The organism is Mesobacillus sp. LC4 (genome assembly GCF_053543455.1).
The window spans coordinates 977,289-1,034,959 of the sequence record NZ_JBGCUB010000001.1 but is presented as its reverse complement, the minus strand read 5'-3'; the positions used below and the strand labels follow the sequence as shown (position 1 = coordinate 1,034,959).

At 41.4% G+C, this 57,671-nt stretch carries 54 protein-coding genes and 1 pseudogene (2 of these 55 cut by a window edge); 21 read left to right on the top strand and 34 right to left on the bottom strand.

Features of this window, described 5'->3' with window-relative positions; genetic code table 11:
- Positions 1 to 1,309 carry the 3' portion of a S8 family peptidase gene (locus AB5I83_RS05345; protein ID WP_448973404.1) on the top strand. It extends 86 nt beyond the left edge of the window, so only the last 1,309 of its 1,395 coding nucleotides appear in the window; its start codon lies off the left edge, out of view; it ends in the stop codon at positions 1,307 to 1,309.
- A gap of 47 nt (positions 1,310 to 1,356) precedes the next feature.
- On the opposite strand, the gene helD is transcribed toward AB5I83_RS05345, so the two are convergent.
- The 7 genes from helD to AB5I83_RS05310 all read right to left on the bottom strand — a co-directional run bounded on the left by helD (position 1,357) and on the right by AB5I83_RS05310 (position 11,325).
- Positions 1,357 to 3,684, bottom strand: a complete 2,328-nt coding sequence (gene helD, locus AB5I83_RS05340; protein WP_448973402.1) for an RNA polymerase recycling motor HelD — start codon at positions 3,682 to 3,684, stop codon at positions 1,357 to 1,359.
- 342 nt (positions 3,685 to 4,026) lie between these two features.
- Positions 4,027 to 5,160, bottom strand: coding sequence for a glycerate kinase (locus AB5I83_RS05335; RefSeq protein ID WP_448973400.1), 1,134 nt, complete (start codon positions 5,158 to 5,160; stop codon positions 4,027 to 4,029).
- Positions 5,161 to 5,282: 122 nt separating this feature from the next.
- Complete coding sequence (locus tag AB5I83_RS05330; RefSeq protein WP_448973399.1) at positions 5,283 to 6,551, bottom strand: GntP family permease; 1,269 nt, start codon at positions 6,549 to 6,551, stop codon at positions 5,283 to 5,285.
- A gap of 121 nt (positions 6,552 to 6,672) precedes the next feature.
- A complete protein-coding gene (locus AB5I83_RS05325) occupies positions 6,673 to 7,785 on the bottom strand; it encodes a sugar diacid recognition domain-containing protein (RefSeq protein ID WP_448973397.1) in 1,113 nt (370 codons plus the stop codon).
- A gap of 99 nt (positions 7,786 to 7,884) precedes the next feature.
- Entirely contained in the window at positions 7,885 to 8,298 is a 414-nt protein-coding gene (locus tag AB5I83_RS05320; RefSeq protein ID WP_448973395.1) for a CoA-binding protein, read from the bottom strand.
- Positions 8,299 to 8,409: 111 nt separating this feature from the next.
- Positions 8,410 to 9,705 (bottom strand): purine/pyrimidine permease, encoded by a 1,296-nt coding sequence (locus AB5I83_RS05315; RefSeq protein ID WP_448973393.1) that lies wholly within the window; start codon positions 9,703 to 9,705, stop codon positions 8,410 to 8,412.
- 183 nt (positions 9,706 to 9,888) lie between these two features.
- Positions 9,889 to 11,325 carry a phospholipase D family protein gene (locus tag AB5I83_RS05310; RefSeq protein ID WP_448973391.1) on the bottom strand — a complete coding sequence of 479 codons (1,437 nt, stop codon included), beginning with the start codon at positions 11,323 to 11,325 and terminating at the stop codon, positions 9,889 to 9,891.
- Positions 11,326 to 11,505: 180 nt separating this feature from the next.
- Between AB5I83_RS05310 and plsY the strand changes: the two genes are divergently transcribed.
- From plsY to AB5I83_RS05285, 5 genes are all read left to right on the top strand, one after another.
- Positions 11,506 to 12,093 (top strand): glycerol-3-phosphate 1-O-acyltransferase PlsY, encoded by a 588-nt coding sequence (plsY, locus tag AB5I83_RS05305; protein WP_448973390.1) that lies wholly within the window; start codon positions 11,506 to 11,508, stop codon positions 12,091 to 12,093.
- 315 nt (positions 12,094 to 12,408) lie between these two features.
- On the top strand, positions 12,409 to 13,329 hold the full coding sequence (locus AB5I83_RS05300; protein ID WP_448973388.1) for a two-component system sensor histidine kinase NtrB: 921 nt from the start codon (positions 12,409 to 12,411) through the stop codon (positions 13,327 to 13,329).
- Positions 13,330 to 13,432: 103 nt separating this feature from the next.
- Complete coding sequence (locus tag AB5I83_RS05295; protein WP_448973387.1) at positions 13,433 to 13,621, top strand: hypothetical protein; 189 nt, start codon at positions 13,433 to 13,435, stop codon at positions 13,619 to 13,621.
- A gap of 573 nt (positions 13,622 to 14,194) precedes the next feature.
- Positions 14,195 to 15,358, top strand: coding sequence for a CapA family protein (locus AB5I83_RS05290; RefSeq protein WP_448973385.1), 1,164 nt, complete (start codon positions 14,195 to 14,197; stop codon positions 15,356 to 15,358).
- A gap of 198 nt (positions 15,359 to 15,556) precedes the next feature.
- The gene (locus tag AB5I83_RS05285) at positions 15,557 to 15,850 is read left to right on the top strand and encodes a HesB/YadR/YfhF family protein (RefSeq protein ID WP_448973383.1); all 294 of its coding nucleotides are present in this window, start codon (positions 15,557 to 15,559) and stop codon (positions 15,848 to 15,850) included.
- 22 nt (positions 15,851 to 15,872) lie between these two features.
- On the opposite strand, the gene AB5I83_RS05280 is transcribed toward AB5I83_RS05285, so the two are convergent.
- The 8 genes from AB5I83_RS05280 to mtnA form a co-directional block, all read right to left on the bottom strand.
- The gene (locus AB5I83_RS05280; protein ID WP_448973381.1) at positions 15,873 to 16,175 is read right to left on the bottom strand and encodes a hypothetical protein; all 303 of its coding nucleotides are present in this window, start codon (positions 16,173 to 16,175) and stop codon (positions 15,873 to 15,875) included.
- On the bottom strand, positions 16,176 to 16,619 hold the full coding sequence (locus AB5I83_RS05275) for an acyl-CoA thioesterase (protein ID WP_448973379.1): 444 nt from the start codon (positions 16,617 to 16,619) through the stop codon (positions 16,176 to 16,178).
- A 51-nt stretch (positions 16,620 to 16,670) separates the two neighbouring features.
- Entirely contained in the window at positions 16,671 to 18,992 is a 2,322-nt protein-coding gene (locus AB5I83_RS05270) for an AAA family ATPase (RefSeq protein WP_448973377.1), read from the bottom strand.
- A 137-nt stretch (positions 18,993 to 19,129) separates the two neighbouring features.
- A complete protein-coding gene (tlp, locus tag AB5I83_RS05265; RefSeq protein WP_167830849.1) occupies positions 19,130 to 19,351 on the bottom strand; it encodes a small acid-soluble spore protein Tlp in 222 nt (73 codons plus the stop codon).
- Between the two features lie 133 nt (positions 19,352 to 19,484).
- The gene (locus AB5I83_RS05260) at positions 19,485 to 19,628 is read right to left on the bottom strand and encodes an acid-soluble spore protein N (RefSeq protein WP_448973375.1); all 144 of its coding nucleotides are present in this window, start codon (positions 19,626 to 19,628) and stop codon (positions 19,485 to 19,487) included.
- A 67-nt stretch (positions 19,629 to 19,695) separates the two neighbouring features.
- Complete coding sequence (locus tag AB5I83_RS05255) at positions 19,696 to 19,827, bottom strand: FbpB family small basic protein (RefSeq protein WP_144480839.1); 132 nt, start codon at positions 19,825 to 19,827, stop codon at positions 19,696 to 19,698.
- Positions 19,828 to 19,999: 172 nt separating this feature from the next.
- On the bottom strand, positions 20,000 to 20,521 hold the full coding sequence (locus AB5I83_RS05250) for a peroxiredoxin family protein (RefSeq protein ID WP_448973373.1): 522 nt from the start codon (positions 20,519 to 20,521) through the stop codon (positions 20,000 to 20,002).
- Positions 20,522 to 20,787: 266 nt separating this feature from the next.
- A complete protein-coding gene (gene mtnA / locus AB5I83_RS05245) occupies positions 20,788 to 21,837 on the bottom strand; it encodes an S-methyl-5-thioribose-1-phosphate isomerase (RefSeq protein ID WP_448973371.1) in 1,050 nt (349 codons plus the stop codon).
- Positions 21,838 to 22,038: 201 nt separating this feature from the next.
- Here mtnA and AB5I83_RS05240 point away from each other — a divergent pair, with 201 nt between their 5' ends.
- Positions 22,039 to 23,088, top strand: coding sequence for an NAD-dependent epimerase/dehydratase family protein (locus AB5I83_RS05240; protein WP_448973928.1), 1,050 nt, complete (start codon positions 22,039 to 22,041; stop codon positions 23,086 to 23,088).
- Between the two features lie 24 nt (positions 23,089 to 23,112).
- Here the strand turns inward: AB5I83_RS05240 and AB5I83_RS05235 are convergent, their stop codons facing one another.
- Together AB5I83_RS05235 and AB5I83_RS05230 are read right to left on the bottom strand one after the other, a co-directional pair.
- Positions 23,113 to 23,568 carry a DUF3231 family protein gene (locus tag AB5I83_RS05235; RefSeq protein ID WP_448973369.1) on the bottom strand — a complete coding sequence of 152 codons (456 nt, stop codon included), beginning with the start codon at positions 23,566 to 23,568 and terminating at the stop codon, positions 23,113 to 23,115.
- A 139-nt stretch (positions 23,569 to 23,707) separates the two neighbouring features.
- A complete protein-coding gene (locus tag AB5I83_RS05230) occupies positions 23,708 to 24,598 on the bottom strand; it encodes a LysR family transcriptional regulator (RefSeq protein ID WP_448973368.1) in 891 nt (296 codons plus the stop codon).
- Positions 24,599 to 24,734: 136 nt separating this feature from the next.
- Here AB5I83_RS05230 and AB5I83_RS05225 point away from each other — a divergent pair, with 136 nt between their 5' ends.
- Positions 24,735 to 26,021 (top strand): NCS2 family permease, encoded by a 1,287-nt coding sequence (locus AB5I83_RS05225; protein WP_448973366.1) that lies wholly within the window; start codon positions 24,735 to 24,737, stop codon positions 26,019 to 26,021.
- A gap of 33 nt (positions 26,022 to 26,054) precedes the next feature.
- On the opposite strand, the gene AB5I83_RS05220 is transcribed toward AB5I83_RS05225, so the two are convergent.
- Both AB5I83_RS05220 and acnA read right to left on the bottom strand, forming a co-directional pair.
- A complete protein-coding gene (locus AB5I83_RS05220; protein ID WP_448973365.1) occupies positions 26,055 to 26,603 on the bottom strand; it encodes a hypothetical protein in 549 nt (182 codons plus the stop codon).
- Between the two features lie 488 nt (positions 26,604 to 27,091).
- Entirely contained in the window at positions 27,092 to 29,800 is a 2,709-nt protein-coding gene (gene acnA / locus AB5I83_RS05215; RefSeq protein WP_448973363.1) for an aconitate hydratase AcnA, read from the bottom strand.
- A gap of 332 nt (positions 29,801 to 30,132) precedes the next feature.
- On the opposite strand from acnA, the gene sspO reads away from it, so the two are divergent.
- Positions 30,133 to 30,282 carry a small acid-soluble spore protein O gene (gene sspO, locus AB5I83_RS05210; RefSeq protein WP_167830858.1) on the top strand — a complete coding sequence of 50 codons (150 nt, stop codon included), beginning with the start codon at positions 30,133 to 30,135 and terminating at the stop codon, positions 30,280 to 30,282.
- 40 nt (positions 30,283 to 30,322) lie between these two features.
- On the opposite strand, the gene AB5I83_RS05205 is transcribed toward sspO, so the two are convergent.
- A complete protein-coding gene (locus AB5I83_RS05205) occupies positions 30,323 to 30,580 on the bottom strand; it encodes a hypothetical protein (protein ID WP_167830859.1) in 258 nt (85 codons plus the stop codon).
- A gap of 113 nt (positions 30,581 to 30,693) precedes the next feature.
- Here AB5I83_RS05205 and AB5I83_RS05200 point away from each other — a divergent pair, with 113 nt between their 5' ends.
- Positions 30,694 to 30,837, top strand: coding sequence for a small acid-soluble spore protein P (locus tag AB5I83_RS05200; RefSeq protein ID WP_023614207.1), 144 nt, complete (start codon positions 30,694 to 30,696; stop codon positions 30,835 to 30,837).
- 90 nt (positions 30,838 to 30,927) lie between these two features.
- Here AB5I83_RS05200 and selA read toward each other — a convergent pair whose 3' ends face one another.
- Both selA and AB5I83_RS05190 read right to left on the bottom strand, forming a co-directional pair.
- A complete protein-coding gene (gene selA, locus AB5I83_RS05195; RefSeq protein ID WP_448973360.1) occupies positions 30,928 to 32,334 on the bottom strand; it encodes an L-seryl-tRNA(Sec) selenium transferase in 1,407 nt (468 codons plus the stop codon).
- A 118-nt stretch (positions 32,335 to 32,452) separates the two neighbouring features.
- Positions 32,453 to 32,641 (bottom strand): annotated as a pseudogene (locus AB5I83_RS05190) (Rdx family protein); the annotation flags it as partial.
- A gap of 191 nt (positions 32,642 to 32,832) precedes the next feature.
- On the opposite strand from AB5I83_RS05190, the gene selD reads away from it, so the two are divergent.
- Positions 32,833 to 33,885 carry a selenide, water dikinase SelD gene (gene selD, locus AB5I83_RS05185; protein ID WP_448973358.1) on the top strand — a complete coding sequence of 351 codons (1,053 nt, stop codon included), beginning with the start codon at positions 32,833 to 32,835 and terminating at the stop codon, positions 33,883 to 33,885.
- Positions 33,886 to 33,916: 31 nt separating this feature from the next.
- On the opposite strand, the gene AB5I83_RS05180 is transcribed toward selD, so the two are convergent.
- A complete protein-coding gene (locus AB5I83_RS05180; protein ID WP_448973356.1) occupies positions 33,917 to 34,861 on the bottom strand; it encodes an L-threonine 3-dehydrogenase in 945 nt (314 codons plus the stop codon).
- A gap of 217 nt (positions 34,862 to 35,078) precedes the next feature.
- Positions 35,079 to 36,269: a glycine C-acetyltransferase gene (locus AB5I83_RS05175; protein WP_448973354.1), complete on the bottom strand. Its 1,191-nt coding sequence runs from the start codon at positions 36,267 to 36,269 to the stop codon at positions 35,079 to 35,081.
- A 444-nt stretch (positions 36,270 to 36,713) separates the two neighbouring features.
- Here AB5I83_RS05175 and arcA point away from each other — a divergent pair, with 444 nt between their 5' ends.
- Positions 36,714 to 37,946 carry an arginine deiminase gene (gene arcA / locus AB5I83_RS05170; RefSeq protein ID WP_448973353.1) on the top strand — a complete coding sequence of 411 codons (1,233 nt, stop codon included), beginning with the start codon at positions 36,714 to 36,716 and terminating at the stop codon, positions 37,944 to 37,946.
- 50 nt (positions 37,947 to 37,996) lie between these two features.
- Here arcA and AB5I83_RS05165 read toward each other — a convergent pair whose 3' ends face one another.
- The 3 genes from AB5I83_RS05165 to AB5I83_RS05155 form a co-directional block, all read right to left on the bottom strand.
- Complete coding sequence (locus tag AB5I83_RS05165; RefSeq protein ID WP_448973351.1) at positions 37,997 to 38,278, bottom strand: AbrB/MazE/SpoVT family DNA-binding domain-containing protein; 282 nt, start codon at positions 38,276 to 38,278, stop codon at positions 37,997 to 37,999.
- Positions 38,279 to 38,461: 183 nt separating this feature from the next.
- Complete coding sequence (locus AB5I83_RS05160; protein ID WP_448973349.1) at positions 38,462 to 39,190, bottom strand: YqcI/YcgG family protein; 729 nt, start codon at positions 39,188 to 39,190, stop codon at positions 38,462 to 38,464.
- 186 nt (positions 39,191 to 39,376) lie between these two features.
- Positions 39,377 to 40,780: an LVIVD repeat-containing protein gene (locus tag AB5I83_RS05155; RefSeq protein WP_448973347.1), complete on the bottom strand. Its 1,404-nt coding sequence runs from the start codon at positions 40,778 to 40,780 to the stop codon at positions 39,377 to 39,379.
- A gap of 301 nt (positions 40,781 to 41,081) precedes the next feature.
- Here AB5I83_RS05155 and AB5I83_RS05150 point away from each other — a divergent pair, with 301 nt between their 5' ends.
- The 5 genes from AB5I83_RS05150 to AB5I83_RS05130 all read left to right on the top strand — a co-directional run bounded on the left by AB5I83_RS05150 (position 41,082) and on the right by AB5I83_RS05130 (position 46,099).
- Complete coding sequence (locus AB5I83_RS05150) at positions 41,082 to 42,635, top strand: ABC-F family ATP-binding cassette domain-containing protein (RefSeq protein ID WP_448973345.1); 1,554 nt, start codon at positions 41,082 to 41,084, stop codon at positions 42,633 to 42,635.
- A 200-nt stretch (positions 42,636 to 42,835) separates the two neighbouring features.
- Complete coding sequence (locus tag AB5I83_RS05145; RefSeq protein WP_448973343.1) at positions 42,836 to 43,708, top strand: putative selenate ABC transporter substrate-binding protein; 873 nt, start codon at positions 42,836 to 42,838, stop codon at positions 43,706 to 43,708.
- Between the two features lie 9 nt (positions 43,709 to 43,717).
- Positions 43,718 to 44,464, top strand: coding sequence for a phosphonate ABC transporter ATP-binding protein (locus AB5I83_RS05140; RefSeq protein ID WP_448973341.1), 747 nt, complete (start codon positions 43,718 to 43,720; stop codon positions 44,462 to 44,464).
- Position 44,465: 1 nt separating this feature from the next.
- Complete coding sequence (locus AB5I83_RS05135; protein WP_448973339.1) at positions 44,466 to 45,266, top strand: PhnE/PtxC family ABC transporter permease; 801 nt, start codon at positions 44,466 to 44,468, stop codon at positions 45,264 to 45,266.
- On the top strand, positions 45,263 to 46,099 hold the full coding sequence (locus AB5I83_RS05130; RefSeq protein ID WP_448973337.1) for a PhnE/PtxC family ABC transporter permease: 837 nt from the start codon (positions 45,263 to 45,265) through the stop codon (positions 46,097 to 46,099). The genes AB5I83_RS05135 and AB5I83_RS05130 overlap by 4 nt, the downstream gene beginning before the upstream one ends.
- Positions 46,100 to 46,128: 29 nt before the next feature.
- On the opposite strand, the gene AB5I83_RS05125 is transcribed toward AB5I83_RS05130, so the two are convergent.
- Together AB5I83_RS05125 and AB5I83_RS05120 are read right to left on the bottom strand one after the other, a co-directional pair.
- Positions 46,129 to 46,551 carry a hypothetical protein gene (locus AB5I83_RS05125; protein ID WP_448973335.1) on the bottom strand — a complete coding sequence of 141 codons (423 nt, stop codon included), beginning with the start codon at positions 46,549 to 46,551 and terminating at the stop codon, positions 46,129 to 46,131.
- A 174-nt stretch (positions 46,552 to 46,725) separates the two neighbouring features.
- Positions 46,726 to 46,872, bottom strand: coding sequence for a hypothetical protein (locus tag AB5I83_RS05120; protein WP_167830874.1), 147 nt, complete (start codon positions 46,870 to 46,872; stop codon positions 46,726 to 46,728).
- A 211-nt stretch (positions 46,873 to 47,083) separates the two neighbouring features.
- Here AB5I83_RS05120 and AB5I83_RS05115 point away from each other — a divergent pair, with 211 nt between their 5' ends.
- A complete protein-coding gene (locus tag AB5I83_RS05115) occupies positions 47,084 to 48,169 on the top strand; it encodes an AI-2E family transporter (RefSeq protein ID WP_448973332.1) in 1,086 nt (361 codons plus the stop codon).
- 120 nt (positions 48,170 to 48,289) lie between these two features.
- On the top strand, positions 48,290 to 48,793 hold the full coding sequence (locus tag AB5I83_RS05110) for a YhcN/YlaJ family sporulation lipoprotein (RefSeq protein WP_448973330.1): 504 nt from the start codon (positions 48,290 to 48,292) through the stop codon (positions 48,791 to 48,793).
- 43 nt (positions 48,794 to 48,836) lie between these two features.
- Here the strand turns inward: AB5I83_RS05110 and AB5I83_RS05105 are convergent, their stop codons facing one another.
- Both AB5I83_RS05105 and AB5I83_RS05100 read right to left on the bottom strand, forming a co-directional pair.
- Entirely contained in the window at positions 48,837 to 49,385 is a 549-nt protein-coding gene (locus AB5I83_RS05105) for an HD domain-containing protein (protein ID WP_448973328.1), read from the bottom strand.
- 131 nt (positions 49,386 to 49,516) lie between these two features.
- Complete coding sequence (locus AB5I83_RS05100) at positions 49,517 to 52,972, bottom strand: hypothetical protein (RefSeq protein ID WP_448973326.1); 3,456 nt, start codon at positions 52,970 to 52,972, stop codon at positions 49,517 to 49,519.
- 276 nt (positions 52,973 to 53,248) lie between these two features.
- Here AB5I83_RS05100 and AB5I83_RS05095 point away from each other — a divergent pair, with 276 nt between their 5' ends.
- Complete coding sequence (locus AB5I83_RS05095) at positions 53,249 to 53,614, top strand: hypothetical protein (RefSeq protein WP_448973324.1); 366 nt, start codon at positions 53,249 to 53,251, stop codon at positions 53,612 to 53,614.
- Positions 53,615 to 54,148: 534 nt separating this feature from the next.
- On the opposite strand, the gene AB5I83_RS05090 is transcribed toward AB5I83_RS05095, so the two are convergent.
- Both AB5I83_RS05090 and AB5I83_RS05085 read right to left on the bottom strand, forming a co-directional pair.
- Positions 54,149 to 54,820: a GNAT family N-acetyltransferase gene (locus AB5I83_RS05090; protein WP_448973322.1), complete on the bottom strand. Its 672-nt coding sequence runs from the start codon at positions 54,818 to 54,820 to the stop codon at positions 54,149 to 54,151.
- Positions 54,821 to 54,840: 20 nt separating this feature from the next.
- Positions 54,841 to 55,713 (bottom strand): carbon-nitrogen hydrolase family protein, encoded by an 873-nt coding sequence (locus AB5I83_RS05085; protein ID WP_448973320.1) that lies wholly within the window; start codon positions 55,711 to 55,713, stop codon positions 54,841 to 54,843.
- A 231-nt stretch (positions 55,714 to 55,944) separates the two neighbouring features.
- Here AB5I83_RS05085 and AB5I83_RS05080 point away from each other — a divergent pair, with 231 nt between their 5' ends.
- Positions 55,945 to 57,171 carry an MFS transporter gene (locus AB5I83_RS05080; protein ID WP_448973318.1) on the top strand — a complete coding sequence of 409 codons (1,227 nt, stop codon included), beginning with the start codon at positions 55,945 to 55,947 and terminating at the stop codon, positions 57,169 to 57,171.
- 55 nt (positions 57,172 to 57,226) lie between these two features.
- On the opposite strand, the gene AB5I83_RS05075 is transcribed toward AB5I83_RS05080, so the two are convergent.
- Positions 57,227 to 57,671: the 3' portion of a PAS domain S-box protein gene (locus AB5I83_RS05075; RefSeq protein ID WP_448973316.1), read on the bottom strand. It continues 1,595 nt past the right edge of the window; 445 of the gene's 2,040 nt are visible here — the last part of the coding sequence; its start codon lies off the right edge, out of view; it ends in the stop codon at positions 57,227 to 57,229.

The window sequence follows — 57,671 nt, the reverse complement described above, 5'->3', positions numbered from 1 at the left end:
TGATGAAAATAGACAGGGGCAACAAATTCAGTCAGCAGGACAACCAATCATGCTCGAACGGTCCATGGCGAAGGTCAACAATGTAAAGATGGGTGAGAAAATCAAGACACAACTTGATACCCAAGATGAAATCACATTAATCTTTCATAATAAAAAGAACACAAGTCATTATTATGATCATGAAGCCACAGTAGACTTTGCTATTGAACCAAGCGCGGAAGAAATAGATGAAATAACCCGGGATATCAAGGGCTGGGTCATCAAGCATCTGAATTCAATCTATATTTTCAGATCGACTGCGATGGAAACGCCTGAAATGATTCAATATTTTAGCCAGAGACAAAATATTGAGTATGTTGAACCAAATTTTATCTTGATGCAAAATGAAGTGAGTGGACCTAATGACCTTCTTTACCAGGAGAACTATCAATGGAATTTACCGGTGATCGGGACGGAACAAGGATGGAACGTCACCCGTGGAAATGAAGAAATCCAAATTGCGATTGTTGATACCGGAGTTGATTTGAATCATCCTGATTTAAAAAACCGACTTGTTAAAGGGTACAATGTGATTGATGATAGATCTGAGCCGGATGATGACAATGGACATGGAACCCATGTAGCCGGAATTATTGCTTCAGAAACCAATAATAATGAAGGAGTAGCCGGAATGACATGGTACAGTAAAATCATGCCGGTAAAAGCAATGGGGGCAAAAGGGTATGGTACCACCTTTGACATTTCAAAGGGGATAGTCTGGGCTGTTGATCATGGGGCCGATGTGATTAACCTTAGTCTTGGCAATTATCAGCCTTCAAAAGTTCTTGAAGAAGCTGTCCGTTATGCTTATGAGAATAATGTGGTCATGGTTTCTGCAGCCGGCAATGACTCATCAAACCAGCCTACCTACCCTTCTGCCTATCCAGAAGTCATAAGTGTTGCTGCGGTAGATTATAATGGAAACCGGGCAAGCTTTTCTAACTATGGGGATTATATTGATATTGCCGCACCTGGAGTTTATATCCCCAGCACCTACTTCAATGAACAGTATGCAGCCCTTTCAGGGACGTCCATGGCCGCTCCACATGTCGCCGGCCTTGCCGCGCTTATAAAATCTGCTAACCCTGGATTAACAAGCTCTCAAGTCATCAGGATCATCAAAAATTCTGCGATCGATCTTGGGGAGCAAGGAAAAGATGTTCAGTTTGGAAATGGCTTGATTGATGTGAATTCAGCACTGCAGGAAGCAAACAAAGAGACGCCGAGCATCAACAAAAGAGAGAAGTCTTTATTTGAATGGTTAAGGTAAACCATTACCATGTAACAAGCCGCCCTTAATTGGACGGCTTGTAGCTTTTATACCAGATTGTATAGCTGCTCATCAACTTCTTCGATAAGCGGACTAAGTTCTTCTTTAGAAAGGATATATAATTCATGCATGGCCCTTGTACAGGCAGTATATAACAATTTCCTTTCCTCAGTCCTTGTATAGACAGATGAATCATAAATGATCACCGCGTCAAACTCAATTCCTTTTGCCAGGTATGTCGGCACCACATTCACCCCATTTTCAAACGTCATGGTGCCTTTTTCGATCAGCCTTGCGTCAACTGCTTTTTTGACACCCTCGAAAGCAGCCTTACTCTCCTTGGCTGTTTTACAAATAACCGCGATATTTTTATGCCCCGACCTTTGAAGCTCCGAAATCAAATCATTCACCTTAAGAATATGGTCTCTGCTTTCAAGGCCTTGGATGATAACCGGCTTTGGTCCGGTCCGATTAAAAGGTTCAATCCTTTCGCCGCCTTCGATTAGCTGGCGGGTAAATTCTACGATTTGCATTGTTGACCTGTAGGTCTTTGTGAGGCTGTAAAGTTCCATTTCTCCAAAATCAAGTGCTGAATCCGCCAGAATCGTCTGGGCCCCGGTAGGCCCCGAATAAATTGCCTGGTTTATGTCACCGAGCAGTGTCATCTTACTATACGGGAACAGCATCTTTATATACGCAAACTGAAATGGAGTATAGTCCTGGGCTTCATCAACGAAAACATGCCGAATCGATGAGTTTGATTTCCTGCCTTCTATTAAATCTTGAAGATAAAGAAAAGGTGTTGCATCTTCATAGGCAATGTATCTATTCTCCAAATTGCTTATGGACTGTTCACAGATGGCACTCCAATTTTCCGGTAAAGGTTCAGCCATAAGATGGCCGTCCTTAAAGAAATCCATAAAAATGGCTCTTATATTGATGAATTTTAATTTTTTCACAGCATTGAATAGTGGTTTGAAGCGTCTTTTAACTACCATTTCAGATAGCCATTTCTGCTCTCGATCAAGATCATGGAAGGTATCCTCCGCTTCGCCTTGTTTTTGTTGGCTGTTTTTGAATGCCTCTAGATAATCTTCCTTTTCAAGAAATTGGATCTCCTTCTCCACCCATTCCTGTGACAATTCCGCTTTTGCTTTTCTCTTAAGCTCTTTTAAAAGCCATTCCTTAACAAGCTGAACTCTATTTGGAATTGAAATACTCTGATCGAGCGAATCATAATATGCGGTGATTTCTTTCTTTGAGATGATGGCGCGTTTATTAATGCCTAAACTTTTAAAGACTAGCGTTTCGCCAGCCAGTTTCTTAGCGTATTGATCCAGTAGGTCTTTAAATGCCAAACTTGCTTTAAATCGGATACTTTCAATCCTATCAAAGTAATTTTTGTTTTTTTCGGCTTCAAGCATGAACTCCATTTGTTCAAAAGGGTCTTCCAGTTCATATTCGCTGCCGAAACGCGTTGAAAGATATTCCTGGAAGGTGGCCTGCTGCATATTTTCCTCACCAAGCTCAGGCAATACTGTAGCAACATAGCTATTGAACAGCGGATTTGGTGAGAATAGCATGATGTTTTCCGATGTGATGATATTCCTGTACTTGTATAGCAGGTAGGCGACACGCTGCATGGCAGCAGAAGTCTTTCCGCTTCCAGCCACACCCTGAACAACAATAAGACTGCTTGAGTCATTGCGGATAATCTGGTTCTGTTCCTTCTGGATCGTAGCCACAATCGTTTTCATCTGGGTATCGGCATTATTGCCAAGGACTTCCTGAAGCATTTCGTCCCCAATGGTAACCCCGGTTTCAAACATTGCTGAGATTTTTCCGCCTTTAATGACGAACTGTCGTTTTAGTTCCATTGTACCTTCAATGAGATCTGTTTCAGTTTTATATTTCGCAGGGCCGGGGGAGTAATCATAGTAAAGACCGGAAATAGGTGCTCTCCAATCATAAATCAAGAAGTTTTCTTCCTGTTCATCCATTAAAGTGGCGATGCCTAAGTATATTTGCTCGGCTTTGTCTTCACCGTCTTCTTTAAAATCGACTCTGCCAAAGTAAGGAGAAAACCTGAGGCGAGACAAAGTCTGCAGCTGCTTGATCATTTGAGATTGAGTCCGTTCACGCTCTGATAAAAGAGCAGCCTGCTGCTTGATGCTAGTAAAAGTTTCCGCTACATCATCAGCTTCATCAAAGTTGACCGTAACATCTTCCCAAAAGGTTTTTCGGATTTGAAGAGCATCAGAGCCGACATTACTTGAACTCTCATTCCACTTCGCTGCTTTTTTATCAATTTCCTCAATGATGAATTCAACACGTTCTTGTTCCATTTCCAAGTCTTTCAGTTGCTTTTCTTCCATTTAAATCACTCCAGACTCAACGCTCTAATACTTGACTCCCACCTTGGTTTGTGGTATTGTTATGCTAGAATTATTGTGCATTCATTGATCAGTTAAATAAGTACCAACTGTCATTTTACTATGTACATATTTTTATTACAAATCTCTTTTCCCGAAGTCACCTTGTATGGTGCTTTTTTATTTTTCACATAGTGCTTTAATTATATTTATTCGATTTCCAACCTTTTTAAACATAAAAAACCGCGTTGCTGTATTTCAGCCCGCGGTTTTTTCATGAATTTGATCAAAATAGATATATATTTCTATTACTGTTGATTTAATAATCACCTTTCCGAGTTCTCGTCATCTGCTAAGTTTTATGATGGTTGCGATATTTGCTGCAATTTTTTCTGTAAATGTGTGAGCGTTTTTAAAGGCATCTTCAAGCGATACAACACCTGGAACTATGCTGAACACGGCATCAATTCCATGCTCGTGGACAACTTCACTGTCGGCACCCACATTACCCGCAATCGCAATGACCGGGACATTATGTCGTTTAGCTGTTTTGGCAACGCCTATAGGAGTCTTTCCGAAAATCGTCTGACCATCAATCTTTCCTTCTCCGGTTATAACAAAGTCGGCATCTAGGATATGGCTTTCTAGTTGAGCGGCCTCAATCACGATGTCAACACCTCTTTTTAACTCTGCCGACAGGAACGCCATTAATCCGCCACCAAGCCCACCTGCTGCTCCGGCACCTGGAACTTTCTCGATGTCCTTGCCGATGTCCTTCAAAATGACCTGGGCAAAATGGTGAAGGTTGTGATCCAGTACTTCAACCATTTCTTGCGTTGCTCCCTTTTGAGGTCCAAAAACATGTGATGCACCTCTTTTGCCCGTTAAGGGATTATCCACATCACAAGCAACTTCAATCTTCACTGTTTCAAGCCGTTTATCCAACCCAGCCATGTTCACTGCAGCAAGAGAACCTAAGGCTCCTCCGCCCTCGCCGATTTCTTTTCCATATGAATCAAGCAGCAAGATACCAAGGGCCTTGGCCATACCCGCTCCTCCATCATTAGTGGCACTTCCGCCAATCCCAATAATGATATGCTCAACACCATAGTCAAGAGCGGCTGCAATTAATTCACCTGTACCCCGAGTAGTCGTTTCCAGAGGGTTTCTGTTACATGAAGGTACAAGATGAAGTCCTGAAGCAGCAGCCATCTCTATGACAGCTGTCTTTTCATCACCTGAAATCCCGAAAAAGGCTTCAACCGGTGTACCGAGTGGGCCTGTCACTGTTTTGGTGATCAGTTTTCCGCCTGTGGCATCAACAAGGGATTGGACCGTTCCTTCGCCTCCGTCTGCCATTGGTACCTTTACGAAACTTGCTCCAGGGAGGATCTTTTTCATGCCACTTTCGATTGCTAAAGCAGCCTCGAGCGCTGTAAGGCTCTCTTTAAAAGAATCAGGTGCAATTACAATTTTCATGATCGTTTCTCCTCTCATTGAATACCACAGTATCCATACGCTGAAATGAAAGGTCTGGACTTTACAAGAAAAATCCAGACCATTTTTAGAAATCTAGGTACTATTCATACCAAAGCTTTTATCTATCCGAAAAACTTGAAGATCCCAAAGATTAGTGTCGAAACGATTGCGAGCGTTAAACCGACTGCTGTTTCATAAGGTATTAATTTTAAACGTTCTTTGATCTCCATGTTGACACTTCCTCCAGTTGCGTGGAAGAAGCTTCCGTGTGGAAGATGGTCAAGGACAGTGGCACCCGCATGTACCATGGCTGCACCCGCTAGTGCGGTGACACCCATTTCCAATATGGTCGAACCGAAAACCTGCGAAGCAACTGCGGTCCCTGCTGTTGTAGAAGCAGTAGCCGCTGACATGAAAATACCAGATGCAGGTGCAAGGACGAAGGCTGGTAGACCAAGCGCATCCAGGCTGTTAATTAAGACATCCTTCAACCCTGAATTGGCGATGATTCCCGCGAGTGTTCCTGTACCAAGGAGCATGATTGCTACTCCAGACATTTTATTTAATCCAGCGATTGCATAGTCATTGATTTGCCTGATCCTGCCCATCGCAAGCGCTCCAGCGATTCCTCCGGCTGGCAGGGCGATCATTGGGTCGATGTTTATATCGAATAAAGGTCGCAGAGCGAGCAAAATGATGGTAACTAATGGGGCCACGATTGCCGGGACTACTAATGGGTGCTTTCCTTTAACCGTTGTTTCACTTTCTTGAACTGTTACCATCGAACCTTTATTTACTAGCTTCTTAGCTAAAATATACGTAACGGTCAATCCGAAAATAGCTGGAATGATTCCCGCAGCCATTACAGATGTCAATGGGATTTGGAACGCATCCGCTGCAGCTATTGCATTCGGGTTCGGTGACATGATATTCCCAGCCTTGCCGCCGCCAATCATCGCAAGCAGGATCGCTGTTTTGGAAATACCCGCTTTATTTGCGATTGCCAACGCGATTGGCGCAACAGTGATGACAGCAACATCGACAAATACGCCAACAGTAGTAAGGATCATTGTCGCGATTGCCAGTGCAAGTAACGCACGTGTTTCCCCGACCTTCTTAACGATTGTTTCGGCGATTACTGCAGCAGCACCTGATTCAATCAGGACTCCTGCCAGCACTCCGGCAGCCAGGATCCTTAATACTGCTGGAATGATTCCCTTTGCCCCTTCCATCATCAAGGCAACGGTGTTCGTGACATCAACTCCGCCTACAAGTCCCCCGATCAGGGCACCTGCAATCATTCCATATGCTGGTGAAACTTTCTTTAAAATAAGGAAAATAGCTACTACTAGTGCTACAATTGCGCCGAAAGCGCTTACTTGAATATCCACGGTGATACCTCCTAAAAACGTTTTGTACCCCAATTGTAAGCGCTGTCTATTGATATTACATTAGTCAAATCATCAAAAAAAGACCTGTAATAGTACAGATCTTTTGTGCATTTGCACAATTTCATTCCAGCTCACTATTAAGAAATGATAAATAAAGGTGAAGAAGGTCTGTTGTTTTCCGTGGATCCTTGCCTGTTATTTCAGTGATTTTATCAAGTCGATATCGCAGCGTGTTCCTATGTACGAATAGCCTCTGTGCAGCCTTATTCATGTCTCCGTTCGTATCGATTAGAGCTCTCAAAGATTCAGTCAGCTCGCCTTTAATATCCTTCTCCATCAGACGCTTATAAAAAGGCTGCAAATTCCCCGTGAGCCCTTTGTGAGAAGCACTTAAAAGGAATACTGGCAAATAATAATCCTCAAACATGTATATATCGTTTTGTGGAGATAATTTCAGACCAGAATCCAATGTCATGACTGCCTGTCTGTATGACTCCGTGAAGCCTGGCAATCCTTCATGGAATTGGCCAACCCCGATTTTCACCTGGATTTGCTCATTCATTCTTAAACCATTAAGCCATGTCTCAGTTGTTTTTCTCAGGAAATGATCAATGTCATCTCTCGGTACGACCTTTAAAATCACGATCCTATCATCCTGCATCAATAATAGATCATCTTTTTTCAGTCGACTTTTTAAATAGGCGTAAGTTTTCTTCCTGTCAGGAGTCATGATGACAATCGCAACCCGCTCCATTTGAAGATCAATTCCAAGGCGCACAGCTCTTTCGAGGAAGAGCGAGTCATGTTTGCCTTCAGCATGGATGATTTGGCTGACGAGTTCCTCCTTAAGCCTTTCATCCCATTGTATTTCATTCATCAAAACCGCCTGCTGAAGACTGAGCTCAGCAGCCATCCGTACGAGTTCTACATAGCTTCTGACTTCATCTGGTGATCCAGTTATGCCGATTACTCCTATGATCCTATTTTCAAAGAGTATAGGAAGATTAATACCTGGTTTAACACCATTGAGCCTTTTTGCTTCATGATCAGTAATTTCAAAGCCCTTTCCTTGTTGAATGACGATGACTGCCCCTTCATGGATGTCATCTATGCGTTTTTCGTCGCCTGAGCCAATGATCACGCCCTGATTATCCATTAAATTGATATTCTTTCCGATGATCCCCATCGTCCTGTCTACAATTTCCTGAGCTAGCTGCTTGTTCAATAACTCCATGTAAATCCCCGCCTTGATGTACAATACTATGTAATATTATGGCTGAATATTTGCTATAACAAAAGTAAAGCGTGAGAACATCAGTCCTCACGCACCTATTTACCTTGTTAAAGCATGTTCTACTTTAATGCATCTGTCCATGATCACAGAATATCCTTTTTCTTTCAGGAAGTTGTAGGCCTCTTCATTTTCAAGACCAAGCTGTGCCCAGAAAACATCCGCATCGATTTCGGCAAACTCCTCTGCAACCTCCATCAAATATTCTGATCGGCGGAAAACATTGACAATGTCTACGTGTCCGTCAATTTCTTTTAACGTTTTAACTGCTTTGATTCCAAGAACTTCATCTACAGTCGGATTCACGGGGATAATGTCATAGCCAGCTGCCTGCATTGCCTTTGAAACCATATAGGAAGTCCGCTCAGGGTTGTCACTCAATCCGACAACTGCAATCCTTTTTGAATTTTTAAGGATTTTGCCGATTTCTTCTCTTCCTGGATTGTTGATTGCCATTTTCATCACTCCTATGGAATAATTCGATCCTAATGATTATTTTATCGCACTACTTTTCAGACTCAAATAAACTTGCCTCAAGGCATGTGTTACTTAAATAATTATAAAGCTTTAAATCTCTCCTTTCTCTTTTTTCTGGTAAAGTGTGAATCGATCAACGGCAACAGCGAGCAAAGTGCCAAGGATTAACCCGTTATTAAGGATTGAAACAAGGACAGGCGGAATATTGCGAAAAGCCTCGCCCGGAATGAACATCGCGCCTACACCTGCCATCAGGGCGGTTCCAATCACGACTCGAATCCTGCTTTTATCGTTTTCACGATCAAATTCTGAAAAAGCGATCCCTGTCATATTCACGAATATAACGAAAGTAACGGAGTAGCCTACAGGTGCAGGTAGAGCTGCGAACAAAGACATTACATGCGGCAGCATACTTGCAAGGATGATTAACAATGAGCTGATGATAAAAGGCAGAATCCTTGTGATACCAGTAGTTGAGATAAACCCTGCGGCGCCAGAAATTGGGACAGACCCAATTGCCGAGAAAATCCCTCCAAGCAGCTGGTTGATTCCAGCTGTGAAACCGCTGGCCCTGTAGCGGAAATCAGTGCGATCAGACCCCATATCCTTTAGAACTTGTCCAGTAACCCTTATGCTGGCCAACATATTGGTGATTAGCAGGAATGTAATGAAAACCGATGTCACAATTAAACCTGAATTAAAAATAGGCTTCCCAAATGCGAAAATTTCCGGTATGGCAAATGCTGGCCCTGTATATACTTCATATGCTTTTCCCAGGTTAAAAGTCTTAAATAGCAGCCAGCCAGCAGCCAGGCTGATTAAGATAGCATACTGGCTGACCCATTTAATACGATGCCTTGTTAGATAAAAAGTGAATGATACCAAAAAAATGCTGAACATAGCGATTGGAAGACTCACCTCGCTTCGACCTCCGCCAAGTCCAGCCATCCCATTCAAGAATGAGCCGCTTAGCTGAATCACAAGCAAAAGCAGGTAAATCCCACTGACTACAGGTGTGAATAACGCTGCTAGTCTATCGATAAGCTTGAATAAACTTAATAGAAAAAATACAACTCCACTGATGATCATGGCTCCTTCTAAAGCTTGCAGTGTTTCGAGGCTAGATGTAAACAGGGTTGCACTCAATCCCGCATAAATCGTAAAAACACCCCACCATAGTCCGGCGGGACCCTCATTAATTGGCATACGATGTCCGATCAGAGCCTGCAACAGGCTCGAAATCCCTAACACAAACATTGTTCTTTGCACTAATCCAGTCGTCTGCAAATCATTCAATTGGAATAAATCAGCGATCGCAATCGGTGCTACAATTGAACCAGCAATGATAAAGGCCATCCACTGAATGGCTGATAATATTGTCTTCATACTTCAATCTCCATCTTCTTGGCATAATAGTAAATCGCGCATTTATATGTATGCTAATTCTTTAAATGAAATCCATTTTCCTTCGCTTTTAATAATATCGTACTTAAGGATACTGTAAATGAAGGAATTTTTGTATTAAAACAATCCATTAGAAAAAGGCATCCGCATTAGATGCCTTTTATGTTAATAGCTGGTAAACCATAGAATCCTTTGAATCCAATAGATAATATATTTAAATGGAGTCATCTTGTCCTTATTTTCTTCATAATCCAGTGTAAACTTTGCTTCTTCATTATTCCAGATTCGACTGAAATACTGGTCAACATCTTTGATGACCTGGCGATCAGAATCGGCTGCTATTTTGATATTGGTTTCGAGGTTTAAATCATTGAGGTTCCGACGGGTAAAGTTGGCGGATCCTCCGAGAATGACACTGCTCTTTCCTCTGTCAAAGTAAATCAATTTTGAATGATATTGTTCCTGGCCAGCATTGTACCATTTTATCTTAATATTTTCGCTGCCAAATTCCATGATCTCTTCTGACACCGGGATATTTGGCAAACCAGACTTCTGGTTTCCGAAAGCGTTGGTATTAGGGTCAAGTATAATATTTATTTTTGCTCCCCGATCAGCAGCCTTGTCAATTTCGTCGATGACTTTTCTTTCTGCAAGATAGAACATTCCTATCCAAATATGATCGTCTTTTCCAGAGTTTTTCAGCTCGTTCAAGAGATGTTTGAGGATTTTCCCCTCCGTTAAAACCTGGACCTTGATATCTCCTTCGGCCTTTTGGGGAGTGTACTCAGGGAGATTGCCACCTCCTGAAAAATTGAGTACTGCCTGCTCAGATTCCAATATATCACCTATGATATTTCCACTTGTTTCAAAGGCGATATTTGAGTGGAACCCACTAGCATCATGAGGGTTCGCGGATGCTACGATAGCTGTCTTCTCAGTGACGAACACTTTCCGGTGATTAGCCTTCAGGTTCAGTAGTTCAAAATAGGACCGGAGCGTCACATCAGGCGCATTCTTTGCCATTGGATTAGGGATCCACCCTTCTCCTGATTGGCCAAACCACTGGAGAAACACCCGCCAAAAAGCCGTATATAGTGGGTTGGAATCCCTTAGAGGATCCAGGTTCGTGAAAACAACTTTAATGTCATGGTCCCACAGCTCCTTCAAAAGACCTGATTTGTGAGATCCATAAGTCAAATTTATTTCATCAGTGATGAACACTACTTTAAGATCCTTATGCTTTTTCTTCTGGGCGATCAGTTTTTCTCCAATGGATTCACTTATTTCTGGGTAGCCCATGTCCTCCTTGTAATAGCCATTAAATAAAAACATATCCAGGACAATAAAATCTTCTGCTTCACCAATCCGCTTTTGGATCGTATCGAATATTTCATGTTCGTACTTTTGTTTACCGTCTCTCCCTTTATAGGTTAAATCATATAAGAAGCGGACATCCTTGACCTTATGGACTTTCCCTTCATATGATAAGCCTTCAGGAATGTCTTTATTGGTCTGGTAGACAGCAATAGTGATCAGGATTATTGCAAGGATCATTATGAACAATAATGGCTTTCTTTTAGATAAACTTTTCCCAATCTTCATTTTAGAAGGGCTCCTTAAGTTAATTTACTTACTTATTCACTTATTCAGCAAGTTATAAACTTAGCAAGCAAATCCATCTATCATGAATGACAAAAACAGTTTTGTTCAAGATTTGCATGGAGTTTTTAATAGAACATGGTAAAATAAAAGAACCTTAAAATCTTAAAAGGAGAATATTTCATGGCAATAAACGCAATAATCATTATTCTGGCATACCTGCTGGGATCAATACCTTCTGGCCTTATTATCGGAAAATTGTTCTATGGTAAAGATATTCGTGAACATGGAAGCGGGAACTTAGGCGGTACAAATACATTTCGGACACTGGGAGTAAAAGCTGGTTTAATAGTTAGTATCGCTGACGTGTTGAAAGGAACTCTTGCTGCAAGTCTGCCCTTGCTGCTAAATACGGATGATCTCCATATGCTTTTAGTAGGGGTCTTTGCGGTGATTGGACACATGTATCCTATCTTCGCTGGATTTCGAGGCGGTAAAGCGGTAGCCACTTCCGGTGGGGTTTTGCTGGCATATATTCCGGTATTATTCATATTCATGCTCTTAATCTTTTTCATCAGCTTGTACATAACAAAGTATGTTTCCCTATCTTCCATTCTAACCGGCATTGCCGCGTTCATTTACTCGCTCTTTACCCAGGACCTCCCTTTGATCATGGTTGTCGCAGTCCTGGCCAGTTTCGTCATCTACAGGCATCGAGCCAATATTGAGAGAATCCGCAATAAAACAGAGCCGAAAATCAAATGGCTTTAGAACAGAAAACTACAGCCGGCAAACCTTCCGTGTTTGCCGGCATTTTTATGGATAAAATCCAAAGTCCTCATAAATTCCACAGTAAAATGGCAGCCAAGATTAACAATTATAGCCCCTTTTGCGCCAGGAGTTCTTTATAAGATATTTTTTGTTCTTTTTAAAAAAATAAATGGTTTTGCTGTTATAATTTATATATATATGTCATATACATTCGAAAGAAATCGAATTCAGGCTGCTAGTTTATATGTATGTCAATTCCTGAGGAGTTATTTAATTTAACCATGCCCAAACAATTCGAAAAAAGAAGGGATATAAATGAAAGCAGTAAAACGCCTTAAAACCTTTCAATTCAGTAGAGAAATGAAACAGTCAGTCTCTCCAAGTACGTATCCAAACGATAAAACTTTCTTGATTCATGAACTTCAAATGAAAAGGGCTGAGTTGACAATGGATGATTTAAAACACAAACAAGCAGAGCTTGAAAGTAAAAGCATGGAACTGGAGCAGGAAATAGTTGATAAACAGCAAACTTTAATGCACCTTCATCAGGCTATCCAAACTGCCACAAGTAAGTTTCAAGCAGCTTCAGCCAGCCATTTGGCAGCCGGATTAGCTCATGAGATAAGGAATCCCCTGACAACAATCAAGGGTTTTATCCAGTTGCTTAAACCGGAACTTCAAGCTGACGGGAAGAAGGAATTCGCTGATGTGGCTTTAGATGAAATTAATCGTGCCAACACCTTACTCACTGAATTTCTTTCTGTTTTGAAACCAAGCTCCCCTGAGAAAAGGAAGCTATCCATGAATAAGTTAGCAGAAAGTATACTCAAGCTATTTTCGAGCGAATCGATTTTAAAGGATATCCAATTCAAAGGAACCTTTCCCGAAGACGAGCTTTATGTATGGGCTGATGAAAATGGAATTAAACAAGTGTTGGTGAATTTGTTGAAAAATGCATTTGAGGCAGTGGAAGGAAATCCTGATACGAGACCTGAAATCACATTGGTTGTAAGCAAACTTGAGGAATACGTTTCAGTAAGTGTAATAGATAATGGCAGCGGAATTGATGAATTCTCTCTTAACAAGATTTTCACACCCTTTTATACTACAAAAGCAGAAGGAACCGGGATAGGGTTGGCGATCAGCAAGCAAATAATCGAAAGTCACGGCGGCCAAATGAGTGTTGCCATTGAACACAATAAAACATTATTCAAATTCGCGCTTCCTGCCGTTTAATCCTCAACAGAAATCGTCGAAAAATTGTCATATTGAAAGCCATTAACCATCTGCCGTGACTGGTAAAATGTAGGTAATAACTAAGGGAAGAAGGCGGATTGTAATGGAAGAAGTTATCAAGCAGGCCGTGAATTGGGTTTATACAACCACAACCGCTGATGTAACGTCGCCAGATGATTTTATTGTAGAATTTCTAACTGATATTCCTGACAATGAAAGAAATGACCCTTCGCCAATCAAAATTAAAAATATGGATGAATTATTGGATTTCCTGGAAAACACGGATTGGTGATATATGATTCGTCTGATCTGGATTTTAAACATTCTGGAAAGAATATAGTTACAAATCACCAGTAAAAAAATGCGGTCCATTAAAGGACCGCATTTTTTTACATATCGTATTACATTTTTAACAATTTGAACTGCCCCCTGCCCAAAACATCTTTTATATAATCTAGTTTTGTATCATTGAAATAAACGGAATCACCTTCATGGATCAGGATAGGCACTTCATCGAATGTATGAATTTGATCATTCTTTAACGGCTGCTCCTCCAGAGCAACTCGAAGCTGCGGGCCACCTCAACCGATCCCCATCGTCAACCGGACGTAAAGTATTTCCTCTTCCTTGCATTCATTCTTGATTGCCTGACGCAAAATCTTATGTGCGCTCTCGGTAATTTTGAACAATGCCTCTCACCCTTTCAAAGTTTCTGCTTTAATCTACAATTTTAATGAAAATTATCGAATTATGACAAAATAATGAAAATCATAATGAAATTTATACATTTAACACCATTCTTATAATATATTATCTTTAGAGGCTTAAAAATAAATATGCCTCATTCTAATCTGGGGAGATTAACATGAGAAAAAAGAAGAAAAAACCTTTTGGTCTTGCCTTGTTTGCAGGCTTAGGCATCTTGGCATCCGTATTAACTTTGCAGATGTACAATGAAGCACAAGCAAAAGAACCAAGCATTAAAATGAAATCTCAAAAGTCACATCTCGAGAGAAGCTATGATGTGACCGGTAAGAGTTTTGTGGAAACAGTGAAAATCGGAGCAATTGGTGATATCCTGATCCACGATACGGTTTATGAAGATGCATTTTTGAGTCCCGGCTACGATTTCAAACCAATGCTCAGTCATGTCAGAGAGTACTTATTGCAACCTGATCTTTTACTGGCGAACCAGGAAACTCTTCTTGGCGGAGAGGAAATTGGGTTATCAAGCTATCCAATGTTCAATAGTCCTGTTGAAGTTGGTGACGCATTGATAGATGCCGGAGTGGATATTGTATCAAATGCAAATAATCATTCTCTTGACCGCTCGGAAAAGGGTGTCCTCGCATCGTTAAGTAATATGGAAGCATCCGGCCTCCCTTACGTTGGTTCGTTCAAGGATGATGCTGACAAACAAGAATTGCGGATCTTGAATAAAAATGGGGTCAGGGTTTCCTATTTATCCTACACCTATGGAACTAACGGAATCCCAGTTCCAATCGGCAAGGACCATCTCGTGAACCTGATTGATCGGGAAGCGATGAAAGCCGAGATTCACCGCGCCCGGAATGAATCAGATATTGTTGTAATGAGTATCCATTGGGGGAATGAGTATCAACGCTTCCCTACTATTGATCAAAAAGAACTTGCCCAGTTTCTGGTCGATGAAGGTGTAGACATCATCTTTGGCCATCATCCGCATGTTTTGCAGCCTATGGAGTGGCTGACTGCAGCGGACGGAAGAAAGGCTTTTGTCGTCTATTCCCTTGGTAATTTCCTGTCTGGCCAAATGTGGGACTATAAGGATATCGGCGGTCTTGCCACGATTGAAATAACGAAAACCATCACACCGGAAGGCGATAAAATCGTGCTGCAAAACCCGGAATTCTTACCGACATTTGTCTCAAGCAGCAGACAAAGCAATTACCGTGTTGTTCCTTTGCAAGAAGCCGGCCAATTTGGCCTCGCTGGAGCAGAAAGTAAATATAACGAAATCATGGAGCATATGACACAGTTTATTAAGTAGTTTTCTTACGAATATTGATTCAATAAGAATACCAGCTCGAAAACTCGCATCTATACTTAACCCCCGCGGGAATACTGTATATGTCAACACGAATAAGCAATGTGAAAACAGCCAATAATGAAATGTGAATGCCTGGTCCATGAAGACCAGGCATTGCTTATGTTATAATCGGGCTACCTGGTTTGAAAGGAGAACAATATGATAATTACAATTAATGATGATGCTGCAGCATGGTATGAAAATGAAATGGACCTTTCATCCGGAAGCTATTTGAGATTTTTTGTCCGGTACGGGGGCTTCAGTTCCATTCAGAAAGGTTTTTCATTAGGTGTATCGAAAGAAGAACCTGATCATATTGGTGTAAAAACAGAAAAGAATGGTGTCACTTATTATATCGAAGAAAAAGATATTTGGTATTTTGATGGCCATGATATGCTCGTTGAACTTCACCCAGTTGGGCAGGAACCCGATTTTAAATTCGAAAAGAAGTAAGGCAGACGCGAAAGCGCCTGCCTTATTTTTTAGTTACTATAAGTCGGTTCTCAATACCTTCCTGTTTTAAAATTTCAGCCTGCTTCGTTCCTAAAAGATCGAAATGAGGATAATGGGTCTTCCTTTTGTCAATCCACTCCGGCCGCAAACCATATTTCCGCCCCCACTGGGTTAGCTTTTCGAGGTCACTGCAGCCTACCTTCGTCACTGTTGAGCAGTCTGGGAAGCGATCATCAATCCAGTAATGAGTCAGGAAGGCGAGCTCTCCTCTTTCGATTTTAGCTTTCCATTCATCCAGCTCATGACGTTTTATTCCGAAAGCCAATCAGACCTGCTCCTTTTCATCTTCAGGCTTTTTCATAGCTTGAAGATAAGCTTCATGCCAGTCAGGAAAGCTCCTTTTTAAAGAAATAGGCCGGAAGCTATCCTTCTTCACACAGACATGTTTTGAACTGCCTGTTAAAGCAAGCTCCCCGCTACCATTGAATATCTCATATTTATAGACAGAGCGAATGCCATCATATTCCTCAACCCAAGTTTTGATCGTTGCAGTATCCCCATATCTCAATGGCTTTTTATAGGAAGCTTGAATATCGAGTACAGGCGAAATGATTCCGTCCTTCTCCATTTCTGCATAATTAAAGCCAAGCTCTTTGATCAATTGTGTTCTGCCCAGCTCCATCCACACCAGATAATTTGCGTGATAGACAACACCCATCTGGTCTGTTTCCGCATATCGTACCTCAATCTCCCTTGTAGAAATGATCATTTGTATTCCCCTTTATTGTTCGTGTTATTAGGTTATTTTTATAAATAAGTATTATCCACTAATCTTTTTTAGAGCTGCTTCAAAGTCCTGCTCGTCTAAGTATAAAACATCTTCATCGAAATCCTCAAAAAACTCTCGGTCAATCAAACGATATGCCTGGGATTGAACTGCTTCATCCACTAAATTCGTAGCAAATCGCCCGTTCCCTTTTATATCGACTTCTGAAAGTTTCACCGACAGAAACGATTCCACATCTTCGCTAATCTTATATTGATATTTACCAGCATAGTTCTTGATGATTAGCAATAAATCACTCACACTATAGTCCGGAAAGTGGAAAAACTTCTTGAATCTTGATCTGAGACCAGGATTGCTTTCTAGCAGCAAATCCATCTCCGCAGGATAGCCAGCAAGGATCACGACTAGATTTTCATTATGCCGTGTCATTTCATCGACAATCGTATCAATAACTTCCTTGCCAAAATCACCAGAGCTTTGACCTAGCAATGAGTAAGCTTCATCGATGAATAATACGCCTCCTAGAGCCTCACGAATTTTTTTCTTTGTCTTGATGGCTGTTTGACCGACATAGCCAGCAACAAAATCTGCCCTGCTGCTGACGATTAGATGGCCACGCTTCAGCATTCCACATTCTTTCAGCAGTTCTGCGTAAATCTTTGCTACCGTGGTTTTTCCTGTGCCCGGATTGCCGGTGAAAACAGAGTGAAGCTGTATCGGCACAGCCGGCAGTCCATTATTCTTTCGCAGCTGCTGCATCCTGACAAATGAGATTAAGGATGTGACTTCTGATTTTACAGTGTCCAATCCAACTAGTGAGTTCAGCCTGTCTAGCGGTCTTTCCGCTGATGGATTCGATGGAGATTCAAAATCTTCTTTTTCCAACAATGTATATGTGGAAAAGTCATCTTGTCCTGTCTGTCTGGATCCCTTTTTGAAAATGGCCTCCAACACGAGATTCCGAACTGTCCTTGCATTTCCGAAGGTATCATCTACTCTTTCGTTTTCAATGCGATCTTTGAGCTCCAGCTTTGCTCCTTCTGTCATTGCATAATCGTTATCCTGTGCCGCCTGCTCAGCAATTCGCAACAGTTCATCATTTGAGTAATCCGGAAGATGGAACAAATTCGATTGAGGAAAACGAGATCTTAAACCTGGATTTGCATCAAGAAATTGTCGCATTTCTTCTGGGTACCCAGCAAGTATAACGGCAAATTTCCCCCCGTACTCTTTCCCAGTCATTAGTGATACCAGGGTATCGATTGCAGTTTGACCATAGTCATTTCCAGTCTGTCCTTCACGTTTCAGGCTGTATGCCTCATCAATGAATAAAACCCCGCCAAGCGCTTGCTCAACGACCTTCCTGACATTTTCTTCTGTTTGCCCGACATAAGCTCCGACAAGCTGGGAACGGTCTGCCTCGATTATTTCTTCCCGTGGAAGTACTCCTAGCTGATGATAGATTTTTGCAAGCAACCGAGCTAACGAAGTTTTCCCTGTTCCCGGATTCCCGGTCAGGACCATATTCAAGCTTTGATCATCCTTAGTTTGCAGGCCAAGTTCTTTCCGTTTTTGCTGATACTTGAGAAAGCGGTAAAAATCATTTACTCTCTCTTTAACCGACTCGAGACCCACCAATTTATTTAGTTCAGCCAGAGGATCGCTTTCAGCCTGTCTTTCACTATCAACATCCTCTTGAAATTCATGTTCCCAAAGCAGCCTTATTTCCTCAAGAGATTGCAGTCTTTTCTGCATTTCTTCATAATGGATGGCTGTATGAAAAACACCCGTGACTGACTCTTCATATAGCTCTGTTGCTTTCAAAAGAGCTGCTGTTTCTTCTATAGCCTTTTCAAGCAATTCAGTTAGCCTGCTGAACTTCGATTCCGCGTCAGTTTCTTTGTTAAAATTCTGTCCTACTAAATCATCAAGCTCTTCTTCGGCATGAGAAAGGAACTGCTGCGAGATATCGATATACTGCTCAGCTGTTTTCTTCTTCAAGGCACGATTATCTGTTTCCCTGATTCGGGGATATACGAGCTGGTCAAATAGATTTCCTTTGTTTTTCCACTGATTCCGGGCGAGCAGGGATTTTGCTTTTCTGTTTTTGGAATCACGATCTATCGCGGCCCTTAACCACTCAAGAACGAGTGAATCATACCCGTTTCGTTGTGCTCGAGATTGTGCAGCAAGAGTCAGTGCTTTCGACAGCCTTTGATTGTCTTCACTTAAAGTCAGGCTCCTGATTGCCGTGATTAAGCTTGCTTCCTCCTGAATAAAGCCTTTTGTATGTATCTCTTCTTCCCACAGCTTGATTTGTTCATCCACAAGAATTTGTTTTTTTTGCTGGTCCATTCTAATCACTTCTTTATCTTAAAGTTTGAAAATGAAACATTCGTCATGAAACTATATAAACTTTGTTCACAATCCGTATATTATCACAATTTTGACCAAACGGAAAAAGACTCGCCTGACGACGAGTCTTCTCCGCTTTACTGCTGGTTATGCGCTTCATCCTTGATTTCTGCCCTAAAAGCATCAATGCTCTCGCGGCGGCGTTCATTTTTTTCCTTAATTCTTTGCTGGTCTTCAGGACTAGAATTGACCATTGCAGCTTCAGCATCTTCCATGTTCTCAATCGTATGATGGATCATGGATTGCAGCTTCTCCACATTATCGCTTCGATCGTCTGGCTTTGGTGTATTTTGTGCCATTGTCATGTACCTCCTTTTAAAAAGTACATCAATAGTATGCAACTACTCATATCGATTATTAGCGGAAAACAGTGGATATCTTTTCACGGGAAAAATAAAGCCCGCCATTTATATGGCAGGCGCATTCATTCAACTATTCACCTTTAGTTTGCATGACCTGGGCATGTTCACCCGATTTGTCGTTCATTTTCTTGCCTTTATTGCCACTGAATCCACGTGGCTGTGTTCCAAGATGGCTTGGAACATGATGCTTACTGTCCTTTTTAGGATTGCTCATGTATATCCCTCCTCTAGAATAAGTTTCTCCTAAAGAAGAGGTATTCATAAATGGTAATGTATGATATTTACTCAGCTTTGCCTAAGTGTTTTTGTTCTAACTTGGCCTCTATTTTCTCGAGTGCATCACGGTCATTTAGAAGTTGGCGTTTATTTTCCATTACAAGCTCTTGAAAAGAACGCTTTCTTGGTTTTCTCATCGTGTTCACCATCCTTTGTCATCATTGTAACAGTTATTATGTCCGGAATCGGTTGCAATTATTACAACTTTTTGAAAATTTAATCGTATTTTACTCTTACCCGATAAATCTATAGTTCTTACAAGCAATTTTTTCCATAAAAATACACCAGTAGTCAAACTGGTGTGGGAATTTACTTCAAAAGTTCCTGTATTTGCTCGAATGTCAGCGAACCAATTTGCTTTTTTATAATCAAGCCCTGTTCATCAATAATCAATGTAGTAGGAATGGATATGACTGAATAGGTTTGCTGCGTCCTTCCTTCTTTATCAAGTAAAATAGGGAAGGTTAATCCATTCTCCTCGACAAATCCCTTTACATTGTTTTGAGGATCCAGATTGACTGCCAGAATTTCCACTTCCTTTGAATTCTCCTTATAAAACCTCTCCATTGCCGGCATTTCCTCTTTGCAGGGCGGACACCATGTGGCCCAAAAGTTCACCATCACTTTATTACCTCTGTAGTCTTTTAGGCTGACCTCTTCTCCAGCAAGGTTTTTCAATGTGAAGTTCGGTGCTACCATCCCGGCACCGATGCCAGTCGTTGCATTAGATGCTTCAATTGCAAGTGGTTCATCCGCCGTGTTAAATTGCTGAAAAATCGCAAATAACACTAAACCAGCCAGTATACCTGCTCCAATCGCTTTTTTGACCATAGGAACCCCCCCTTTGATTTGTTTACAAGTAGGATATCCCAAGTATACAAAGATAATGAAAGTGGAAATGTGAGAATATTTGAGGATTATGTGAATTTTATTAGAAAGTTGCCCTGACACTAATCGATCGGTGCGAATCTTGGTTCATCATCGATTAAAATTTAGGTAGCTCCAGCATTTGTATCCCACCTCTCATTCCGTTCTTATGCCGACATTAAAAGCGCAGCTAAAAAATGCCAGGGAGTGCATCCCTGGCATACTGCTTGCTATTTTTCAAATAAGCGCGGCAGTTCTTCGCTGTAATTTCCACGCATGATTCCTTTTTCAGTTATGATTGCTGTGATTAAATGATGAGGCGTTACATCAAATGCTGGGTTAAAAACCTTAACGCCTTCAGGGGCTGTCGATTTTCCGAAGCCTGCAGTGATTTCCTCTGCCGCTCGTTCCTCAATCGGTATTTCTTCGCCAGTCTTCGTTTCTAGGTCAATTGTCGATAGTGGCGCAGCTACATAAAATGGGATATTATGCGCTTCGGCAAGTAAAGCAACACCATAGGTACCAATTTTATTAGCTACATCCCCGTTGGCAGCCACTCGATCGCAACCTACGATGACCGCTTGTACCTTTCCCTGTTGCATCACCATTGCTGCCATGCTGTCAGTGATAAGGGTAACATCGATTCCAGCCTGCATCAGTTCCCAGGCTGTCAGTCGCGCTCCCTGGAGCAGAGGACGCGTCTCATCAGCAAATACCTTGATATCCATTCCCCGTTCCTTGGCCAAATAGATTGGAGCCAGCGCTGTTCCGTATTTTGCTGTAGCTATTCCACCGGCGTTGCAATGAGTCAATACAGTCATCCCATCTTTAAATAAAGTCAATGCATGCTCACCAATGGAACTGCATACATTTTCATCCTCCTGGCGAATCAAATGAGCTTCTACTTCCAATAGCTCTTTAATTTCCTTTACCGGCTTTCTATTTTCAACCTTTGCTCGAGTGTCCATCCTTTTGAGTGCCCAGAAAAGATTGACTGCAGTCGGCCTAGATGTAGCCAGGTAATCCGCTTGCTTTTTGAAATACGTATAAAATGTCTCAAAATCCTTCTCGGGGGCATCAATAATACCTAGCACCAGACCGTAAGCAGCGGCAATGCCTATTGCCGGAGCCCCCCTTACTTTAAGCTGTTTAATAGCATCCCATACATCATCTATATTGGTGATTTCCAGGAATTCTGTAACGTGGGGAAGTTTTGTTTGATCTAATATATAGAGCTTTTCACCGTCATACTTAACGGATTGTAAAAATGTTTCTTCCAAAATGGGTCCTCCTTCTGCCTTTTAAGACAATTCTGAAACTAAATATCATTTTAACAATTTTCTTCTTTACAGCAAATAAAAATCGACCTAAGAAAAAATTTTGTCTAATATTAAATTTTCTAAATTATCTATTAATATGTTATCGTATAAACACGCAATAAGATTGATCAGAAATCATTCGGATAGACTGGGGGCTTGATTATGAAAATTCTAGTAATTGGCGGAAGCCGATTTCTTGGCAGGGCATTTGTGGAGGAATCGCAAAAAAAAGGCCATGAAATCTCAGTATTTAATCGAGGAAATAATAATGAAGTGTTGCAAAATGTTGAGGTGTTGATTGGCGATAGGAATGGCAATCTAGAAAACCTAAAAGGACGTAAGTGGGATGCCATTTTGGATACTTCAGGTCTAATACCAAGTTCTGTTAGGAACCTAACATCAATTCTAAAAATGCAAACAGATTTCTATGCCTTTGTATCTAGTATTTCGGTTTACAAGGACTGGATTCCAAAAGAAATCAAAGAGGATTATCCAGTTCAATCAATGCCGAAGGAAAAAGCAGATGAACTCACAAAGGATCCAAATGGCGACTTATTACAATATTACGCACAGTTTAAAACATTGTCAGAACAAGAAGCTGAAAGGAACATGCCAGGAAGGGTTTTAAACATTCGCGCCGGACAATTGGTTGGAGAAAATGACTATACTGACAGGCTGCCGTATTGGGTTAATCGTATTTCTGAAGGAGGCCAAGTGCTTGCTCCTGGAAATCCGCAAACCTCGTACATTCAATTAATTGATGTGAAGGACATGTCGAAATGGATTTTAAAAATGATGGAGGAAAAAAATGCCGGCACTTACAACGTGACAGGAAAACCAATGCCGTTGCTGGATCTTTTCACTAAAATCAGGGAATCTACAGGCAGTGACGCGGAATTTAACTGGGCAGGTGAAAAATTTCTTCTTGAAAATAATGTTGTACCCTGGACAGAAATGCCTCTTTGGATTCCGGAAAATACACCGTTAGGGCCTGAGCATCGAGAACCATGGAAAGGAGCCTTCCATATTAATATTGACAAAGCCCTCCAATCCGGCCTTACCTTTCGACCAATCGAAGAGACCATTCGAGAGGTACACGGTTGGATACAATCAATGGAGGAAGCTAATTATACTTGGAAAGCAGGAATAGCCCGGGACCGTGAAAAGACACTTCTTGAAACCTTAGCAAACAATGAGTTGAAAAATATTTAAAAACAGCGCTATTAGGCGCTGTTTTTACTTCTTTCCGGTAATATAGTAAGGTGGTACTCTGAGCCAGCCCTTTTCTTGCATAAGTGTTTTTAGTGTCAAAGAAAAGGTGATTTTCATCATATGGTACTTTGCAAATAAATAGCCAACATCCGACCTGACAGATTCGGTGATTCCTCTTGTAGCAGATGTAATTCCGACCACTAGATTGTAGGCGATCAGATTGGCAATCTCTTCATCGTTCATTCTTGCTCCTTCAGGAAGTGCCTGGTATTCACCAACAACCTTTTCTGCTCCTACATCAGGGAGAGGGATTCCTTCATCCTTGAAAAACTTTGTCAATTCATCAATCATTGGCCTGTGTACATTATTGATTATATCCACGATTTTTTCTTTTAGTTCTGGATCCTGGGCTAAATTATATGCGTGCTGGTCATATCTAAGGGTTTGTTCCGTGCCATGGAGATAAAACCATAAATTCATTACCTCCAACGTGCAATGGCTTTTTATCGCCGTCCATAAAAGGGCTGAAAGCATCCTTCATGACTTCAAAAATATTCAAAGCAGGACACCTTCCTTTCTTTTTAGAATTTGCAGTTATTATTGGAAGAATATTACCTTTCTATTCATGACCAGTATCATTGATCCCAAGCCTCAATTTTACTAAATCAATAAAATTCCTTGCAGGTCTGGAGAGGTGATGTTGCTTTAACCAGATTAACCCTACAGAAGATCTCAAACCAGCATCAGTTATTTCCCGTGCGAAGAGATTTGGGTGTCCATATGATTGAAAAACTGATTCAGGTACTATAGTTGAACCAATTCCCGATGAGACCAATTGCATCAATACATTCATGTCCGAGCATTCGCTAATGACTTTAAGCGGAAGCTGGGCTTTAGTAAAAGCCTCGTGTATGATACTATAGCTTCCCAGCCCTTCTGTCGAAGGAAGAATTAATGGGACATGACTGATTTCTTCCATTGAAATCTTTTCTTTCTCATTTTGCCTGCAAACAAAAATGAAGGATTCATTATATAAATGCAGGTAATTCAAATCCTGATTAGCCAGTGGCAGCCTGACAAGACCAAGTTCAATTGTCCGATTTTTCACAAGTTCAGCAAGGTACGCGGAATCATTCTGGACGATTCGCAAATAAACAAGCGGATAGGATGCATGAAATGCTTCCAGCCATTCAGGAAATTCCGGTACAGAAAGTGTATTGATTCCAATGGATAAATTCCCCTTCCTGCCTTCATCCGTCTCTTGGAGTTCATTCTTCACTTCTTCGAATGCATGGACAATATTCAGTGCATGCCTGTATAACAGTTCGCCCTTATCCGTCAATTCAAGCTTTTTTCCATGCCGCTCAACAAGCATTACCCCTAGTTCTTCCTCCATTTGTTTCAATTGAAGGCTTAAGGGTGGTTGTGACATATGAAGCCTATGGGCTGCTGCTGTTATATTCCTCTCCTCTGCTATTGCGATGAAATACTTCATTTGTCTAATATCCATCAGAAACTCCTTCTATTTAAAAAAGATATAGTTTTGATATAAATTATATATTTTATATATAGATAAAGTCTATGTTACGATATTTTCATTCGTTTCAAAACGGAAAAATTTATCTATAAAAGAGAGAGGAGAAAAAATGGATAAATTATTTGATTTAAAGGGACATGATACAACGTTCGGTAGAGAGCTATCTGCAGGTCTTATCTCCTATATAACTGTTGTATACATTATCATTGTCAACGCAACTATATTAGCAGCAGCAGGAATACCATTAGAAGCCGGGATCATCGCTACGATCCTCACCGTGTTCGCAGGATGTTTGCTTATGGGATTCTGGAGTAATACTCCAATTCTAGTGATTCCGGGTATGGGCTTAAACGCGATGTTTACTTATACAATCGTGCAATCCGGCGGTTTTTCTTGGCAAGAGGCACTTGCCATGGTTTTCGTTTCGGGTATTCTATTCATGCTTTTAGCCTTCACTCCGCTGGCTAAGACCATTGTCGCCTCCATCCCGGACTCTTTGAAAGAGGCCATTACAGTCGGCATTGGAATACTATTGATTTTGATCGGTTTTGATAATAGCGGAATCATTGCAAGTTCAGAGCACACCTTGCTGGAAATAGGTGACTTAAGCAGCTCCACTGCACTGATCACATTGATTGGATTAATTGTCACGGTGATTTTGTTCATGAAAAATATTCCAGGTAATCTATTATTGAGTATTGTTTTCACATCTGTCCTTTCATTATTCTTTGGGGATTTTAAAAGCGGCGGAGTTTCTTGGAGCATGCCTTCATTTGGTGAATACACTTCGGTTTTTGGCCAAATGTCATTTGCCCAGGCGGGTAATTTCGTATTCTGGCTGACAGCCTTTTCGCTTGCCATGGTCGTCATATTCGAGAACATCGGACTGATCCATGGTCATACTAAAATGCTGAAACAACCTCAAAAGTTCAAGAAATCCCTCCAGGCTAATTCGATTTCTGTAGCTACAGCGGGGATTTTCGGCACTAGTCCGACAGTATCTTCCGTAGAGAGTGCTGCAGGGATAGCGGCTGGAGGCCGAACAGGATTGACGAGTATAATTACTGGTGTCTTGTTCCTTGCATCCATCGTATTGATTCCTGTGATTAAAGTAGTGCCAGAAAGTGCGGTTTCACCGGTCTTAATTTTGATAGGAATATTGATGCTTCAGAATATCACGAACATAAAGCTTGATGATCTTCTGGAAAGCTTCCCTGCACTTTTAATTATTGTGTTGATCCCATTAACCTACAGCATCGCCGATGGCATGGCAATTGGCTTCATTCTTTATCCACTATTGAAACTTCTAATGGGTAAAGGCAGGGAAATCCAGCCTGCCCTTTATATGATCGCATTGCTGTTCCTTGGGAATTTTGTTTTGCAATATGCCTTATAATAATGAAAAACAGCCTTGGACACCAAGGCTGTTTTAATTTGCTTTTTTGAGGATATAGGACTCAGCTTGATTATTCACATTCGGAATGAACTTAGCAGCTTCCTGGAATAAATGGATTTGTGCAGCTAGTGCCTGATCAGCCGTACCCATTCCATACATCTTCAGGGATCTCTCAAGCACGAGCATCGGTTCATGACCATTTACATAGTAGAGACTCTCACCAGCACGCGGATAATAGGATTCTAGAGCCTTAGCATTGGATATGATATGATACTGTGCCTCGCCATTTTGTGAGTACCCAGCCACCACGGCTTCAAAGGGTCGTCCATTTTTTATTAGCATGGAATGATTGATTGAGGATTGGATTGACTCTGCCAGCTCTTTAAGACTGAATCCTTGCTTAATAAGAGTTTCAGCAGCACTGGCGGCCATCAAGGTATATTCTTCATCACCTGAAAAAGCAATGAAGGCAGTATCCGGTATTAACTCTTTAAACCTCATATCATCGATCACCTGATGAATCCCAAAATCAGTAACCAATGAAATAAAATCTTCTCTTGCTACAATTGATACAAGGCCCATAGAAATCACTCCTTATGTTCCATCTACCTTAAACATACCTCTTTGGGAGCAAATATCAATAGGAGAAGTTGTCGATTCATAAGAAGTTTTCACGGATTTTGTAAGACTCGTGATCTGAGAGAGTGAACAAGGCTAATATGCGAAGACTATAAGAATTGATAGAGATTCATGGAGGCCTTTCCTCCCCCATAAGGGTACCGTTCTCCCAGTATCTTACCCTTATGCATGCCCTTCCTCCCGCATAAGGGTGCCGTTCTCCCAGTATCTTACCCTCATGCATGTCTTTCCTCCCGCATAAGGGTACCGTTCTCCCAGTATCTTACCCTTATGCATGACCTTCCTCCCGTATAAGGGTACCGTTCTCCCAGTATCTTACCCTTATGCAAGCACTTTTTCCCTTATAAGAGTACCGTTCACCTTGAAGCTTTTACTTGCAAAATTAAAAACCCCCTGGTCCGCATAACGGCCAGGGGGTCCAATTCAATTATTTATGCCTTTAACTTATCACGAAGAACCATTTGCAGGATGCCGCCGTGACGGTAGTAGTCGATTTCTACTTCTGAATCGAAACGTACAAGAGCTTCGAAAGTTTTCTTGTTTCCATCTTCATCAGTTGCAGTAACAGTGATGATGTCGCGTGGGCGAACTTTCTCATCAATCTGGACATCGAATGATTCTCTTCCTGTCAGGCCAAGCGTTTCTGCGTTTTCACCAGCTTTGAATTGAAGAGGCAGAACGCCCATCAATACAAGGTTTGAACGGTGGATACGCTCGAAGCTTTCAGCGATAACAGTCTTGATTCCCAATAGGTTTGTACCTTTTGCAGCCCAGTCACGGGATGATCCCATACCGTAATCTTTTCCTGCGATAACCATTAGGCCTGTGCCCTGCTCTTTGTACTTCATGCAAGCATCAAAGATGGACATAACTTCGTTCGTTGGCCAGTAAGTAGTGAATCCGCCTTCTGTGCCAGGAGCGATTTGGTTGCGGATGCGGATGTTCGCGAATGTACCGCGCATCATGACATCGTGGTTTCCGCGGCGTGAACCGTAAGAGTTGAAGTCGCGTGGCTCTACACCCTTTTCACGCAAGTATTTTCCAGCTGGTGTATCTTTTCCGATCGCACCTGCAGGTGAAATATGGTCAGTTGTTACAGAGTCACCGAACTTGCCGACAATACGCAAGTTGTTCAATGGAGCAACTTCCCCAGCTTCTGGAGTCAAACCTTCGAAGAATGGAGGGTTTGCAATATAAGTTGAATCCTCATCGAAAGTGTAAAGCGGATCGCTGTTTGTTTGGATCTCATTCCACTTTTCGTTGTCAGTGAATACAGTTTCGTATTCTCTGCGGAATAGTTCAGGTGTTACAACGCGGTGAACGACTTCGTTCACTTCTGCAGTTGACGGCCAGATATCCTTGAAGAATACATCATTGCCATCTTTATCTTTTCCGATTGGGTCATTCTGAAGATCGATGTCCACAGTACCAGCAAGTGCATAAGCAACAACTAACGGCGGTGAAGCCAGGTAGTTTGCTTTTACAAGCGGATGGATACGTCCTTCGAAGTTACGGTTACCGGAAAGGACAGAAGTAACTAGAAGATCGCTTTCAGCAACAGACTTTTCAATTTCAGGCTTTAATGGACCTGAGTTACCGATACATGTTGTACATCCATAACCAACTAGGTTGAAACCAAGAGTTTCAAGGTAAGGAAGCAATTCTGAATCACGAAGGTATCCAGTTACAACCTTTGAACCAGGTGCCAACGAAGTCTTAACGAACTTAGGAACTTCCATTCCAAGCTCAACAGCTTTCTTGGCAACAAGTCCTGCCCCTACTAGTACGTATGGGTTAGATGTATTTGTACAGCTAGTGATCGCTGCGATTGCGATAGCACCAGTTTTCATAGTAGTTTTATCGCCATTAGCGAACTCAACAACTGCTTCTTTATTGATTTCTTTCTTATCAAGGCCGAATCCCTGGTTACCTGCAGGAGCAGTCAATGCATCCTTGAAGGATTTCTGCATTGCAGAAAGTGGAATCAAATCCTGCGGACGCTTAGGACCAGAAAGGTTAGCTTCGATTTCTGAAAGGTTGATTTCTACAACATCAGTATAAACTGGCTCTAATGCAGGATCGAAGAATAAACCGTTTTCCTTGCAGTAAGCCTCAACCACTTTAATGTGATCTTCTGAGCGGCCAGTTAAACGCATATAATCTAGCGCTTCACCATCAACTGGGAAGAATCCGCAAGTAGCGCCGTATTCTGGTGCCATGTTGGCAACAGTAGCACGGTCAGCAAGTGGAAGCGTAACAACGCCAGGTCCGAAGAACTCGACGAATTTGCCAACAACGCCTTTGCTGCGAAGAACCTGAGTCACTTTAAGTGCAAGGTCAGTTGCAGTCGCGCCGTTTGGCATATCTCCTACCAATTTAACACCAACTACTTCCGGTACTGGGAAGTATGAAGGCTGGCCAAGCATTCCAGCTTCTGCTTCGATACCGCCAACGCCCCATCCAAGAACGCCGATACCGTTGATCATTGTCGTATGAGAGTCAGTACCTACCAAAGAATCAGGGAAAGTTTCGAACTCACCATCTGCATTTTCAACAGCGTGGACAACGTTTGCAAGGTATTCAAGGTTAACCTGGTGAACGATACCTGTTGCTGGCGGAACAGCACGGTAGTTATCGAAAGCTTTCTGTGCCCAGCTCAAGAACTGGTAACGTTCAGCATTACGTTCGAATTCAAGTTCCATGTTCACATTAAGTGCGTCTGGAGTTCCGTATTTATCAACCTGTACAGAGTGGTCAATGACTAGATCAACCGGCTTTTCAGGATTGATTTTATCTGGGTCTCCACCCATGTCAGCCATTGCTTTTCTAAGTGAAGCAAGGTCTACGACTGCAGGTACACCAGTGAAGTCTTGAAGAATGACACGTGAAGGCTTGAAAGGCACATCCACTTCTTTCACTTCGCTAGTTCCCCATTTTGCTAGGTTTTCAACATGCTCTTTTGTGATTACAAAGCCATCATGCTGGCGAAGCACGGATTCAAGCAAAACCTTCACTGAGTAAGGCAGTTTTGATACATTGCCGATTCCAGCCTTTTCTAATGCTGCCAGGCTATAGTAATGATAGCGTTTCCCGTCAACTTCAAATGAACTGCGGGCGTTAAAAATATCTTGGTTTGACATATGTTTACCCCCTTCTTCTACGTAAACATCATAAACTAAATAAAAGTAATTGTCGAAAAGTTTGAATCTTGTATTCCATCCTAACTTTTCTCACAATTTCATATTAATATAACCTTGTGTATAAGTAAATAACAAGAAAGTTATTGTGGTTAATAAGTTTTTCTTATTATAAAAATCATAAATATGATGAAAACAATCTTAATGGGAATTTATCAATGGAGGAATTCTTTTCATTTTATATCCTCTTTGGACAAAAACTATTTCAGTAAAATGAAAAAGCTGGATTGCTCAGTGGTTTATGGGAAAAAATATGGCAGATGGAGGTGAATCATTTGGTAAAAAGAAAAGCAAATCATGTCATTCCTGGAGCGAATGCCGCAAAAGCCCAGGGCAATGGCGCAGGCTATAACGAAGAAATGGCAAATGAACCTATGACTGAAATCGAAAAGCAAAATAATAAGAAGCGAAAAAAGAACCAATAATAAGAACAAAAGCGGAAGGCTCCCCTTCCGCTTTTTCCTGTTATTCCATGTTCACTTCATTTACGATGCTGCGTAAGTCCTGCTGGAACCTTTCAAGCTGTGACCGTTGATGCTCAGATGCATTTTCGAGAGCATTTTCGATTTGCTGGAATGCTTCATTCACTTCATTTTTTAGATGCTTCAGTTGATGTCCATAGCTTGCTGAGTCCCGGACTATTTCCGAGTAAAGACCTTGCGCGTCTTCGAATCCTTGCTGTGCTGCCTGAAAAGCTTGCTGTTTATCTTTATTATAAGGCATTGTGTTTTCCTCCTGGTGTAATAAATCTATACCGTTAAATTGCTCAGTTAAATATAATTTATTCAGTATAAATTCGGTGAAAAATCCAATCCTAAAATCAGGAGGGATGAGCAATGAACAAAAATGATTCCAAGGATATGCGCAAAAATGCTCCTAAAGGCGACCAAGACAGCCAGCCTGCTCCATTAAGCGGTTCGAAGAAAGTCAAAAATCGCAATCACACTCGCCAGAAACATAATTCGCACCACGATATGTAAAATAGGTAATTGGAATATCTATAGCCAGAAAAGAATTATTCCCACTCTAAAAAAAGTAAGGACTGCACCTGAAAAGGCAGTCCCTACTTTTTATATGGTTTTGATTGCATTTAGAAGTATACTTTCTTCTTCTGCAGTGACTGTCCGAAGATCGATATGGATCTCTTCCTTTTGTATACGGACGACGATTGCTGGTGAATGTTCAGTGCGGAGCTTTCTGGCAATATATTCAGCACTGATATCCGGATTTCTAATGGTGACTAATAATGTAGGTAGATGGACATCAGGCATTGTCCCGCCGCCCACCTGACTTGTTCCTTCAGCCACAACCGCTATTATGCCATTATTCAAAGCATTAATTTCACGGACAAAACGGTCACTTCTGTCTTTCAGTTCATCCAGAGGAACAAGCAAGTCCCTTATTGTCGGGATATTGAGCAACCCTTGTTCTCCTTTAAGATAATCCATTAAAGTACCCTCTAACGCGGCAAGTGTCATTTTATCTACTCGTACCACCCTGGCAAGCTGGTGCTTTTTCAGCTGATCTATGAGTGATTTCTTGCCAGCGATTATACCTGCCTGTGGTCCACCAAGGAGCTTATCTCCGCTGAATGAAACGATATCTGCCCCCATCTTCAAAACATCACCCACAACTGGTTCGTCTCCGATTCCATGGCGGGAAAAATCGTACAGGACACCGCTTCCGAGATCCTCGTAAAAAACAACCTGGTCATGCTTATTTGAAAGTTGGGCCAGTTCCTCAGTTTCAACAGTTTTCGAAAATCCATAAATTTTAAAGTTGCTTGTATGGACCTTCATGATCATTCCAGTATTGTCGTTAATCGCATTTTCATAGTCATATAAATGCGTTTTATTGGTTGTTCCCACTTCCACTAAATGAGCGCCGCTCTCTTCCATGATGGAAGAGATCCGGAATGACCCTCCTATTTCTACAAGCTGGCCGCGTGAAACGATGACCTCCTTAGTTCTTGCTAGTGCACTCATGATTAAATAAACCGCTGCAGCATTGTTATTGACAACCATCGCAGCTTCAGCACCAGTCACTTCCTTTACGAGCGTTTCAACATGGCTATGACGGGATCCGCGTTCTCCTTCGTTTAGTTTATACTCTAGATTAGAATAATTCCTCGCGGTATCCATTACATGACTTATTGCATTTTCACTCAGACGTGCCCTGCCAAGGTTCGTATGTAAAATAGTGCCAGTAGCGTTGATGACCCTTTTCAAAGTAAAGTCGAATCGCTCTGCTGCTGCTGAATCAAGCAATTCGAAAAACTTGTCTATAAACAGTGAGGTACCAGGTTCAGGACCGGTCCATTTTCCGTTAACAATATCTTTCCTTATATCATTTAACACCTCTTTTATGATGAGTGTGAAATGTTCTGTATCTGTCTCATGCTTCTCGATTAAATCGAGGAACCTTTTATCTTTTTGTAATTCGTGGACAGCAGGAAGCTGTCTTAAAAATTGTTTCAAAGTCTATCTCCCCCACAACCGTATTGCATTCATAATTATATCATTATTGCCCAATTAAAAGTTTTTTCAAAACGGTGAACTTAATGGATATGAAAAAAGCCTGGCAAATTGCCAGGCATTAATTCATTGCTTCCATTTGATTGATTATTTCGTCTGTATCTGGAAAAACACCTGTATCCAGTTTCGAGTATATTGTCTTGCCATTTATCGTGACTTCGAAAGCTCCTTTTGAAGCTGGAATCAGCTCCATCTTTTCTATTTGGCTGCGGAAATGCGTGAAAAGTTCCTCCGCGAAACTCGCGGCTTTTGGTGCATAGTTTCACATCATGCAGAATTGAACAGCTACTTGATATTTTTCCATTGAAAATCCCCCTTGTACGTCTAGCTATATGTATTTACTGTCATTTTAGTGTAAAGCCCACTCTAGTGCAAATAATAGTATCTTAAGGATGATTTTAAGAAAAAGAAAGAGTATACTTTTTTGTGGAGGTGATCAGGTTGAGTGAACATGAAAAAATCCGTTTGACTTCTTTATCAACAAAGGCTGGCTGAGGATGCAAAATCAGTCCTGAGGACTTGACGCAAGTTTTGCGTCTATTGCCAGAGCAGGAACCTGTTCCTGAATTGCTAGTTGGACACGAAACATCCGATGATGCAGGTGTATATAAACTGACTGATGATATCGCCCTGATCCAAACGATAGATTATTTCACCCCGATTGTGGATGACCCGTATATGTTTGGGCAAATTGCGGCAGCAAATGCACTGAGTGATGTTTATGCAATGGGCGGTGAACCTAAAACAGTTCTTAATATAGTAGGATATCCTGTCAAAAAGCTTGGTCCGGATATGCTTGCTGAGATATTGAGAGGTGCCGGCGACAAGGTAAAAGAAGCAGGTGCAGTAACGATTGGCGGCCATTCCATCGATGATCAGGAACCAAAATTCGGTTTATCCGTAACAGGTTTGGCCCATCCTGGAGCCATCTGGAAAAATGTCGGTGCAGAACCGGGCGATTTGCTTGTGCTTTCAAAACCGATTGGTGTTGGCATCATGACTACAGGAATCAAGCGCAGTGCAGTCACTGCGGAGCAAGAACAGGCGGTAACCGACACAATGGCACTATTGAATAAATCTGCGGCAGATGCGCTCAAGGAATTTACACCGCATGCTGTTACAGATGTCACTGGATTCGGTTTGCTAGGCCATGGCAGTGAAATTGCACGAGGCAGCAATGTGAGCTTTGAAATCTCACTATCAAAAGTACCTGTTTTAGATGGTACATATGATTTGGCTGCAAAAGGAATCGTTCCTGGGGGATCAAAATCCAACCATAAGTGGCTGGAAGATGATGTGCACTATGAAGATATCTCAAATGAAGAGCAGCTAGTGCTGTGTGATGCGATCACTTCTGGCGGTCTTCTCGTTTCGCTTCCTGAAAGTGAAGCTGAAAGATACGTGGAAGCATTGAAAAACAAAGGACTTGACCATTCGGCTATAATAGGGAAAGTCACAGAAAAGAAAGATAAGCTGATTTATGTAAAAAGGTGAAATCATTGAGATTTCACCTTTTTCATTGGTTTTATAGCTTTGTTTTCAGCTTTTCTAACATATCAGCGGTCATGCTGGAAAGATCATACTTCGCCTTGAATCCCCACTCTTCCGTGGCTGCTGATGCATCAATGGAATTAGGCCAGCTATCTGCGATTGCTTGACGTACAGGATCAACATTATAAGAAATCTCAAAGCCAGGGATATGCTTTTTGATTTCCGCCGTAAGCTCCTCAGGATCAAAACTCATCGCGGTTACGTTAAAAGCATTCCTATGAATCAGCTTGGAAGAATCTGCTTCCATCAGATCAATAATTGCACCTAGAGCATCTGGCATATACATCATGTCCATATAAGTACCTTTGTCAATATATGAACTGTATTTTCCATTCTTGATCGCTTCATAGTAGATTTCAACCGCATAATCCGTTGTACCGCCGCCTGGAGGGGTAACATATGAAATCAATCCAGGGAACCTTACCCCTCTTGTGTCAACCCCAAAGCGATGGAAATAATAATCTGCTAGAAGTTCACCGGCAACTTTGTTCACACCATACATGGTCGTAGGACGCTGGATTGTATCCTGTGGCGTATTGTCTTTTGGCGTATTCGGCCCGAATGCCCCGATGGAACTTGGCGTGAAAAACTGTAAATCAAGCTCTCTTGCAGTTTCAAGAGCATTCATCAAGCCTCCCATATTCAAGTTCCATGCAAATACCGGCTTCGTTTCAGCCGTGGCAGATAATAAGGCTGCCATATGCATGATTGTATCGACTTCATATTTTTTGGACAGTTCGACCATTTTGTTTGCATCCATGACATCAAGGATCTCAAAAGGCCCGTTTACAGCTGCTTCTGAATCAGTTTTCCTGATGTCAGTCGCAATAACATTATCCTGCCCATAAATATCACGTAGTTTAACTGTTAATTCAGAACCAATCTGGCCAAGCGCACCAGTTATCAAGATTTTCTTCATTCTATGTACTCCCTCCACGAGAAAAGCGCAAGCGCATTGGTCAGCCCCGACAAGCGCTGGAGGGCCTGACAGTGAAGTCGTTCTTTGACATCATTGGCAGGACCGAAGCGACTCGAGGGGCTAGGCGCTGGAGCTGGATACTAATCTAAATTTAATAAATCAGACTTTATTACAAGAAAAAAAGGAAGCCGGCTTTTCGTCAAACCGGCATATCCAATTAAATAATCTTTAGTTCCTTGCCAACTTTTTCATATATAGCAAGGGCATCATCCAGCATCTCTTTAGTGTGTGCTGCTGAAGGCATATTTCTTACACGGCCAGTTCCGCGTGGTACGGTAGGGAATACGATCGATTTAGCGTACACTCCCTCTTCGTAAAGCCTTTTGCTGAACTGTTGTGTCTTGACTTCATCACCAATGATACATGGAGTGATCGGCGTCTCAGAATGGCCAATATCGAAACCAAGCTTTTGCAGACCATCCTTCAGATAGTTCGCGTTTTCCCATAGGCGTTCGTTCAACTCTGTGCTATCCATCAGGATTTCAATCGCTTTTATGCTGGCAGCAACATCTGCTGGTGTCAGTGAAGTCGAGAATAGGAACGGACGGCTTCTTACTTTCAGCCAATCAATCAGGTTCTGTTTCCCCGCAACATATCCCCCAACTACGCCAATAGCCTTGGAAAGAGTTCCGATTTGGAAATCAACTTTATCTGAAAGACCGAAATGCTTAACAGTTCCAGCACCTTCACCCAGTACACCTGAACCGTGTGCATCATCGACATAGGTAATCAGGTCGAATTCCTCTGCGATTTCAACAATTTCCGGAAGCTTTGCAATGTCTCCATCCATCGAGAACACGCCGTCGGTTATTACCATGATTTTATTATATTGTCCTGACTCCTTCGCTTCCTTTGCTTTTGCTCGGAGGTCTTCCATATCAGAGTGATTGAAGCGGATGATCTTTGCTCTTGATAAACGGCAGCCATCGATAATGGATGCATGGTTCAGCTCATCAGACAGGATAGCATCATTTTTATCCATAACAGCGGAAATGGCTGCCATATTGCACATGAATCCGGATTGGTAGGCAATCGCGGCTTCTGTCTTTTTGAATTTCGCCAGGATTTCCTCTAGCTCAAGGTGCAGTCTGAGTGTACCGTTGATTGTACGTACTGCTCCGGCACCAACGCCATATTTTTCAATCGCTTCATCTGCAGCCTTTTTCAATCTTTCATCAGTAGCGAGTCCAAGATAGTTATTAGAGGATAGGTTGATCATGTCCTTCCCATTGATGGTTATGATTGGTCCATTAGGGCTTTCTAACGGGTCGATCACATTATATAAACCCTTCCCTTTTAAGTCCTCAAGGTTCTCGTTTAAAAATTGATCCAATGTTTTGCTAGACATCGTAAATCCCCTTTCTGCCGTCAAATTTGGCATGTCATTATAATGGATACATCTGTCTTTTTGGAGAGGACAATGAAATTGTCTCTTTTTCCATGTTTATTGTGTGTTCACAAAATATACTTTATCATATTTATTTCATTTGTACATCTATGAAGGACAGAAAACGCTTTCTTTTTTATCTGTTTATTTTCCCCTATTTTCCTGCCCAATGCATGAATTTTTTATAAAAAGCGTGATATGCCTGGTTTAACGTGAAGATATCAAGCAATTAAGACTTGAGGGGATCTTTAAAAATAGGTTTGAAAGTTTTTAATAGGGTATAGAAAAGAGAGCCATTCTGCAGGCAAGCAGACTGGCGGGGGCAGTGAAATTTTGAGTTATACATAATGATCACTTCCTCCTTATTTCATATAGAAATAGATACTGAATATGGAGGCTGCTTTTATGAAATATCCTTTGAATGTGACATCCGAAATTGGTGAGCTAAAATCAGTAGTACTTCACCGGCCAGGGAAGGAAGTTGAAAACCTGACGCCTAAATACCTGGAACGGCTTCTTTTTGATGATATCCCTTATTTACCGGCAGTGCAGAGAGAACATGATTATTTTGCGGATGTATTAAGAAACCGCGGTGTAGAGGTACTCTATCTGGAAGAGTTAATGGAGGAATCATTAAAGTCTGAAGAGCTGCAACAACAGTTCCTAGATCAAGTATTGAATGAAAGTAAGAGCAACCTGAATGGCTCCCGGAAAACAGTTGAGGAGTATCTTCATTCTTTTTCAACGGATGAAATGATCAAAAAGGTCATGTCCGGTGTTCTTAAATCAGAAATCGAGCAAGAGAAAAAAGTTCATTTACATGAGTTGCTCGATGATTACTACCCCTTCTTCCTGGATCCAATGCCAAATCTTTATTTTACAAGAGACCCGGCAGCTGTGATTGGCAATGGTGTCTCTATTAACAAGATGTGTGAAGGAGCCAGAAAAAGAGAATCGTTATTTATGGACTTTATTATGAAACACCACCCGCGATTCTCTAGTCATGATATTCCACATTGGTATGATCGCGATGGATATTATCCATTAGAAGGCGGAGATGAGTTGGTCCTCAGTCCTGAAGTAGTTGCTATTGGGGTGAGTGCAAGAACGTCTGCGCAGGCAATTGAAAAATTGGCGAAACGGATATTTTCAAGAAATAGCACAATTAAAAAAGTGGTGGCTGTTGAAATCCCTAAATTAAGAGCTTACATGCATTTGGATACTGTCTTTACTATGGTGGACCATGAGAAGTTTACGATTCATCACGGAATCGAAGGACCGAATGGCCATATGAAAATCTATATTCTGGAAAAGGGCCAGGAACCCGATAAGCTTAATATAGCTGAGCGCTCCAACCTGACAGAGACACTGAAAGAAGTCCTCGGCCTGCAAGAGCTCGTATTGATTCCTTGCGGAGGCGGACATGAAATCGCAGCGGCCCGAGAGCAATGGAATGATGGCTCCAATACACTGGCAATTGCCCCAGGTGTAGTCGTCACTTATGACCGAAACTATGTTTCAAATGACTTACTGCGCAAAAATGGTGTGGAAGTCATCGAGATTCCAAGTTCGGAGCTATCAAGAGGAAGAGGCGGCCCTCGCTGCATGAGCATGCCGATTTATCGGAAGGACCTTTAAAAGAAATAAAAGGCAGTCCTCTTCATCGGAGGGCTGCCTAAAAGTGTATTCTAGTTGGTCGCCAGAAAGCTTTGGAGCTCTTTGATCAACTGCTCGGCTCCTTCTTTACTTAAGACGATTCTTCCATTTGCCAGTGACATGTTATCACTGCTGATTGTACCAGTTATGAGACAAGTCTGATCCGGCTGGTATTTCTTCAGGATGATCATATCCTCATCAACAAATATTTCGAGCGGATCGCTCTCACCGATACTTAGCTTTTTTCTGAGCTCCATCGGAATGACCACTCTACCCAGCTGATCCGTTTTCCTCACGATTCCTGTAGCCTTCATCTAGCATCCTTCCCTTCTGTAAAAAGTATGGGATGTGGATGTCTGTTCTTTGAATAAATTCTAGCCCAATACAATTATAGCAAAACGAGGGATTATTTTACATTCTAAATGTGTCGGAATTGGCTCTTAATGAAGTGCCCAAAAAAAGGCTAAATTCTCTATCGCAGAATTTAGCCTAATGTCTTATTTATGATGAAAAGGGCATTTGCCTTCTATTGGCTTGCTGTCATCTCCAATAAAATACATCTTCCATTCTCTATGATCAGGGTCGCCATAATGACTCACATTTGGATGCTTTGGCAGATTGTCCCACTTTTCAACGCGCTCTCTTACCTTCTCACGGGACATGATCCCACCTTTTGAAGTTCCTTCAAGACCATCAAAAATTCGTCGCGGCTGGAAACCAATGACGAGACTATTTCCGAGGTCCCTCGTTTTCCTCTGTTTATAAGCCGGAGCATTCCCAAAAGCAAAGAATGGTTCCCCAGCAAACGAAAATGCCCATAAGTGATGGTCAGGATCCGTTGGATAATCAGCAGGCCATGGCTTCGTGTCTTTCTCATGTAAAAATTGAAGTACATTCCAGAAATATTCTCGGTAATACTGAATTGTTTTTTCTTCCATTTCAGGTTCAACAAATACAAACAAACCATGCCTGATAAGAGGTTTTGATTCGTCAAATAAACCGATGAACTCTTCAATGGCCCCAGGCAACTGTTCCCAATTTTCCCGGCTGATATATGAGTAGCGGAGTTCCCCTTTTTTCTCCGCAGACATTCCAAAATAACATGGGAACTCTCGATGAGTGACAACCTCACGGAAATTTTTATATTCGTCAATAACCCATTCGGGTACACGATCAGGATTGACCATATCTTCCTTTGTAAATAAATAGCTATTGGCAACTCTCATTTTTATACACCTCAATTAGTTAGTCAGCTAGTTATCATTTACCCACGCAATCTGATATTAAACAGTACCAACCTCTTATGCCCGAAATGCATGCATTTTTGCACACCTTCATTAAGAATGATTGGTTTCCACGAAGCTATTAAAAAAGGTGAAAGCATGCGTCATGCATGCTTTCACCTTGTAAATTCACTCAATTCCCTGTTTATGCGGTTGAGCGGAATTATTATTCTTTTGTAAAACCTTTAACCCTGATCCAATATCAGATGCAAGAATGTAGTTTCTGTCAATGAAAACTCCCCATACATCGCTTTTTTCAGGTGCGTACTGTCCAACTTGAACAGGATTTGCAGGATCAGTGATATCCACTGCATATACTCCTCCCGCATAGTGAGACAAGTACAATGTGTTACCATGGACTTTAGGGTCATGAACTGTATTTGCGAATGTAATACCATCTTCAACATCATCTACTAAATCTGTTTTGAATTCACTCAGCAACTTAGGATTTGTTTTATCCTTTATATCAAATATCCTTGTATAGCCGTAGGATTGTTCATAGCCTTCTTTCGTTGGGTTATAGACTTCCCTTGTCTCGATCAGGACATTTCCTCCTTTTGCCAGGGTAGCCGAGTGGGCGGACCCCTGCTGATCGGAACCGAAATCTGTGCGACCCAGATATTGAGGGCTATCAGGATTGCTGATGTCAAAGATGACTGTTCCTAAATCCCACATCGAGACATATGCATATTTTCCGGTTTCATCTATCATCGTGCTGTGATTGAATACTGGACGGGTTTTTCCATCAGGAGAATACCAATGGTATCCGTTAAAATCGTCCGGAATTTCCTCCAACGTTCTTGGGTCGAACTCCCACAATTTCTCTGGATTTGCTGGGTCACTAACATCAACAACCTGGAAATCCTTCTCCTCACCATGGCTGTAATAGTCAGCATAAGGGTTAGCGGCAAGTACGATCGCCCGATTGCCTTGCATGGTTAAATATAACTCATGTGTTCCTCTCGTTTTCTTGGTTACTTCATAGAATCCCAGCTTCTTTGGTTCTGTTGGGTCTGTAACGTCATAAAGCAGGAATCCCCCTTTTGACTCAGGATTTTTACTATCTAACTGCTGAACACTCACAACGGCAAGATCTCCATTAAAGGATGGAGTGTTGACGCTTTTTACAATCACTTTTTCCTGCCATGTTCCAGGGATATCATTATTGGCAAAAACAGCTACTTCTTTAGGATTGGACGGATCCTTCATATCAAATACCCTCACCCCGCCATTTCCGCCATTTTTAGTGTGAGTTCCAAGGTAAGCAAACCCTTTATGGGCATAGACATCAGCAAAGCTGTTTTGCTTTCCGTCAGCTCTTACCGTGTTCATCTCAGGAGCGGCTGCTTCATGCAAGAATTTAAGGTTTTTGCTGCCCTCCATTACAGGGACAGAAACATTGCTATACCCTGCCCTCTCTCCTTTTTCTATATTGACATCACCAAGTTCGTCATGCGCAAGAACATTGAATGGAACTGAAGATACCGTCAAAGCACCTGCTAGAATCAGACTAGATAACAATCGTTTTTTCATAATTTTAAAACCTCCCTCTATGTATTGAATAACAATATAGCAGAGGAGGAAAAGTCGTTTCAATTAATATACAGTATATTTTGTAAATTCAGTTAATTCATCCTAATTCTATAAATAACTACTAAGTCTATAGTAATTGCTTAGAAACCCGAAATAGGTAATTTACCACTATGATTATAAAAACAGTTTCCATAACTTCCAGCCTAGAAAACTCTGGTGGAAAACAATAGATTTTAGTATGATTAAGAAATGTGATTGTTAAATAATGATCTGAAAAATAGATTAAAGCGAGGATTTTATCATGAGTCTATTAAATGTAGAAAACTTAAGCCACACGTTCGGTGACCGTACCCTTTTCAAGGATGTTTCCTTTCGTTTACTGGCTGAAGACCACGTAGGCCTTGTTGGAGCAAATGGTGTCGGTAAGTCGACATTGATGAATATCATTACCGGACAGTTGATCCACGATTCCGGTAAGGTTGAATGGACTCCAGGCGTGGAATACGGATATTTAGATCAGCATACCGTGCTGACCCCGGGGAAAACAATCCGCGATGCATTGCGCGATGCCTTCCTTCCGCTTTTCAAGAAAGAAGAAGAACTGAATGAAGTAACAGCAAAAATGGCGGATGCATCACCAGAAGAACTGGAAAAGCTTCTTGAACAAATGGCAGAGATCCAGGATGCTCTTGATGCGGGCGGCTTCTATTCCCTGGACATCGAAGTCGAAGAAGCGGCACGCGGTCTTGGTCTTGATGCAATTGGAATTGACCGGGATGTTTCTGCCCTGAGCGGCGGTCAGCGCACGAAAGTCTTGCTTGCAAAGTTATTGTTGGAGAAACCTAAAGTATTACTGCTTGATGAGCCTACCAACTACCTTGATGTCGAGCATATCCAGTGGCTGACCAGATACCTGAAGGATTATCCTTATGCTTTTATCTTGATTTCTCACGACACTGAATTCATGAACCAGGTTTCAAATGTCATTTTCCAGTTAGAATTTTCAAAGCTTACCCGTTATACTGCTACCTATGAAAAATTCCTGGAATTAGCTGAAATCAATAAAAACCAGCATATTAATGCATATGAAAAGCAGAAGGAATTCATCAAGAAACAAGAAGATTTCATTGCAAAAAATAAAGCTCGCTATTCAACAACAGGCCGTGCAAAGAGCCGCCAAAAGCAGCTTGACCGTATGGAGAGGATCGACAGACCTGAAACAGCTGTTAAACCTACCTTTGAATTCAAGGAATCACGGGCTAGCAGCCGCTATGTTTTTGAAGGAACAGATTTCGAAATCGGATACACTCACCCGCTTCTTCCGAAATTATCGGTTACAATTGAACGCGGCGAAAAGATTGCGATTGTTGGAATGAACGGTGTTGGTAAATCGACATTGCTGAAGACCATGCTTGGAAAGATCCCTCCATTGAGTGGCAAAATCGAGCGCGGAGACTTCCTCTATCCTTCCTACTTTGAACAGGAAGTTAAAGCAGGAAACATCACTCCAATCGAAGATGTCTGGAGCGAGTTCCCAGGCATGGACCAACATCAAGTCCGTGCCGCTTTAGCACGTGGCGGTCTGAAGAATGAACATATTTCCCGTCCTTTGAATCAACTCAGTGGCGGTGAGCAGGCAAAGGTTCGTCTAACAAAGTTGCTTATGCATGAAAGTAATTGGCTTCTATTCGATGAACCGACCAACCACCTTGACATAACAGCCAAGGCTGAATTAAAGCGAGCATTGAAAGCCTATAAAGGAACGATTGTCCTTGTAAGCCATGAACCTGATTTCTACGAAGACTGGGTAACAAAAGTTTGGAATGTAGAAGAATGGGTTGAAAACTCTAAGTAAACATAGGAACCTGACGGGATATCCCGTCAGGTTTTTACTTTTTCCCAACTGGGAAACACGCTTTTCGCACCGATTTTAATGAAATTAAACTTACCTGGCATTATATTCATAATAAATTTAAGAGAAATCTATTGAGTTATCCTCTTGTTATTGATAAATTTTATAAGATACATAAAATTTATTTATAAAGGTGATAACAAATGAAAAAATTGATTGCATTCTTAAGCTTATTGATGATTCTTACCATTGCGGCTTGTTCTGACAATGGTTCAGATGAAAGTCAAAAAGACAAAAAAACAGAAACCATTAAAATCGGTGCAATTCCTGACCAGAATGCTGCAGACCTGAACAGGAGCATGGAGGATTTTGCGAAGGACTTAGAAAAGAAGACAGGGTTGGATGTTGAGTATGTCCCTTCTGTTGATTATTCGGCGCTTGTCACTGCATTTGAACGCGGTGAAATCCAGCTTGCGTGGTTTGGCGGTCTTACTGGTGTACAGGCAAGAAACTTAGTTCCTGAAGCGGAGGCATTTGCCCAAAGGCCAATTGATGAAAAGTTCAAATCTGTTTTCATTGCCCACACTGACGTTGAGATTGATGGTCTTGAAGGTCTCAAAGGAAAGTCCTTTACTTTTGGCAGTGAAAGTTCTACTTCCGGACACCTAATGCCGCGTTATTTCATGATGGAAGCTGGTATAGACCCAGATCAGGATCTTGACGGAAAGCCTAATTACTCCGGTTCTCATGATAAAACCTATAAGCTTGTTGAATCTGGAGCTTACCAGACGGGTGCATTGAATATTTCTGTGTGGGAAGCAGCTGTAAAAGAAGGCAAAGTAGATGAATCAAAGGTTAAAGTTATTTATACAACACCTGAATACTATGATTACAACTGGACATTAAACAAAATGGACGATGATACGAAAGCAAAGTTAAAAGATGCCATTCTTTCTATGACTTCAAAGGATAATGAAATCATGGAATTATTGCAGACCGATAAATTCATAGAGACAAAGAATGAAAATTACGAAGCCATAGAAAAGGTCGCAAAGCAACTCAAGATCATCAAGTAGGTGGAATACATGCAAGAATTAATAAGTCTACATCAAATATCGAAAACCTATGAGCGGAAGATAGCCTTATCTTCCCTTTCTTTTACTGTAAAAAAGGGAGAATTGGTTGGGCTTATTGGTCCAAGCGGAGCAGGAAAAACTACTCTCCTGAACATGCTGGCAGGTATTCTATCCCCGGATAAAGGTCAAATCCTGATAGACGGCAGCCCTTTATCCGAGTTAAAGGAACCGAAAAAGAGAGCAAAAAAAATCGGCATTATTCGTCAACAATTTGACCTTGTCGGTGAGCTTCCAGTCATCCACAATGTTCTTGCTGGTAAGCTGTCTGAATGGAGCATTTTCAAATCAATAGTTTCCCTGCTGATCCCACAGGATAAGGACTATGCGATCCAGGCACTGAATCGCGTGGGATTGACAGAGAAATTATATGAAAAAACGTCTTCCCTTTCAGGCGGAGAGCAACAACGGGTTGCGCTTGCCAGGCTCCTTGTCCAAAGTCCTGAAATTGTTTTAGCTGATGAACCGGTTGCTTCGCTGGATCCTGCACGTGCGGAAGATGTGCTTGAATTATTGGTTAAGATCGCTTTGGAGGAAAACCAAACACTGATTGCAAGCCTTCATTCTGTCGAATATGCCAGGAAATATTTCGATAGATTGATAGCACTTAAAGATGGTGAACTCTTTTTTGACCTCCCCGCTTCATCCGTAACTGATGACCATATCAAAAGCCTTTACAAACTTAAGGAGATGCCTTGATATGGATAAAAGATGGCTGAGCTTTGAGCTGCATAAAAGAAAAATCCTATCAATGATCCTGTTGCTGGCATTTTTCATAAGTTTAGTCTCTGTCGATTGGGATAATGACTTAATTCATAGCAAGGGGTTTGATACAGCAAAACAGATTGCTGCAGCTTTCTTCACCCCCGATTTGACAGGTGACATCTTGCTTCTCGCTCTGGAGTCAAGCTGGACCACTCTTTCCTACGCTGTTGCTGGTTTAAGTCTGGCAGTTGTCATAGCCTTTTTCTTCGGTGTTCCGGCCTCGGGCATTATAGTAGCGGAGGGAAAAGCTAAACGTTATATCCGAAGTTTTTTCAGAAAGCAGCTCGGCTTCATGAGGGCCATTCATGAACTTGTATGGGCATGGTTATTCGTCGCGTCAATTGGTCTCTCTCCTTTTGCGGCAATCTTCGCATTGGCTATCCCCTATGGAGGAATCCTCGGCAGGATTTTTGCGGACATGCTTGAAGATGTATCCCAAGAACCTATCAAAGCATTAGAAGCAGCAGGCGCAACCAAACTTCAGACTTTATGGTATGGATACTTGCCCATGGTCAGAGCGAACATCACCAGCTATGCAATGTACAGGTTTGAATGCGGTGTCCGTTCATCTGCCATTATGAGTTTTGTAGGAATTGGCGGTCTCGGATACCAAATTCAGCTGAGTCTTGATGATCTTCATTATAATGAAGTGTGGACTTTTGTGTTCTTTTTAATCCTGCTAGTCATCATCATTGATTGGTGGAGCAATCAATTAAGAAAGAGGCTGGTCCAATGAAGAAACGGAGAGTTAGCTTTATAAGGGGCTCTGTTTATGCTTTGCTGTTGTTGGCAGTTGGATCCTGGACTTCTATATTCATCCTTGAAAAGGCAAGCTTGTCTTCTCTTTTCTCAGAACAGAATCTGTATTATGCAGGCAAGTTCTTTAAAGGGCTTTTGGGAATTGGAGAAGAAAATCCGGCCTTTTTGAATGGTGAAAGCTGGAAAAATGCTTTGGGCCTTACAATCGAAACTTTGGGCATGAGCATTATGGCAACGGGGTTCTCAACAATTGCCGCGCTTCTGACAGTTATACCTGCAGCACGGAACGTTGCCGACGGGTCCCTGACTCTTGTAAAAAAATGGCATGGGTGGCTCTCATTCGGTGCAATTCGAGGAGGCTATATTTTTTCACGTGCTGTACCAGAGCTTGTTTGGGCAATGATCATTATCTTTATCTTCAAACCCGGACTATTGCCCGGAGCAATCGCACTTGCTCTTCATAATTTCGGGATACTTGGCAAACTTTTTGCGGAGGTCATTGAGGATTTAGACTCCAGACCTGTACGGAATCTTTCTTCAAGCGGCGCAGGCCGTCTGCAGCTATTATTGTATGGTGTATTGCCTGCAGTTATGCCGCGGTTCTTGACGTATATACTGTACCGTTGGGAGGTCATCATGCGGACGACTATTGTCGTTGGTTTTGTTGGGGCTGGAGGACTTGGACAACAATTCAAGCTGAGCATGAGTTTTTTCCATTACACTGATATAACCCTTTTGCTGTTTTTCTATTTAATCCTGGTATTTGCAGCTGACTTCATTTCAGAAAAAGCAAGATTGTTCATAAAATAAATCCGGCCCAGATGAGCCGGATTTTTCATTTACAAAATATCGATTTTGTCCAATCCGTTTTCCAGGAAGTATTTTTCGTAACGTGCTTTCAGCTGGAAAAGCCGATTGATTTTCTGCTCTATCGTAGCATTGATGTTGATCTCGCGCTTCAAATCAATGGTGGCGAGCTTATGGGTAAGCTGATCCCAAAAGACATCTTCCTCGTATTCATCGATGATGGCTTCAACTGTGTCTTTAAGATGCTCAGAGAGATAATAATACTCTTCCTCCTTGTCGTAGTAAACGCCGTCATCCGCTTCAAAATCCCTCGCAAGCGAAAAAATATATTGTTCAAGATCCTCTGCTTTACTCACCAGCTCCTGATTTGCTTCGGTCAGTCCCAGCGGCCAATTTCCAAGCTGCATTAATTTCACAAGAGTCAAATACTGTTCCTTTGAAAGGTCAATTCTCATTTATAACCCTCCTTTTCATTTGCTTGTTTATATATATGAAGGAAAGATGCCTGTCTTTCCTAGAGATTGCTGAATTTGTTATCCAGGGTTTTTTCATCTTAACTAAAAGAAATCCATCCAATTAAATAAAAACGGCAAGCCTCTGATAAAGGGCTTGCCGGAATCTATCTGGACTTAGTTGCTAATATTGATTGCCTCACCTAATAGTTGAATATCTTTATAAATCTCATTCTTCAGTTCCTTATCCTCGCATTGTGCGTACTCATCGAATAAACGGCCAAGTTCTTTGATAAATAATAGATGTTCTTCGACTGCAACCATACAGAGACCCCTTTACACAGAAGATGACCAGTGGCTTATGCTTCGATTCTATTTCTGTTGACCAGAATATTTACCCGTTAAAAAATAATTGAAACTATCAATTACTACATGTTATGAGATCACTGTCCACTATATGACAACCATTTGTTTAATGGCCTGCCCTTTAAGGTAAATAATCAGAAAGAGACAAAATTTTTCAGGGGGTAAAGACATGTGGATTCAACGACCTTTTTTTAAATATGCAACAGGAACCATTCTTTTGCTTCTTATCATCTTCCTCTTTGGTAAGATAGATTACTTCGTTTGGCCGCTGCAAAATTTTATAATCGCCATTTTCTTTCCTGTCCTGATTTCAGGTCTTATCTATTATATATTACGAAAGCCCGTTCAATGGTTAAGTAAATTCATGCCTAAACTTGCAAGTATCTTGATTGTATTTACCTTAGTAGCTGGATTATTCACAGGATTCATTTACTTTGCCGGTTCCCTAATAGGAGGGCAAATCAGTGATTTAACGGAAAATTTCCCTCAAAAAGTAGATGAAATTACAGAAGAATCGAAAGATGTCATTAATGATAATCAGCTTGGAATTATAAATGCTGATGAAATTAAGCAAAGGGCTTTAAACTATCTAAGCAAGCTTTCACAAAACTTAGGTGAAAATATTATGACCGTATTTTCGGTCATAACAAGTATCGCCACTGTTTTAGTTGTAGTTCCCTTTCTTGCATTTTTCTTTTTAAAAGACGATGAAAAATTAAGACCTTATATGATGAAACTAATTCCTTCAGAGCATGTGCAGGAAGGCAACAAAATCTTAAAAGATATAGATAAGACACTATTCACCTATGTAACGGGCCAGTTCATCATTGCGGTTGTTGATGGGACGCTTATGTATTTTGGTTATAAAATCATTGGGCTTGAATATGCGTTGATCTTGGGGATATTTACAATGTTTTTTACAGTAGTTCCATTTCTGGGTCCAATTATAGGGGTGATACCCGCATTATTCGTTGCCCTTACAAACAGTCCCTTGATGATGTTAAAAGTACTCATTGTCCTTTTGGTTGTACAGCAGCTTGAAGGGAACCTTGTCACCCCTCAAGTGATGGGAAAAAAACTCAGTATCCACCCTATAACTGTCATCTTACTTTTAATTGCAGCTGGTTCCTTATATGGATTCGTGGGAATCCTCATTGCCATTCCACTTTATTCTGTGGTGAAAATTATCATTAAGGATGTGTGGAAATTTTATAAATTAAGAGAAAAAAGGGATACTTTTAGTCCCCATACTTAAGATCATCACAAAAGGCCAGCCTCAAAGCTGGCCTTTTATTTGTCTATTTTATATAAATTGAATAAAAATTCGTTAGATTGGGCAATATATTCCAGATTTTAAAAATAGGAGGATTTGCCAATGAAACGAATCAGCATACAGCTGCTCATTCTGATAATGACCATCCTATTGTTCACTGGGTGCAATACATATACGGATGAGGGCACAGAAACTTACCGAATAAATAACAACCAAGCACAAATCCAGAATATCAATCAGGAGTACAACTCTACTTCATATAACCAAACATACAGAATGCATGTGGATCAAAATGCTGAGGAACAAGTGGAAATGCTTAAAGAAGTCCAAAACGCTACGGTCATAACAGTCCAGCGAAAAGCATATGTGGCTGTAGTTCTTGAAAGTGGCAACACAGATAGAGTTCCAGGTGAATTGCAGAACAAAATCTCTCAACAAATTAAAGTGAACGATGAGTCTATTGCTGACGTGTATGTCTCCCCCAATGCGGACTTTGTTGTCAGCATGACAGACTATAGGGATCAGCTTTTGAGCAGAAGGCCAATCGTGGGGCTTACGGAAGAATTCAATTCTACGATTAAAAGAATTTTTCCGGAAAATCGTTAATATAACCAACAAAGGGCATCCAATGGATGCCCTTTGTTGTTCTTTACGATGGTAATTGAGTATCTCCCCCGCTCCCACCGTTGATTAGCACTTCATCAATCATTCGATCTAGCCTGATCAAGCTTTGCTTTGCACGCTCATGCTCTATTTTTCTGTAATGATGCTTACCTCCTTCTTCTTCATCTTTTTCATCTGCCCATTTCACTACCTGCTGAAGCGGAGTACGTACAATGTCATTTGTCGGTAAAAAGGAGTCTGTATGGAAAAGGATTGCAAGTGAAGTGGCTTTCGCCTGTACGGGGTTTTCACCCAAACGGATCAGGAGTTTGTGCGCCCTTTCAGCTCCCTTGATCGGGTGGATATCATTCTTCCGATATAGCTCGTAATCCCATTTTCCATTCCTGTACCATGTGAAATGGCCGATATCATGCAGGAAACCGGCTTTCGCTGCAATATCAACGTCAACATTATGCTCTCTGGCAAGGTGGAAGGCGTGATAAGCGACAGCAATAGCATGGGCCATGCCTGATCGCTTCAAATATTTCTGTGCAATATGGTGTTCGAATATGTCTAAAAGAGTTACATCCCTCATTTCACAACCTCCTTAGCTGATGAGACACCTTTATTTTTTAGAATGTTAACAGAAATATATAAAAAATGCACATTTTATATCTCTAAAAAAAAGCTGGCAAAGGACTTCAACTCTCCCTTTGCCAGCTTCATTCAGTTCCAGCTTTTTAATTTTACGAGCAGACGCTCTTTTAATTTTACGAGATAGGTCTTCTCTCCCTTGGCTCCTTTTTGTTTATGCCATTCGTTGAAGCTAGCGATAGTGATCAATACGGAACCAGTGATTAACAGGTATCCCCACCAAGGTAAATTTCCCCAGAACGGTCGTGTTTGCAGGATAACATTCAGAAGCAAAACTCCCGAACCAACAAAGAAATACGATTTTATCCTTAGCCACATTCCGGCCAGCATTGAAATCAATGACAGCGTTCCAAGAATCAAAGCATCATAAACGGTATTGCTCTCGAGGCCGTCCTGGATCAACAAAAGCGAGACGATTATCAGTACTGCCCATTGGATATAGCTAGTGATCTGTTTATTTTCCCCTTTAAAAATAAGGCGTGCAAAGATGCTTAAAGCAATAAAAGGAAGAACATAGACTTCCCGTTCCAGAATGGCTGGTATTTCAAATTGCTCTAGAGCTGTGTAATAAGGAACCAAAAGGTATGCACCCGCTGTAAATTGAATTACCCTGACTCCTGTACCATGAACCCTGTCCCTCTGCAGCCATAATCCTGCAGATAGAAGAAGGCCGTGGATAATGAGAGCCCAGAAGGTTTCGCTATTCAGAAAAGCGACCGAAACAATGAACAGGAAACCCACTATTGAATAAGCATCCAGGCTTTTCAGTCCAATAGAGACACCTTTTTCCCAAAGGTTCTGAAAGATTTTTCTTCCTGAAAGAATAAGCAATATACCGAATCCAGAAAGAATCGCTATATCCCAAGATACTTCTTGACGGGCTTGGAAGATCATCTGGATCGTACCGTAAAAAATCATCATCAAAGGAGCGATCGCAGCTAATTCCCATTTCACTTTATGAAGCAAAACCAATATTGCCGCTGCGTACCCAATCGTTATTCCATACAGCAGCCAATTGTATGGATATGCTGCGAGGAAGCTGGCTACCCCTAACAGCGAAATCGGCACAAGATAATACAATGTTCTCTGTTTGAATTTAGCAGATGACAATTTCCAAAATGCAGCCAACAGAATGCTTGTCAGCAAGAATCCATAATGACCTGTTTCAGTTTCTGAAAAATAACTGATACCTGTATGAATCGCTAAAAACAATGAGGTGAACGCTGCGTACAGGAGTGCTTTCACCTTCCATTCCTTTTTTACAAAAGGAATACTCGCTGAATAAATTCCTACTGAAATCAAATAGCTTATTATTGCTTCTTCACCGTAAATGATAAAGGCGACTGCCATGATAGGAGCGAGATAGACATGTGCAATCCATGAATGCGCAACTGCAAGCTCTTTTCTTTTTTGAAAAAGCAAAGCGGCCGCTCCCAACAATAACCAGCCACCACCAGGGATGATCAGTGCCTCGGAAAATGTGCTGAAGTCGTACAACTTCTCATCAATAGAATTGAAAGTGATCAAGTACCATGCGAGGCTGACCAATGCTGAGATAAATGCCACTATGGGTTCTTTTGACACTTTATAAAGCAGAAGAGACATCAGGATGCCGCCAAACCAAATAACGGATTCTCCGTAAAGATTCGAAATAGGAAACGTGAAGGTGTAGAACAAGCTTGCTGCATAAAAACCATGTCCACAGAAAAAGGCGTTTTTTGACAATTTAGTTTCCTGAATTCTACCAAGACCGTAACTGACAGCCAATAAAAGGACACCCGCAAGCGCAAAATTTCCCGGCATTCCTATAGCATCGTGATAGAAGCTGGAATTCAACCTTATCTCTTCCCCGATTGCAGTTGCAGATAAACCGAGTGTAATTGGCGCTGCCCATTGAGCTATCAACGGCAAAATCGCCCGGGTGTCGATGTTTTTCATGACATAAAAAGCAAAGCTAGTCAGAAAATACATCATCCCCAGCTCCCACCAAAGCGACTGAAAAAATGTAATAAGAATCATCGAAAGCATGATGACGATCCCGACGTCACGCGAGCTAGTTTTGATTACTTGAAGAGATCTCAGCTTGAGCGGCCAGCCTAGAAGCATGAATAAGGCAAAACCAATGAAATAAATTGGCAAAGAAAGATGTTCGATGCTAATCCATTTCCACGTCTGCAAAACCGCTTCAAACATAGCTGCCGCAATAAATATCGGACTTAAATAGTTAAAAATCATATTTTCATTGGCATTCGCAAGATAAAGGAAGTTAGCCGAAATTATCAGGTAAGCAGCCACCAGAATATAGGATGGATTTTCTGTATGAATCATCATCGCTTCTGCTGTGATGAATAGAAAAGCAAGACCCGATACGACTGCACTAGTAATCTGGAACGCTCTTTTCAAAGCATATTTATCATCGATGAACCTGGGAATGAACAGGAACACAAATCCAAGAAGTGCGTAACCAATTATGCTTCCCTCAGCAAATTGCCAGGTTTCAAGAATTTGATAAGCACCATAAACAAACATAGCACTGAAAACAAAATGATACTCTTTATGGCCATTAACGAAGATCATCGATAGATAAAGGATGGCAGTCAAAATCAAGTTGAAGCCATTGAATACATCATTCTCATAAAAGAAAAGCATCAATAATGTAGACAGGACCAGGTTGGCCTGAGCGTATAGCGCAAGTTCGGCCGTGAAGAGCGACAAAACATCTTTCTTTTTCAGCTGATGATAAGATGCAAGCAGAAGAGTGTTAAACACAACCAGTCCAAGGTAAAAACCATCTGTTTGCAAGCCAATCGCTTTCAACAGATAGGCTGCTGTAATCGATACAGTAATGAACGAAAACCATACAAACACCCTTGAAGACAGCTTATTAGCGAGAAAACCATATATAGGAATCAAAACAGAACTGCTTATTGCCCCTAATATGAAGCGGCCTTCTCCATAAAACGATAAGTAAGAACCCAGCAATTCAAACCACCCAAGCGATAAGGTGAAGATCGGAAGGAATAAGCTGCCAAGGATCACAAATGCAAAGGCTGTCTTATCGATTTTTAGAACCTTGTAGCTCATATAGGCAATTCCGTAAAATAAACCCGAAACAAGCGCGATGGACCCAGTTTTCATGAAGGGAGTCATCGTCTCCCAGTTGCTTGTCGCAACAAACAACCCGCCAATCAAAAGCATGATGACTCCAAGACTCAGCGACCAGGAAATGTTTCGTTCACGGATCTCTTCTGCTGATTTCTTTGGCCTGACAATAGGCTGATTTTTTCGATTCACCTTCATTGGTATGCTGGCTGCAGGCTGGTCATCAAAGGCAACAGAATCATTCTTCTTCGTTCTTGCTGCCAACTCTTTCTCCTGCCGTTCCTTTGCCATCAAATCCAAAAAGTATTCATTATGTGCTTCTGATACATTTTTGTATTCCTCTCCAGTAACATAACCTAGTTCTTTTAAATGATAGAGCTCATTACGAAAAATCCTGCGTCTTTCTTCTTTAGGAGTATGTTCCATTTTTATCCCCCAATCCCTCTTTAATCCAATATGATTCGTTTAGTGTAATTTTACACCTTTAATTAAAAAATTCAACATTCATTTGTAAAAAAACAAAAGTGTTTTTTCGACAATATTCTATTCCAACATTGCCTATACACATTTATAATAGGTAAAGTGCGCTCTCAAACTGTATTTCAAGGACTATGCAACTGCTATCCACTTTCCATATCGCCTTATCAAAAACAGATAAAAACATTGGAGTATGCAAATAATAGAGATTAAGAGGTAAATAAGATGGCTGATTTTTTATGGATTATATATTTGGGGTTTTTAGGCACGACAGCAATTTGGTTTTTAATGAAAGGAAAATATAAAAACAAGATCACCAGGACAGATTTTGTCATTTCAATCATCACATGGTTTGGATTATTTGGTTATGTAACGGAGACACCAATGCTGATCCCTCTAGTCTGGAAAATCGTTTTTGTATTTGGTCTTCTTTGGGATGTCATTTTTACCGTATTCTTTGCGGACCGTTTTGCAGCCGATTTTGGCCTCGATGTAGATGAAAACGAAGAACCGATGCCCCTTGCAGCTAGGCTAAGTGGATTGATCTTTGTTGTTCCCCTTTACTATGGAATTTTTCATTATGCATTTTAAACGGCTTAGGCCGTTTTTTTGTTACCTAAAATGAACTATATTACAATAATGAAGCTGTTTTTTAATATAATATCGGACGAAAAACGGGTTTATAAGGTCTGTTTTTCTGTTCCCTCTCCACTGAATTAGTACCTGGTACTATCACCTGATGTGATTGTCTTTTCCAGAAAGACAGTGTTATCTTTGCAATAATAGGCTGTTATCATTCCTTGCCGATTTCGTCTTTGTATGATGCCATTTAAGCGGAGGATTTCCGGTTAATGTATATGGATTTCGTTTAACACGCAGAAATAAGCGGAGCTATTCCGGTTAACTGCTAGAAATAAAACAAAACACAACGATTTGAATCATTTTGACGGAAAAAAGACCCTTATTTTTAAGAAAATAAGGGTCTTTTCCAATATAATCGGAATTTTTCCGTCTATTTTTCTTTTATTACAGAACCTAGTGAAAACGAGATAAAACCTATCTTGGTTCTACACTTATAACAAGGCCGCAACCGTCACTTTTGCTGAATTGACGTTTGTGCCCAGATTATAAAGGCAACAAAGTCACGGTTTCTCTATTTTTTAGCTGATCAATCATATTGCTCCACTTCTCAGGTTTGTTAGCGAGAACGGAATAATAAGTAGTGAGAAAATCTGAGATTAACGCTGCCGGCAGCTCATGAGTAATCTCATCTGTCGGCATGAAGCATAGATCAAGTCCCTCTACAGCTTCTCCGTCATTCTCCCATGATGGGTGCACATACTCGATATCAAGTCGCTTATAGCCTAGGTGAGATAAGACTTCTCGTCTCACAAACGGATCCATCGTTTTTACGCCGCCAAAATCATGGTCTGTCTTTCTATATGGATCATAAATCTCTGCAAACATCCCAAACAACTCTACGCCTTTTTCACCAGCGAGGTTTTGCAAGTCTTCCATCCTTTTATTTGCAAGGAATCTTCCAAGACTGAGTCCCGGCTTTCCAACAATCGTAAAATCCGTCATGGCTATATTCCAGTCTGGATAGTATCGATATTCAGTTACACCAACGACCTCATCTTCATGTACAGCAACGAATACTCTGATGCCCGGATCCTCGAGAGGCTCTTTCCATAAATCGAACTCCAGTACCTCTTCGGGTGGAAAGACTTCTTTCATTAAATTATGGAGCTTTGCAAAAAGCGGATCTTCAATACTGTTAACACGAATATATTCCATGAACCATGCTCCTTATCAGTTTAGATTTTTTCTGTCTGTTCCCAGTCCGGATAAAGGTCCGTTCGGCGGTCACGCCAAGTAGTGACAGAACCTCTCTCGCGCACCTCGTATAGTAGTTCTAAGTCAAGGTCAGCAGTAACGATCATGTCATCATTAAGTTCTCCTTCAACCTGAAGGCCTTTTGGCGGGAACGGAATATCATTAGGCGTAATCACTGCCGCCTGGCCAAAATTGGCACGCATAAAGTCTACAGTTGGCAATGCACCAACCGTTCCTGTCAAAACAACGTAGACCTGGTTTTCAATAGCTCGAGCATGGCTTGTATAGCGAACGCGATGGAAACCATGGCGGTCATCTGTACAGGAAGGTACGAAAATGACGTCTGCACCTTTAGCTTTAGCCATTCTTACGATTTCTGGGAACTCAATGTCATAGCAAGTTAGCAGCGCAATGCGACCCTTGTCTGTATCAAATACCCTGAAACCCTCACCTGCACTCATATTCCACTCATTTACCTCGGTTGGCGTGATATGAAGCTTCGCCTGCTCAACGATTCTGCCATCTGGGTAAAACATGTGCGCCACATTATAGAGCTTTCCTTCTCGAGCGATGACATGCGTACCGCCAATGATGTGCATGCCTGTTTCCAATGCGAAATTCTGGAACAGGTTTAAATATTGTTCAGTAAAACCGGGGAGTTCATTGATGGTCAGCCTCGTACCCTGCTCACTTCCGATTGATAATAATTGAGTAGTAAAGAACTCAGGAAACAAAACGAATTCTGAACCATACTCCTGTGCTGTTTTTACATAATGCTCACACTGCTGAGCAAACTCTTCGAACGACCTGATCGTGTGAAGATGGTACTGGACTGCTGAAACTCTCATTTTCATCCATCATTCCCCCTGTATCTATAAAAATAACATTTTGACTTCAAAATTTCAGAAATACGAAAATAATTATATAGCATATTACTTTTTATGAATACATTTTTGATTGATATTTTGCAAGAAATTTATCATTTGTTTGATGCATGCCAGCCAGCGAAAAAAATAGTTCCTTTTACAATTAGATTAGATTATAATCTAATTAGATTAATATATAATTAACTGTTGGAGGACACTATGTTCAAAACATTTAACCTGGAGAAATCCTACCGGAAGCTATTCTTCGCTGGCATCATTAATGGAATTGGGGACCGGTTCAGCCAGGTGGCGCTGCTGGCACTCATCCTGCAAATGACTGGTTCTGGACTCTCTGTCGGCATCACAATGGCTCTCAGGATGATCCCCTTTTTATTCTTCAGCCCTTTGAGCAGCAGCCTTGGAATGAAATTCGGAAGAAAAACAGTCATGATCATTACCGACATAGCCAGAGCGGTTATAGCATTGTCTTTTCTAGCGGTCGATCATCCTGATGATATGTGGATTGTCTACGCTGCCTCCTTCCTGCTGGCGTCTGGAGAAGCCATCTACGCACCCATCAGAAAATCAAGCATTCCTGCCATGGTTTCGTCGAAATCACTAAAAGATATAAATGGCTGGGAACAAGTATTAATAGGATTTGTATTAGTAATTGGAGCATTAAGCGGCGGGGTTGTGTCCTATTTCCTAGGAGCGAAAACAGCATTTATGCTTAATATTGTATCCTTCCTTGCTGCCGGCTGGATTTTATCGACACTGCCTTCTCTTGAGCCAAAGAAAGAAAATGACTTGACCATTAAACCAAATCATGAAAAGTATAGTGAGCTGCTGCCCGTTATTGCAGCTTCATCGTTCCTGTTGTTGTTAATGATGTTCGAGCTTATCATCCCGCTTATTAATGGGATTGAGAATGTGTTAATAAGCGTGTATGCCGTCGAGACATTTGAAAAAGCTGATCTGGGAGTGGGGATCTTTTACAGTGTTCTTGGTGTAGGATTGATTATCAGCCCTTTATTAACAAGGATGATCCAAAATAGGTTTCTATTATTTTCTTTTGTTTGTATCATTGGCGAAGGGTTGATGTTGACGACGATAAGCCAGACAAAATCCTTTTGGCTGGCCGCTGCATTGTTTGGCATGACCGCAGTGTTCAGCGGAGTCGGCAACACACTTCTCGACACAGTGGCAATGGATACTATTCCTTCAAAATGGCACGGAATGTACTTCGGTATCACCAGTATGCTGTCCAATACTTTCATCGGGTTTTCCATGTTCTTTACAGGCTTAGCGCTGGAATGGTTCAGCCCAAGATTGGTGGGTATGTTCGGCGGAATCATGTATATTGCTTTCGGAATCTTATTCTTAATATGGTCTCTAAAATATAGCGTTGACCAGGAGAAAGTAAAATTAATGGAAAAAGCAATGTAAAGAACAAAAAGCTCCATCGATCTACAGTCGATGGAGCCACTTAATAAGCTAAGATCTAATTATTATTCGCACTTTCACATACTTCAATACGATTTCGGCCGTTTTGCTTAGCTTTGTAGAGCGCCCGGTCGGCAAATTCGAGAATCTGCTGATGGTCATGCTGATGTATAGGATTGACGCACGCAATCCCGATACTGATTGTAACACTCCTGCTGACTTTGGAGTTTAGGTGTTCAATGTTCATCATCTGGATGATTGAACGGAATTCGTCTGCTAGTTGAGATGCTCTTGGTGCCTCCGTATTCGGAAGAACTACCGCAAATTCTTCGCCCCCATATCTCGCAGCAAAATACCCTTTTTCATGGAAAAATCGTTCGAGCTCACGGGCAACCGATTTCAAGCAGTTATCGCCCTGGATATGCCCATACGTATCATTGTAATTTTTAAAATAATCAATATCTAAAAAAAGCAGGGATAATGCGGTTTTCTGCTTGCAAGCA

What these genes read in the sequence shown, in the direction of transcription:
- AB5I83_RS05095 (WP_448973324.1), top strand. Translation starts at nt 53,249, where the DNA reads ATGGCTGATTTTTTATGGATTATATATTTGGGGTTTTTAGGCACGACA.
- AB5I83_RS05320 (WP_448973395.1), bottom strand. Translation starts at nt 8,298, where the DNA reads ATGGCAATCAACAATCCAGGAAGAGAAGAAATCGGCAAAATCCTTAAA.
- AB5I83_RS05180 (WP_448973356.1), bottom strand. Translation starts at nt 34,861, where the DNA reads ATGAAGAAAATCTTGATAACTGGTGCGCTTGGCCAGATTGGTTCTGAA.
- AB5I83_RS05235 (WP_448973369.1), bottom strand. Translation starts at nt 23,568, where the DNA reads ATGAATTTATGGTTTTATCTCCATGGCACGGAACAAACCCTTAGATAT.
- acnA (WP_448973363.1), bottom strand. Translation starts at nt 29,800, where the DNA reads ATGTCAAACCAAGATATTTTTAACGCCCGCAGTTCATTTGAAGTTGAC.
- AB5I83_RS05080 (WP_448973318.1), top strand. Translation starts at nt 55,945, where the DNA reads ATGTTCAAAACATTTAACCTGGAGAAATCCTACCGGAAGCTATTCTTC.
- AB5I83_RS05200 (WP_023614207.1), top strand. Translation starts at nt 30,694, where the DNA reads ATGAACAAAAATGATTCCAAGGATATGCGCAAAAATGCTCCTAAAGGC.
- AB5I83_RS05220 (WP_448973365.1), bottom strand. Translation starts at nt 26,603, where the DNA reads ATGGGCCTTGTATCAATTGTAGCAAGAGAAGATTTTATTTCATTGGTT.
- AB5I83_RS05160 (WP_448973349.1), bottom strand. Translation starts at nt 39,190, where the DNA reads ATGAGAGTTGCCAATAGCTATTTATTTACAAAGGAAGATATGGTCAAT.
- AB5I83_RS05085 (WP_448973320.1), bottom strand. Translation starts at nt 55,713, where the DNA reads ATGAAAATGAGAGTTTCAGCAGTCCAGTACCATCTTCACACGATCAGG.
- AB5I83_RS05115 (WP_448973332.1), top strand. Translation starts at nt 47,084, where the DNA reads ATGTGGATTCAACGACCTTTTTTTAAATATGCAACAGGAACCATTCTT.
- AB5I83_RS05145 (WP_448973343.1), top strand. Translation starts at nt 42,836, where the DNA reads ATGAAAAAATTGATTGCATTCTTAAGCTTATTGATGATTCTTACCATT.
- AB5I83_RS05155 (WP_448973347.1), bottom strand. Translation starts at nt 40,780, where the DNA reads ATGAAAAAACGATTGTTATCTAGTCTGATTCTAGCAGGTGCTTTGACG.
- tlp (WP_167830849.1), bottom strand. Translation starts at nt 19,351, where the DNA reads ATGGCACAAAATACACCAAAGCCAGACGATCGAAGCGATAATGTGGAG.
- AB5I83_RS05120 (WP_167830874.1), bottom strand. Translation starts at nt 46,872, where the DNA reads ATGGTTGCAGTCGAAGAACATCTATTATTTATCAAAGAACTTGGCCGT.
- AB5I83_RS05100 (WP_448973326.1), bottom strand. Translation starts at nt 52,972, where the DNA reads ATGGAACATACTCCTAAAGAAGAAAGACGCAGGATTTTTCGTAATGAG.
- AB5I83_RS05275 (WP_448973379.1), bottom strand. Translation starts at nt 16,619, where the DNA reads ATGATCATTTCTACAAGGGAGATTGAGGTACGATATGCGGAAACAGAC.
- plsY (WP_448973390.1), top strand. Translation starts at nt 11,506, where the DNA reads ATGGCAATAAACGCAATAATCATTATTCTGGCATACCTGCTGGGATCA.
- AB5I83_RS05165 (WP_448973351.1), bottom strand. Translation starts at nt 38,278, where the DNA reads ATGAAGGCTACAGGAATCGTGAGGAAAACGGATCAGCTGGGTAGAGTG.
- helD (WP_448973402.1), bottom strand. Translation starts at nt 3,684, where the DNA reads ATGGAAGAAAAGCAACTGAAAGACTTGGAAATGGAACAAGAACGTGTT.
- arcA (WP_448973353.1), top strand. Translation starts at nt 36,714, where the DNA reads ATGAAATATCCTTTGAATGTGACATCCGAAATTGGTGAGCTAAAATCA.
- AB5I83_RS05175 (WP_448973354.1), bottom strand. Translation starts at nt 36,269, where the DNA reads ATGTCTAGCAAAACATTGGATCAATTTTTAAACGAGAACCTTGAGGAC.
- AB5I83_RS05110 (WP_448973330.1), top strand. Translation starts at nt 48,290, where the DNA reads ATGAAACGAATCAGCATACAGCTGCTCATTCTGATAATGACCATCCTA.
- AB5I83_RS05090 (WP_448973322.1), bottom strand. Translation starts at nt 54,820, where the DNA reads ATGGAATATATTCGTGTTAACAGTATTGAAGATCCGCTTTTTGCAAAG.
- AB5I83_RS05295 (WP_448973387.1), top strand. Translation starts at nt 13,433, where the DNA reads ATGGAAGAAGTTATCAAGCAGGCCGTGAATTGGGTTTATACAACCACA.
- AB5I83_RS05230 (WP_448973368.1), bottom strand. Translation starts at nt 24,598, where the DNA reads ATGGATATTAGACAAATGAAGTATTTCATCGCAATAGCAGAGGAGAGG.
- AB5I83_RS05240 (WP_448973928.1), top strand. Translation starts at nt 22,039, where the DNA reads ATGAAAATTCTAGTAATTGGCGGAAGCCGATTTCTTGGCAGGGCATTT.
- AB5I83_RS05315 (WP_448973393.1), bottom strand. Translation starts at nt 9,705, where the DNA reads ATGAAGACAATATTATCAGCCATTCAGTGGATGGCCTTTATCATTGCT.
- AB5I83_RS05140 (WP_448973341.1), top strand. Translation starts at nt 43,718, where the DNA reads ATGCAAGAATTAATAAGTCTACATCAAATATCGAAAACCTATGAGCGG.
- AB5I83_RS05285 (WP_448973383.1), top strand. Translation starts at nt 15,557, where the DNA reads ATGATAATTACAATTAATGATGATGCTGCAGCATGGTATGAAAATGAA.
- AB5I83_RS05290 (WP_448973385.1), top strand. Translation starts at nt 14,195, where the DNA reads ATGAGAAAAAAGAAGAAAAAACCTTTTGGTCTTGCCTTGTTTGCAGGC.
- AB5I83_RS05325 (WP_448973397.1), bottom strand. Translation starts at nt 7,785, where the DNA reads ATGGAGTTATTGAACAAGCAGCTAGCTCAGGAAATTGTAGACAGGACG.
- AB5I83_RS05125 (WP_448973335.1), bottom strand. Translation starts at nt 46,551, where the DNA reads ATGAGAATTGACCTTTCAAAGGAACAGTATTTGACTCTTGTGAAATTA.
- AB5I83_RS05250 (WP_448973373.1), bottom strand. Translation starts at nt 20,521, where the DNA reads ATGGTCAAAAAAGCGATTGGAGCAGGTATACTGGCTGGTTTAGTGTTA.
- AB5I83_RS05255 (WP_144480839.1), bottom strand. Translation starts at nt 19,827, where the DNA reads ATGAGAAAACCAAGAAAGCGTTCTTTTCAAGAGCTTGTAATGGAAAAT.
- AB5I83_RS05310 (WP_448973391.1), bottom strand. Translation starts at nt 11,325, where the DNA reads ATGAAGATTGGGAAAAGTTTATCTAAAAGAAAGCCATTATTGTTCATA.
- AB5I83_RS05300 (WP_448973388.1), top strand. Translation starts at nt 12,409, where the DNA reads ATGAAAGCAGTAAAACGCCTTAAAACCTTTCAATTCAGTAGAGAAATG.
- AB5I83_RS05130 (WP_448973337.1), top strand. Translation starts at nt 45,263, where the DNA reads ATGAAGAAACGGAGAGTTAGCTTTATAAGGGGCTCTGTTTATGCTTTG.
- AB5I83_RS05205 (WP_167830859.1), bottom strand. Translation starts at nt 30,580, where the DNA reads ATGCCTTATAATAAAGATAAACAGCAAGCTTTTCAGGCAGCACAGCAA.
- AB5I83_RS05335 (WP_448973400.1), bottom strand. Translation starts at nt 5,160, where the DNA reads ATGAAAATTGTAATTGCACCTGATTCTTTTAAAGAGAGCCTTACAGCG.
- AB5I83_RS05270 (WP_448973377.1), bottom strand. Translation starts at nt 18,992, where the DNA reads ATGGACCAGCAAAAAAAACAAATTCTTGTGGATGAACAAATCAAGCTG.
- AB5I83_RS05150 (WP_448973345.1), top strand. Translation starts at nt 41,082, where the DNA reads ATGAGTCTATTAAATGTAGAAAACTTAAGCCACACGTTCGGTGACCGT.
- AB5I83_RS05105 (WP_448973328.1), bottom strand. Translation starts at nt 49,385, where the DNA reads ATGAGGGATGTAACTCTTTTAGACATATTCGAACACCATATTGCACAG.
- AB5I83_RS05135 (WP_448973339.1), top strand. Translation starts at nt 44,466, where the DNA reads ATGGATAAAAGATGGCTGAGCTTTGAGCTGCATAAAAGAAAAATCCTA.
- AB5I83_RS05225 (WP_448973366.1), top strand. Translation starts at nt 24,735, where the DNA reads ATGGATAAATTATTTGATTTAAAGGGACATGATACAACGTTCGGTAGA.
- AB5I83_RS05260 (WP_448973375.1), bottom strand. Translation starts at nt 19,628, where the DNA reads ATGAGCAATCCTAAAAAGGACAGTAAGCATCATGTTCCAAGCCATCTT.